Source organism: Limibacillus sp. (genome assembly GCA_037379885.1).
Classification (GTDB): domain Bacteria; phylum Pseudomonadota; class Alphaproteobacteria; order Kiloniellales; family CECT-8803; genus JARRJC01.
Window position 1 is genome coordinate 1 of record JARRJC010000031.1, and the last position, 56,792, is coordinate 56,792.

General features: G+C 65.1%; 47 protein-coding genes and 2 pseudogenes. 30 read left to right on the forward strand and 19 right to left on the reverse strand.

What is annotated here, in order from left to right; translation table 11 throughout:
• The coding region (locus tag P8X75_10305; GenBank protein MEJ1995586.1) for a glycosyltransferase at positions 1-382 on the reverse strand (382 nt) is incomplete at its 3' end.
• Positions 383-557: 175 nt separating this feature from the next.
• On the opposite strand from P8X75_10305, the gene rfbC reads away from it, so the two are divergent.
• From rfbC to P8X75_10385, 16 genes are all read left to right on the forward strand, one after another.
• Positions 558-1,109 (forward strand): dTDP-4-dehydrorhamnose 3,5-epimerase, encoded by a 552-nt coding sequence (gene rfbC / locus P8X75_10310; GenBank protein ID MEJ1995587.1) that lies wholly within the window; start codon positions 558-560, stop codon positions 1,107-1,109.
• A gap of 36 nt (positions 1,110-1,145) precedes the next feature.
• A complete protein-coding gene (gene rfbB / locus P8X75_10315; GenBank protein ID MEJ1995588.1) occupies positions 1,146-2,201 on the forward strand; it encodes a dTDP-glucose 4,6-dehydratase in 1,056 nt (351 codons plus the stop codon).
• Positions 2,198-3,100 (forward strand): dTDP-4-dehydrorhamnose reductase, encoded by a 903-nt coding sequence (gene rfbD, locus P8X75_10320; GenBank protein MEJ1995589.1) that lies wholly within the window; start codon positions 2,198-2,200, stop codon positions 3,098-3,100. Before rfbB ends, rfbD begins: the two co-directional genes overlap by 4 nt.
• Positions 3,101-3,139: 39 nt before the next feature.
• A complete protein-coding gene (rfbA, locus tag P8X75_10325; protein MEJ1995590.1) occupies positions 3,140-4,012 on the forward strand; it encodes a glucose-1-phosphate thymidylyltransferase RfbA in 873 nt (290 codons plus the stop codon).
• A gap of 16 nt (positions 4,013-4,028) precedes the next feature.
• A complete protein-coding gene (locus tag P8X75_10330) occupies positions 4,029-5,717 on the forward strand; it encodes a glycosyltransferase family 39 protein (GenBank protein ID MEJ1995591.1) in 1,689 nt (562 codons plus the stop codon).
• On the forward strand, positions 5,707-6,525 hold the full coding sequence (locus tag P8X75_10335) for a phosphatase PAP2 family protein (protein MEJ1995592.1): 819 nt from the start codon (positions 5,707-5,709) through the stop codon (positions 6,523-6,525). The genes P8X75_10330 and P8X75_10335 overlap by 11 nt, the downstream gene beginning before the upstream one ends.
• A gap of 127 nt (positions 6,526-6,652) precedes the next feature.
• Positions 6,653-7,198: a DUF3305 domain-containing protein gene (locus P8X75_10340; protein MEJ1995593.1), complete on the forward strand. Its 546-nt coding sequence runs from the start codon at positions 6,653-6,655 to the stop codon at positions 7,196-7,198.
• A 68-nt stretch (positions 7,199-7,266) separates the two neighbouring features.
• Positions 7,267-8,028: a DUF3306 domain-containing protein gene (locus P8X75_10345; GenBank protein ID MEJ1995594.1), complete on the forward strand. Its 762-nt coding sequence runs from the start codon at positions 7,267-7,269 to the stop codon at positions 8,026-8,028.
• 185 nt (positions 8,029-8,213) lie between these two features.
• The gene (locus P8X75_10350) at positions 8,214-8,819 is read left to right on the forward strand and encodes a molecular chaperone TorD family protein (protein ID MEJ1995595.1); all 606 of its coding nucleotides are present in this window, start codon (positions 8,214-8,216) and stop codon (positions 8,817-8,819) included.
• Positions 8,820-8,917: 98 nt separating this feature from the next.
• Entirely contained in the window at positions 8,918-9,118 is a 201-nt protein-coding gene (locus P8X75_10355) for a formate dehydrogenase (GenBank protein MEJ1995596.1), read from the forward strand.
• Positions 9,119-9,145: 27 nt separating this feature from the next.
• Positions 9,146-12,013 (forward strand): formate dehydrogenase subunit alpha, encoded by a 2,868-nt coding sequence (locus tag P8X75_10360; protein ID MEJ1995597.1) that lies wholly within the window; start codon positions 9,146-9,148, stop codon positions 12,011-12,013.
• 14 nt (positions 12,014-12,027) lie between these two features.
• The gene (gene fdh3B / locus P8X75_10365; GenBank protein MEJ1995598.1) at positions 12,028-12,624 is read left to right on the forward strand and encodes a formate dehydrogenase FDH3 subunit beta; all 597 of its coding nucleotides are present in this window, start codon (positions 12,028-12,030) and stop codon (positions 12,622-12,624) included.
• 189 nt (positions 12,625-12,813) lie between these two features.
• Positions 12,814-13,011: a hypothetical protein gene (locus tag P8X75_10370; GenBank protein ID MEJ1995599.1), complete on the forward strand. Its 198-nt coding sequence runs from the start codon at positions 12,814-12,816 to the stop codon at positions 13,009-13,011.
• A gap of 127 nt (positions 13,012-13,138) precedes the next feature.
• Positions 13,139-14,326 carry a formate dehydrogenase subunit gamma gene (locus P8X75_10375; protein ID MEJ1995600.1) on the forward strand — a complete coding sequence of 396 codons (1,188 nt, stop codon included), beginning with the start codon at positions 13,139-13,141 and terminating at the stop codon, positions 14,324-14,326.
• A 5-nt stretch (positions 14,327-14,331) separates the two neighbouring features.
• Entirely contained in the window at positions 14,332-14,721 is a 390-nt protein-coding gene (locus P8X75_10380) for a hypothetical protein (protein MEJ1995601.1), read from the forward strand.
• Positions 14,722-14,750: 29 nt separating this feature from the next.
• On the forward strand, positions 14,751-16,103 hold the full coding sequence (locus P8X75_10385; GenBank protein ID MEJ1995602.1) for a hypothetical protein: 1,353 nt from the start codon (positions 14,751-14,753) through the stop codon (positions 16,101-16,103).
• A gap of 4 nt (positions 16,104-16,107) precedes the next feature.
• Here P8X75_10385 and P8X75_10390 read toward each other — a convergent pair whose 3' ends face one another.
• The gene (locus tag P8X75_10390) at positions 16,108-17,382 is read right to left on the reverse strand and encodes a class I SAM-dependent methyltransferase (GenBank protein MEJ1995603.1); all 1,275 of its coding nucleotides are present in this window, start codon (positions 17,380-17,382) and stop codon (positions 16,108-16,110) included.
• Positions 17,372-18,664 carry a class I SAM-dependent methyltransferase gene (locus tag P8X75_10395; GenBank protein ID MEJ1995604.1) on the reverse strand — a complete coding sequence of 431 codons (1,293 nt, stop codon included), beginning with the start codon at positions 18,662-18,664 and terminating at the stop codon, positions 17,372-17,374. Before P8X75_10395 ends, P8X75_10390 begins: the two co-directional genes overlap by 11 nt.
• 216 nt (positions 18,665-18,880) lie before the next feature.
• Between P8X75_10395 and P8X75_10400 the strand changes: the two genes are divergently transcribed.
• Entirely contained in the window at positions 18,881-19,009 is a 129-nt protein-coding gene (locus P8X75_10400) for a hypothetical protein (protein MEJ1995605.1), read from the forward strand.
• 6 nt (positions 19,010-19,015) lie between these two features.
• Here the strand turns inward: P8X75_10400 and P8X75_10405 are convergent, their stop codons facing one another.
• The 4 genes from P8X75_10405 to P8X75_10420 form a co-directional block, all read right to left on the reverse strand.
• Complete coding sequence (locus P8X75_10405) at positions 19,016-20,044, reverse strand: ankyrin repeat domain-containing protein (GenBank protein ID MEJ1995606.1); 1,029 nt, start codon at positions 20,042-20,044, stop codon at positions 19,016-19,018.
• Positions 20,045-20,117: 73 nt separating this feature from the next.
• A complete protein-coding gene (gene fdhF, locus P8X75_10410) occupies positions 20,118-22,889 on the reverse strand; it encodes a formate dehydrogenase subunit alpha (GenBank protein MEJ1995607.1) in 2,772 nt (923 codons plus the stop codon).
• A gap of 6 nt (positions 22,890-22,895) precedes the next feature.
• Positions 22,896-24,611: an NAD(P)H-dependent oxidoreductase subunit E gene (locus P8X75_10415; protein MEJ1995608.1), complete on the reverse strand. Its 1,716-nt coding sequence runs from the start codon at positions 24,609-24,611 to the stop codon at positions 22,896-22,898.
• A gap of 23 nt (positions 24,612-24,634) precedes the next feature.
• On the reverse strand, positions 24,635-24,808 hold the full coding sequence (locus P8X75_10420; GenBank protein ID MEJ1995609.1) for a DUF3553 domain-containing protein: 174 nt from the start codon (positions 24,806-24,808) through the stop codon (positions 24,635-24,637).
• Between the two features lie 128 nt (positions 24,809-24,936).
• On the opposite strand from P8X75_10420, the gene P8X75_10425 reads away from it, so the two are divergent.
• A complete protein-coding gene (locus P8X75_10425) occupies positions 24,937-25,551 on the forward strand; it encodes a histidine phosphotransferase family protein (GenBank protein MEJ1995610.1) in 615 nt (204 codons plus the stop codon).
• 261 nt (positions 25,552-25,812) lie between these two features.
• Positions 25,813-26,868 (forward strand): Fe(3+) ABC transporter substrate-binding protein, encoded by a 1,056-nt coding sequence (locus tag P8X75_10430; protein ID MEJ1995611.1) that lies wholly within the window; start codon positions 25,813-25,815, stop codon positions 26,866-26,868.
• 132 nt (positions 26,869-27,000) lie between these two features.
• On the opposite strand, the gene P8X75_10435 is transcribed toward P8X75_10430, so the two are convergent.
• Together P8X75_10435 and P8X75_10440 are read right to left on the reverse strand one after the other, a co-directional pair.
• Positions 27,001-28,713 carry an iron ABC transporter permease gene (locus P8X75_10435; GenBank protein ID MEJ1995612.1) on the reverse strand — a complete coding sequence of 571 codons (1,713 nt, stop codon included), beginning with the start codon at positions 28,711-28,713 and terminating at the stop codon, positions 27,001-27,003.
• A 217-nt stretch (positions 28,714-28,930) separates the two neighbouring features.
• Positions 28,931-29,677: a response regulator transcription factor gene (locus P8X75_10440; protein MEJ1995613.1), complete on the reverse strand. Its 747-nt coding sequence runs from the start codon at positions 29,675-29,677 to the stop codon at positions 28,931-28,933.
• Positions 29,678-29,980: 303 nt separating this feature from the next.
• On the opposite strand from P8X75_10440, the gene dksA reads away from it, so the two are divergent.
• The 3 genes from dksA to recA all read left to right on the forward strand — a co-directional run bounded on the left by dksA (position 29,981) and on the right by recA (position 32,926).
• Positions 29,981-30,400: an RNA polymerase-binding protein DksA gene (dksA, locus tag P8X75_10445; protein ID MEJ1995614.1), complete on the forward strand. Its 420-nt coding sequence runs from the start codon at positions 29,981-29,983 to the stop codon at positions 30,398-30,400.
• A 168-nt stretch (positions 30,401-30,568) separates the two neighbouring features.
• Positions 30,569-31,423: a response regulator gene (locus P8X75_10450; protein ID MEJ1995615.1), complete on the forward strand. Its 855-nt coding sequence runs from the start codon at positions 30,569-30,571 to the stop codon at positions 31,421-31,423.
• Positions 31,424-31,828: 405 nt separating this feature from the next.
• Positions 31,829-32,926: a recombinase RecA gene (gene recA, locus P8X75_10455; GenBank protein MEJ1995616.1), complete on the forward strand. Its 1,098-nt coding sequence runs from the start codon at positions 31,829-31,831 to the stop codon at positions 32,924-32,926.
• A 101-nt stretch (positions 32,927-33,027) separates the two neighbouring features.
• Here the strand turns inward: recA and P8X75_10460 are convergent, their stop codons facing one another.
• Positions 33,028-33,543 (reverse strand): invasion associated locus B family protein, encoded by a 516-nt coding sequence (locus P8X75_10460; protein ID MEJ1995617.1) that lies wholly within the window; start codon positions 33,541-33,543, stop codon positions 33,028-33,030.
• A gap of 317 nt (positions 33,544-33,860) precedes the next feature.
• Between P8X75_10460 and alaS the strand changes: the two genes are divergently transcribed.
• Positions 33,861-36,515: an alanine--tRNA ligase gene (alaS, locus tag P8X75_10465; GenBank protein ID MEJ1995618.1), complete on the forward strand. Its 2,655-nt coding sequence runs from the start codon at positions 33,861-33,863 to the stop codon at positions 36,513-36,515.
• Between the two features lie 18 nt (positions 36,516-36,533).
• Here alaS and P8X75_10470 read toward each other — a convergent pair.
• From P8X75_10470 to P8X75_10480, 3 genes and pseudogenes are all read right to left on the reverse strand, one after another.
• A pseudogene (locus tag P8X75_10470) lies at positions 36,534-37,034 on the reverse strand (peptidylprolyl isomerase).
• Positions 37,035-37,213: 179 nt separating this feature from the next.
• Positions 37,214-38,406 (reverse strand): annotated as a pseudogene (locus P8X75_10475) (NADP-dependent isocitrate dehydrogenase).
• Between the two features lie 181 nt (positions 38,407-38,587).
• Positions 38,588-39,172 (reverse strand): TIGR00730 family Rossman fold protein, encoded by a 585-nt coding sequence (locus tag P8X75_10480; GenBank protein ID MEJ1995619.1) that lies wholly within the window; start codon positions 39,170-39,172, stop codon positions 38,588-38,590.
• A gap of 271 nt (positions 39,173-39,443) precedes the next feature.
• Between P8X75_10480 and P8X75_10485 the strand changes: the two genes are divergently transcribed.
• Positions 39,444-40,736 carry a LysM peptidoglycan-binding domain-containing protein gene (locus P8X75_10485; GenBank protein ID MEJ1995620.1) on the forward strand — a complete coding sequence of 431 codons (1,293 nt, stop codon included), beginning with the start codon at positions 39,444-39,446 and terminating at the stop codon, positions 40,734-40,736.
• Between the two features lie 9 nt (positions 40,737-40,745).
• Here P8X75_10485 and P8X75_10490 read toward each other — a convergent pair whose 3' ends face one another.
• The 6 genes from P8X75_10490 to P8X75_10515 all read right to left on the reverse strand — a co-directional run bounded on the left by P8X75_10490 (position 40,746) and on the right by P8X75_10515 (position 49,950).
• Positions 40,746-43,958 (reverse strand): efflux RND transporter permease subunit, encoded by a 3,213-nt coding sequence (locus tag P8X75_10490; GenBank protein ID MEJ1995621.1) that lies wholly within the window; start codon positions 43,956-43,958, stop codon positions 40,746-40,748.
• 63 nt (positions 43,959-44,021) lie between these two features.
• Positions 44,022-45,125: an efflux RND transporter periplasmic adaptor subunit gene (locus tag P8X75_10495; GenBank protein MEJ1995622.1), complete on the reverse strand. Its 1,104-nt coding sequence runs from the start codon at positions 45,123-45,125 to the stop codon at positions 44,022-44,024.
• Between the two features lie 63 nt (positions 45,126-45,188).
• Positions 45,189-45,728, reverse strand: a complete 540-nt coding sequence (locus P8X75_10500; GenBank protein MEJ1995623.1) for a PadR family transcriptional regulator — start codon at positions 45,726-45,728, stop codon at positions 45,189-45,191.
• A 140-nt stretch (positions 45,729-45,868) separates the two neighbouring features.
• Positions 45,869-47,386 carry a glycerol kinase GlpK gene (gene glpK, locus P8X75_10505; protein MEJ1995624.1) on the reverse strand — a complete coding sequence of 506 codons (1,518 nt, stop codon included), beginning with the start codon at positions 47,384-47,386 and terminating at the stop codon, positions 45,869-45,871.
• 51 nt (positions 47,387-47,437) lie between these two features.
• Entirely contained in the window at positions 47,438-48,958 is a 1,521-nt protein-coding gene (gene glpD, locus P8X75_10510; GenBank protein ID MEJ1995625.1) for a glycerol-3-phosphate dehydrogenase, read from the reverse strand.
• A 188-nt stretch (positions 48,959-49,146) separates the two neighbouring features.
• Positions 49,147-49,950, reverse strand: a complete 804-nt coding sequence (locus P8X75_10515; GenBank protein ID MEJ1995626.1) for a DeoR/GlpR family DNA-binding transcription regulator — start codon at positions 49,948-49,950, stop codon at positions 49,147-49,149.
• 371 nt (positions 49,951-50,321) lie between these two features.
• Between P8X75_10515 and P8X75_10520 the strand changes: the two genes are divergently transcribed.
• From P8X75_10520 to P8X75_10545, 6 genes are all read left to right on the forward strand, one after another.
• On the forward strand, positions 50,322-52,061 hold the full coding sequence (locus tag P8X75_10520) for an ABC transporter substrate-binding protein (GenBank protein ID MEJ1995627.1): 1,740 nt from the start codon (positions 50,322-50,324) through the stop codon (positions 52,059-52,061).
• Positions 52,062-52,242: 181 nt separating this feature from the next.
• On the forward strand, positions 52,243-53,307 hold the full coding sequence (locus P8X75_10525; protein MEJ1995628.1) for an ABC transporter ATP-binding protein: 1,065 nt from the start codon (positions 52,243-52,245) through the stop codon (positions 53,305-53,307).
• 42 nt (positions 53,308-53,349) lie between these two features.
• A complete protein-coding gene (locus P8X75_10530) occupies positions 53,350-54,444 on the forward strand; it encodes an ABC transporter ATP-binding protein (protein MEJ1995629.1) in 1,095 nt (364 codons plus the stop codon).
• Complete coding sequence (locus P8X75_10535) at positions 54,441-55,304, forward strand: sugar ABC transporter permease (GenBank protein ID MEJ1995630.1); 864 nt, start codon at positions 54,441-54,443, stop codon at positions 55,302-55,304. The genes P8X75_10530 and P8X75_10535 overlap by 4 nt, the downstream gene beginning before the upstream one ends.
• Positions 55,304-56,104 (forward strand): carbohydrate ABC transporter permease, encoded by an 801-nt coding sequence (locus P8X75_10540; GenBank protein ID MEJ1995631.1) that lies wholly within the window; start codon positions 55,304-55,306, stop codon positions 56,102-56,104. Before P8X75_10535 ends, P8X75_10540 begins: the two co-directional genes overlap by 1 nt.
• Positions 56,105-56,116: 12 nt before the next feature.
• A complete protein-coding gene (locus P8X75_10545; protein ID MEJ1995632.1) occupies positions 56,117-56,548 on the forward strand; it encodes a DUF2160 domain-containing protein in 432 nt (143 codons plus the stop codon).
• Positions 56,549-56,792: the final 244 nt, after the last annotated feature.

Consider the following 56,792-nt stretch of genomic DNA (forward strand, 5'->3'; position numbering starts at 1 on the left):
CGCCGAGAATCGCAGGCGGCCGCGCGAGCGACTCTTCCAGGGCCGTGAGCCTCTCAAGACTGCGGCGCAGGCTATCGCCCTTCAGGCGGACGTCGGGGTTCAGGAACAGAAGGAAGGTGGCCTCCGCCGCCCGCGCTCCAAGGTCCGCAGCCCGGCCATAGCCCAGATTCTCCCTTTGCCTCAGCAGTTCGAGCGGCAGTCCATGCCTCTCCAGGCCTTCGGTGGAGCCGTCGCTTGAGGCGTTATCGACCAGGATGATCCGGGACAGGAATTGATCACGGCCTTCGCTCGCAGCGATTGATTTCAGGCAGCGATCCAGGAGCGCCCCCGCGTTCCAGTTGACGATCACGATATCAAGGTCGGGGGTCTTCGAGGACGGCACGTCTCTTTGCTTCCTTGCCAAGGCCTGGAATCTCGAGGGGTCATCATGCGCTGAAGCGTCCGCTAAGAAAAGACAGGCGCGCCATTCTAGCTCTCTTGCAATGGGCGAGGTTGTTTCGCCCGCATGGGTTGGGGTATGGAAGGTCTGAAGGGCAATCGAAAAAGGGTCTTTTTGAATGATCACCAAGACCGAGTTGGAAGGCGTCGTGATAATCGAGCCCAAGCGGTTTGGCGATCAGCGCGGTTTCTTCTCAGAAACCTATAACAAGGCCCGGCTTCTGGAGGGTGGCCTGGACTTCGATTTCGTTCAGGACAACCACTCCCTCTCCGCCGAAAAGGGCGTGGTCCGCGGCCTGCATTTCCAATCGCCGCCACACGCGCAGGACAAGCTCGTCCGGGTCACACGCGGGCGTGTCTTGGACGTTGCCGTGGACATCAGGAAGTCCTCCCCCACCTACGGTCGTCACGTCGCCGTTGAGCTGAGCGCGGAGAATTGGCGGCAGCTGCTGGTCCCGGCAGGGTTCCTGCACGGCTTTTGCACGCTGGAGCCCAATTGCGAGCTGCTCTACAAGGTGACGGATTACTATTCGCCGGAATGCGACGCAGGTGTCTTCTGGGCGGACGAAGACCTCGGAATCGACTGGGGCCTGGACCCGCAGGCGGCCATCCTGTCGGATAAGGACAAGAGGCTGCCGCGCTTCGCGGATTTCGAAAGCCCCTTTGAGTGAGCACCGGGTTTTGAGCGGATATAGGGGACAGGGGTCATGAAGACCATCGTAACGGGGGGTGCGGGCTTCATCGGGTCGGCGGTCGTGCGCCGCTTGGTGGCCAAGGGCGAAGAGGTGGTGACGCTCGACTGCCTGACCTATGCCGGACACCTCCCCTCGCTGGGCGAGGCTCTCGACGCGCCCAACCATCATTTCGAGCGCGCCGACATCCGGGACGCCGAAGCGGTGCGCGCGCTCTTCGAGCGTCATCAGCCCGATGCCGTGATGCATCTGGCGGCGGAATCCCACGTTGACCGGTCGATCGACAGTCCGATGGATTTTGTCTCGACCAACGTCACCGGGACGGTGGTGATGCTGCAGGCGGCCCAGGAGTACTGGGCCGGGCTCGAGGCGGCCCGGAAGGAGGCGTTCCGCTTCCTCCACGTCTCTACGGACGAGGTCTACGGCTCGCTCGGCGAGACGGGCGTCTTCACCGAGCAGACTCCCTTTCAGCCCAACTCCCCCTACTCGGCGTCGAAGGCGGCCTCGGATCACTTCGCGCGCGCCTGGCACCGCACCTTCGGGCTGCCGGTGGTGATCAGCCACTGCTCCAACAACTACGGCCCCTATCAGATGCCGGAGAAGCTGATCCCGGTGATGATCCTGGCGGGTCTGGAGGGACGGCCCATGCCGGTCTACGGCAAGGGCGCCAACATCCGCGACTGGCTCAGGGTAGAAGACCATGCCTCGGCGCTTGAGCTCATGGTGCGCAAGGGTGAGCCCGGAGCGACCTACAACGTCGGCGCCGATGCCGAGGTCTCCAACATCGACATGGTGCGGGCCATCTGCGCCTGCCTCGACGAGCTGCTGCCGGACTCGCCGCATCGTCCGCATGACCAGTTGATCACCTACGTCACCGACCGGCCGGGCCATGACCTGCGCTACGCCATCGATTCGAGCCGCGTGCGCGAAGAGCTGGGCTGGCGCCCGGCGCACGGGCTGGAGGAAGGCTTGAAGCAGACCGTGGCCTGGTACCTGGAGAACCGCTGGTGGTGGCAAGCGATCCGGGAGGGCGGCTTCAAGGACGGCCGCCAAGGTTTGGGCCGGACGTGACGGCGCAAAAGACAAAGCTGCTGATCCTCGGGCGAAGCGGGCAACTCGCTAGAGCGTTGGCCGCCCAGGTTGGGGATATCTCGGCGTTCGAGGCGAAGTTCCTGGGCCGCCCCGAATTGGACGTCACGGACAGCGCGGCCCTGGAGCGCGCGATCGCGGAGACCTCTCCCGACATCCTGATCAACGCCACTGCCTACACCGCCGTCGACCGGGCGGAAGACGAGCCTGACCTCGCGATGGCGGTCAACGCCGACGCCCTGGGCGTCATGGGGCGCGCTGCCGCCGAAGCCGGCTGTCCGGTTATCCACGTCTCCACCGACTATGTCTTCGACGGCGCGGGCGAGCGCCCCTACCGTCCGGATGACCCGACCGGCCCCCGCTCCGTCTACGGCGCTAGCAAGCTGGCAGGCGAGCGCGCGCTGGCGGACGCCCAACCGCAGCACATCATCCTGCGCACCGCCTGGCTCTACTCCGCTGAAGGCCAGAACTTCATGAACACCATGCTGCGGCTGGCGGAGACCCGCGACAGCCTGGCCGTGGTGGAAGACCAGCGCGGCTGCCCGACCCTGGCGGAAGACCTGGCGGAAGCGATCCTCACGATCTGCGGGCATCTAGCCTCCGGCAAGCCGCGCGTTTGGGGCGTTTTCCACTACAGCGGGGCGGGAGAGACCACCTGGTTCGGCTTCGCCAAGGCGATCTTCGAGGAAGCGGCGAAGCGAGGGCTGCCGCACGCCCAGGTCACCCCCACCACGACGGCGGCTTTCGGCGCGAAGGCGCCGCGCCCGGCCTACTCGGTTCTGGACGGTGCTGGTCTTGCGCAAGCTTACGGAATAACGCAGAAGGAATGGCGTCAGCGTCTTACTGAGACGCTGGACAGCCGGTCGGACGCCTCCCAATAGGGGCGGGCCCGACACGGCAAAGGATAAGGGGGACTTGTCTTGAAGGGTTTGGTTTTGGCTGGCGGTGCGGGTACACGGCTCCACCCCTTGACGCAGGTGACCAGCAAGCAGCTGCTGCCGGTCTACGACAAGCCGATGATCTATTACCCGCTTTCCACCCTGATGCTGGCCGGATTGCAGGACATCCTGATCATCACCACGCCGCAGGACCAGGCCGCCTTCCAGCGTTTGCTGGGCGATGGCAGCCGCTTTGGAATCGCGCTCAGCTATGCGGTTCAGCCCGAACCCCGCGGGCTTGCAGAAGCCTATATCATCGGCGCCGATTTCGTAGGTGACGACTCCTCGACGCTCATTCTCGGAGACAACATCTTCTTCGGGCACGGCCTCTCTGAGATGCTGATCCAAGCGCAGGATCAGCATGACGGCGCCAGCGTCTTCGCCTACCGGGTCGGCGATCCGGAGCGCTACGGCGTGGTCGCCTTCGACGGCGACGGCAGAGCCACGTCCATCGAAGAGAAGCCCGCCAAGCCGAAGTCGCATTGGGCCGTCACCGGTCTTTACCACTACGACCCCGACGTCGTGGAGATCGCGCGGTCGATCCAGCCGTCCGCGCGCGGCGAGTTGGAGATCACAGACGTGAACCGCCGCTATCTGGAGGCGGGCCGCCTTCAAGTGCAGCGCATGGGACGGGGCTACGCCTGGCTCGACGCGGGCACGCATGACTCTTTGCTGGAATCCAGCAGCTTCATTCAATCTCTCGAAGTGCGGCAGGGCCTGAAGATCGCCTGCCTTGAGGAAATTGCGCTGGATCAGGGCTGGTTGAGCGCCGATCAGGTGGCTGAAATCGCAGCTTCCTATGGTAAGTCGAGCTATGGCGCCTACCTTCAGGCGGTTCTGGAGGAGAAGGCCTGAAGAGAGGCGGGGGTCCGTGAGTACGGCTGCAGGAGCGGGGATCGGCGACAAGCGGTTGGGTTCGAAGAACGCGGCTCTTTTGCTGATTTTTGCTCTCGCGCTCTTCCTTCCCGGGTTCTTTTCGCTGCCGCCCTTCGATCGCGATGAAGCGCGCTTCGTCCAGGCCAGCAAGCAGATGGTCGAAAGCGGCGACTACCTGGACATCCGCTTTCAGGACGAGGCACGGCACAAGAAACCCATCGGCATCTACTGGCTTCAAGCGGGGGCCCTGAAGCTTTCCGGACAGGATGCGGCTGCGCCGCTCTGGGTCTATCGCCTGGTCTCTCTGAGCGGCGCGCTGCTGGCCGTTTTGGGCACGGGTCTCTTGGGCGCGAGGCTGTTCGGCGCGGCTGCTGGTCTCGCCGCCGGTCTCGGTCTCGCCGCCTCGCTCCTGCTGGGGGTGGAGGCGAGGCTGGCGAAGACCGACGCCATGCTGCTCGCCACCATCGTGGCGATGCAGGCGGGATTGGCGGTCATTTACTTGAAGCACCGGGCGCCCGTGGCTCTACCTGCCTCCTGGCTTCCCGCTCTCGTTTTCTGGCTGGCCCTGGGCGCGGGGACGCTGATCAAGGGGCCCGTGGCCCCGGCGGTCGCGGGACTCACGATCCTGTGCCTCAGCTTGGCGGACCGGGACTGGCGCTGGCTGTTGCGGCTGAAGCCTCTGGCCGGGCTGCCGCTCGCCGCCGCCATCGTGCTGCCCTGGTTCGTCGCCATCACGCTCCAGAGTGACGGCGGCTTCCTCCAGGAATCCTTCGGCAAGGACATCTTCGCCAAGATCTTCGAGGGGCAGGAGTCCCATGGGGCGCTGCCGGGCTACTATCTGGCGCTCTTCTGGGCCATCTCCTGGCCCTTTGGGCCGGCCATACTCCTGGCGTTTCTTTTCGCCTGGCGCGAACGCAGGCAACCGGTCCAGCGCTTTCTGCTCGCCTGGATACTGCCGACCTGGCTGGTCTTCGAGCTGATCATGACGAAGCTGCCGCACTACCTTCTGCCGGTCTTCCCGGCGCTCTTCATTCTCTTCGGCTGGAGCTTCGCGCGCTTGAAGGATCGAGCGCTGCCGGTAGCCCGCCAGGCCGCTCTGCTGCGGTTCGGACAGGGGCTGTTCGTGCTCGTCGGCCTGCTTCTGGCGCTGGGCGCGCCCTTTGCGATCGGCGAGGGCGGCGGCGACTGGGTCTGGTGGGGACCCCTGCTGGCGGGCGTCGGCCTGGTGCTGTGGGGCGCGCTCAGCCCTGGCCGCCTGAGAGAGGATCCACGACGTCTCCGCGCGGCGCTGGCCGGCGCCTTCCTGGTCTATTTCGCGAGCTATCAGGGCATCCTGCCGAGCATGCAGCGCATCTGGCTCGCCCCGCGTATCGCAGAGGCGTTTCAGGAGGCGGCGCCCTGCCCGGGTAGCCGGCTGGTTTCGAGCGGATTCCGCGAGCCCAGCCTCGTCTTCCTCGCAGGCACCGAGACGCTGCTCAGCTCCGCGGGCGGCGCCGCCCAACTGCTGTTGGAGGACCGGCGCTGCCGTTTGGCCTTGGTCGATGAGAGTGGCGAAGCGGCCTTTCGCGGCGCGCTGGGAGAGGCCGCGGGCGATCTGAAGCCGCTCGCCGAGATTGAAGGCTTCAACTATTCCGGGGGTGACCCGTTGCGCCTCACCCTGTATGGAATTGCCGATGGAGAGTGAGGCGCTTGGCAGAGGAGAAGGCTATCCGAAGCCGTGGCAGGTCACGCCGCTGATTCGTTTCGGTGCGCTGGTCTCGCTGCTGCTGTTCTTCGTGCTGGCGCCGCTGACGGGCCTGCTCTTCGATCCCATGCTGACCGAGCTGATGGCGCGGATACCCATGAAGGTGGTCGTGTTCTTCGACGAGTTCACCGCCATCGGCAACTCGCGCTGGTATCTCTATCCCTCGGTCGCCGCCGCGCTGCTGTCCTTTTTGACCGCGCGGTACCTGGTAAAGAAGGAGAACGCGAAGCGCATCTGGCGCTGGTTCGCGGGCGCCTGCTTCTTCATCTTCGTGAACATTACCATTCCCGGCCTTCTGGTGGCGGCGATCAAGTGGTCGCTGGGCCGCGCCCGGCCCAAGCTGCTGCTCTACGACGACATCTACGGCTTCGACTTCTTCGTGGGGCTGGAGCCGGCCTACAACTCCTTTCCCTCGGGGCATGCTCAAGCGAGCCTTTGTATCGCTCTCGCGGTGGGTTGCTTCTTCAAGCGCCTGCGCCCCTACCTCTTGGCCTTCGCCGTCACGATCGCGGTCAGCCGGATCATCGTGCTGGTTCATTTCCTGAGTGACGTGATGGCCTCCATCGCCATCTCCCTGGTCCTCTTCTGGGCCATTCTGAACTTCTATCGGGAAAAGGGATGGCTTTTCACGCCGGGTCCGGATGGGCGTTGGGTGCTGAAGCCCGAGGGGCGCTGGATCGGCCGGCGCCTTGGCCGGGGGTTCTCGGCGCGCAGCCGCAAAGCGGAGGGTGCGGCGCAGGAGACGTGATCTCTTTCCAAGGCCCGCACAAAGCACTAAGTCTAATGCGAGAACAAGAAGCTTTGGGAGGAAGGGCCGCTGTTCGGCCATGCCGGAAGAACCGGCGGTCGCGGCCCCGTGATGCAAACAGGAACCCATGAAGCAGAATGCTGAAAGCCTGCCGGTCGGCGTGGTGGTGGAGCGGCGCAAGTCCGACCACCCCTGGCTCGACCACACCTGGCGCGCGGTCGCGGTAATTCCCGGCGCGGCGGACCTCGATCCCCGCGGCCCCTGGAAGGAACTGGAGCGTGGCGAGGATTTCGTTCGCTTCCACGCCGGAACTCTGCCCATTGAGCTCTTTCGCAAGGAAACGGAAGCCTACCGGGTCAACCTGACCCAGGAGCCGCCGCGCATCTTCGTCGTGCTGCGCAAGGCCCATGAACCCGAAGAGGCCGAGCAGGAGCTCTACCCGATCCTCGCGACGGCTTCGCCCTATGAGGCCCAGGACTATCTGGACAGCGGCGAGGAGATCGTCGAGGGCGTCGCCATGCCGACGGCGCTGATCGCCTTCGTCAGCCAGTTCGTCGGCGAGTTCCACGTCGACGAGCCCTTCTATAAGCGCAAGCGCAAGCGCTACGACCCGGACAAGGTCGGCTTCGGGCGCAAGGGGCCGGCCAGCAACGGCGGCGGGTCGCACCACTAGCGCGGCAGGAAATGGCAGCTTGGCGGAAAACAGGCGGCGCGAATGGCTGAGGGAAATGGCTGAGGGAAATGGCTGAGAAGGAAGAAAAGGGTTTCTTGAACCGCTGGTCGGCGCGAAAACAGGCGCGCCGCCTGGACGAACCCTTGCCGCCCGAACCCGGTGAGGAGAGCCCGGCGAGGGCTCCCGAACTCTCAGAGGAAGAGGCGGCGGCCCGCCAGAAGGAGATCGACGACTACGTCGCGTCCCTGCCGGAGCCTGAGAGCCTCAGTTACGACTCCGACTTCACGGCTTTCTTCAAGGAAGGCGTGCCGGAGGTCTTGAAGCGCCGCGCGATGCGCGTGCTGTGGCGCTCCAACCCGGTGCTGGCGAACCTCGACGGCTTGATCGACTACGGCGAGGATTTCACGGACAAGGCCACCGTGGTGCCGAACCTCAAGACGCTCTATCGGGTGGGCAAGGGCATGTTCACCGACGAAGACCTGATCAAGGAAGAACGCCGCCGCGCTGGCCTGCCTCCTGAGGAACCCCTGGAGGCCCAGGAAACCGCGCAAAGCGGCAAAACCACCGACGAGTCCCCCGAAGAAACGGCAGAATTCCCAACTGAAGCCGGGTCCGATCCAGCGGTTTCAGAGGCCGCGACAGCCGATTCCGGCCTTGTGGACGAAGCTGAAGCGCAGCCCTCCGAAACCCCGGCGCCGGAGCGCGTCGGAGAGCCGGGAGACAAGGCAGCCAGCCCGCGCCCCCACGCGCGGTCCGCAAACCTCCCTGTGGGTAAAAAGCGCCCGGCCCTGGCACGCCGCTGGGGACCGCCCGGCGACCCTTCCTCCTGAACCACCGGCGGGGCCCTGAAAACGTCAAGCAATTGTTGACAACTCCATGACAAGGGGCCTTTAATTAAGTCGTTGAAAAACACGAAAAACCCTTCAAAAAGAAGGGCTATGGCGGTCTAGAAAACAGTCCACTTAAAGCTGAACTGTCAGACCACCGAAAAAATGGGGAAGGGAGGTACGGTCGTTTGGCCGAATTGGATCACGCCATCGACATTGCGGACGAAGACCAACTGCGAGCCAACTGCTACGCCCTCATAGGGCGGCTCTTGGCTTGTGCGCCGGACGCCGACACGTTGGCGATGGTCGGGCGTCTTTCCGGCGACGACTCCGAAATCGGCCAGGCCATTTCCGCCCTTTCCAGCGCGGCGCGCAACGCCACCCCGCAAAAGCTTGAGCAGGAGCACTTCGAGCTCTTCATCGGTGTGGGTCAGGGTGAGCTGACGCCTTACGGTTCCTACTATCTGACCGGTTTCCTCAATGAAAAGCCTCTCGCCAACCTGCGCGCCGACATGGGTCGTCTGGGCATTGCGCGGGTCGAGGGCGTGCGCGAACCGGAAGACCACATCGCGGCTCTCTGCGAGATGATGGCCGGCCTGATCACCGGCGCCTTCGCGGCGCCCGGCGACATAGAGACACAACGCGAATTCTTCGAAAAACACCTGGCGCCCTGGGCGCCCCGCTTCTTTGAGGATCTGCAAGCAGCGCGCGCTGCGGCTTTCTACATGCCGGTCGGGCGCATTGGGCAGGTCTTCATGGATATTGAGAAACAAGCCTTCGAAATGGCGGCCTAGCGTCCAAGAAAAGCAACAAACCAGCGGCAAAGGGGATGACGCCGCGCCTAGGAACGAAAGTTTGTCCCGACCGTTCACCAAGTAGGAAAGGTGAGCTTATGAGCAAAGAAAAAGCCACAGAGATGGGCCGGCGGGACTTCTTCCGCAAAGCCACTCTCGGCGCCGGCGTCGCCGGCGTTGCGGCGGCGGGTCTCGCGAAAGGGGCCGCGGCAGGCGAACCGGTGAAGCAACAGGCTTCCGGCTCGGGCTACCGCGAAACCGATCACGTCAAGAAGTACTACGAACTGGCTCGCTTCTAATAGATCGTAACCTTACAGGAGAGGACGATGCTCACACGTAAGACGAATGGGGTTGCAAAGGGCCCCCGTTTGTCAAAGGCGCTGGCGGCTTCCGTCGGCGGCGCCATTGACCGTCGTACCTTCCTGAAGCGTTCGGGGCTTGCTGCCGGTGGTATCGCCGCGGCCTCCTCGATGTCTTTTGGGATGGTGACAAAGGCTGAGGCGCAAGAAGCGTCCGGTGAAGTGAAACTGATCAAGTCCGTCTGCACCCACTGCTCGGTGGGCTGTACCGTGATGGCCGAGGTTCAGGGCGGCGTTTGGGTCGGGCAGGAGCCCGGCTGGGACAGCCCCTTCAACCTGGGTGCGCACTGCGCCAAGGGCGCGTCCGTCCGCGAGCACGCGCACGGCGAGCGGCGCCTGAAGTATCCGGTCAAGCTCGTCGACGGCAAGTGGCAGCGCATGAGCTGGGACGAGGCCATCAACGAGATTGGCGACAAGCTGTTGGACATTACCGCCACCAGCGGTCCGGACTCGATCTACTGGCTCGGTTCGGCCAAGCACAACAACGAGCAGGCCTATCTGTTCCGTAAGATGGCCGCTTATGCCGGGACCAACAACGTCGACCACCAGGCGCGTATCTGCCACTCCACCACGGTGGCGGGTGTCGCGAACACCTGGGGCTACGGCGCCATGACCAACAGCTACAACGACATCCACAACTCCCGCGCCATGTTCTTCATCGGTGGCAACCCCGCCGAGGCGCACCCGGTGTCGCTGCAGCACATCCTGAAGGCCAAGGAGCAGAACGCCGCTCCTCTGATCGTCTGCGACCCGCGCTTCACGCGTACGGCCGCGCACGCTTCGGAGTACGTGCGCTTCCGCCCCGGCACGGACGTCGCCCTGATCTGGGGCATTCTGTGGCATGTCTTCGAGAACGGCTGGGAGGACAAGGAGTTCATCCGCCAGCGCGTTTGGGGCATGGATCAGATCCGCGCCGAAGTGGCCAAATGGACCCCCGAGGAGACCGAGCGCGTAACTGGCGTTCCGGGTTCCCAGTTGAAGCGCGTCGCGCGCACGCTGGCCAACAACCGTCCCTTCACCATCGTCTGGTGCATGGGCGGCACGCAGCATACGAACGGCAACAACAACACCCGTGCGTACTGCATCCTTGGCCTGGCGCTGGGCACCATCGGCACGCAGGGCGGCGGAACCAACATCTTCCGCGGCCACGACAACGTGCAGGGAGCCACCGACCTGGGCGTGCTCTGTCACACCCTGCCGGGCTACTACGGTCTTGCGACCGGCTCCTGGAAGCACTGGGCTCGCGTTTGGGAAACGGACTACGACTACATCCTGGGCCGTTTCGCCTCTCAGGAGTTCATGGAGAAGGCCGGCGTTCCTGTCTCTCGCTGGTTCGACCTGGCTCTCGAAGCCAAGGAGAACATCGAGCAGAACGACAGCCTGAAGGCCATGATCTTCTGGGGTCACGCGCCCAACTCGCAGACCCGTCTGCCGGATATGCGCCGCGCCATGAGCAATCTCGACATGCTCGTCGTCGTGGACCCCTATCCGACCATGACCGCGGTCATGCATGAGCGCAAAGACGGCGTCTACCTGCTGCCGGCCGCAACCCAGTTCGAGACCTATGGCTCCGTCACGGCCTCGAACCGTTCGATCCAGTGGCGTGACAAGGTGGTCGAGCCGCTCTTCGAATCTCTTCCCGATCACACGATCATGTACAAGTTCGCCAAGAAGCTCGGCTTCGCGGACGAAATGTTCAAGAACATCGCGGTGGAGAACGACGAGCCCTCGATCGAGGACACGCTGCGCGAGATCAACCGCGGCATGTGGACCATCGGCTACACCGGCCAGTCGCCGGAACGCCTGAAGCTCCACATGGAGAACCAGCACACCTTCGACAAGACGACCCTGCAGGCGCGGGGCGGTCCGGCCGACGGTGACTATTACGGGCTGCCTTGGCCCTGCTGGGGAACCGCGGAGATGGGTCACCCGGGCACGCCGGTCCTCTACGACACCTCCAAGCCAGTCGCCGAAGGCGGTCTGTGCTTCCGCGCCCGGTTCGGCGTGGAGCGCGACGGGGACAACCTCCTCGCCGAAGGCAGCTACCCGGTCGGCTCGGAGATCCAGGACGGCTATCCCGAGTTCACCATGGCCATGCTTCAGAAGTTGGGTTGGGACTCCGACCTGACGGACGACGAGCGCGCCGCGATCGATGCGGTGGCCGGCGAGAAGACGAACTGGAAGACCGACCTTTCCGGCGGTATCCAGCGCGTCGCGATCGCTCATGGCTGTGCGCCCTTCGGCAACGCCAAGGCCCGGACCGTCGTGTGGAACTTCCCGGATCCGGTGCCCGCGCACCGCGAGCCGCTCTACACCTCGCGCCGTGATCTTGTTGCCGACTACCCGACCTACGAGGACCGCCGGATGTACCGTCTGCCGATCCTCTACAAGTCGATCCAGGACGAGGACTTCTCGGTCGATTATCCGATCATCCTCACCTCTGGCCGACTGGTCGAGTATGAGGGCGGCGGTGACGAAACCCGTTCCAACCCCTGGCTGGCCGAGCTTCAGCAGGACATGTTCGTGGAGATCAACCCGGTCAACGCCAACAACCTGGGCGTCAAGGACGGCCAGATGGTGTGGGTCCACGGTCCTGAGGGCGCCAAGGTCAAGGTCAAGGCGATGGTGACAGAGCGCGTTGGCGTGGATGTGGCTTTCATGCCCTTCCACTTCGGCGGTCACTGGCAGGGCGAATCGCTGCGGGATGTCTACCCCGCCGGTTCCGACCCCTACGTGTTGGGTGAAGCATCGAATACGGCCCAGACCTACGGGTACGACTCGGTCACCAACATGCAGGAGACCAAAGCCACTCTCTGCCGCATCGAGCCCGCATAAAGGAGACCTGATTAATGGCACGTATGAAGTTCCTTTGTGATGCTGAGCGCTGCATTGAGTGCAACGCCTGCGTCACGGCGTGTAAGAACGAACACGAGGTTCCTTGGGGCGTTAACCGCCGTCGTGTTGTGACGATCAACGACGGCAAGCCCGGTGAGCGTTCGATCTCTGTGGCCTGCATGCACTGCTCTGATGCGCCGTGCATGGCGGTCTGCCCGGTCGACTGCTTCTACCAGTCGGATGAAGGCGTGGTCCTTCATTCCAAGGACCTCTGCATTGGTTGCGGATACTGCTTCTACGCCTGTCCTTTCGGCGCGCCGCAGTACCCGCAGGCCGGCAACTTCGGAAGCCGCGGCAAGATGGACAAGTGCACCTTCTGCGCCGGCGGTCCCGAGGAGGACAACTCCGCGGCCGAGTTCCAGAAGTACGGCCGTAACCGTCTTGCCGAGGGCAAGCTGCCGCTCTGCGCCGAGATGTGCTCGACCAAGGCACTTCTCGCAGGCGACGGCGACCTGGTGTCCGACATCTACCGCGAGCGCGTCGTCGCCCGTGGCTTCGGGTCGGGCGCTTGGGGCTGGGGCACGGCCTATCAGCAGAAGGCCGGCTCTTAGAACCTGAGCCCTCGCATTGGGTAATCCCTCCCGCCCGGGCCGAGGCCGGGGCGGGGGACCCCACGCGAAGACAATGAGGGGGCGGCGCTTGATCCTTGCGCCGCCCCTGCTTCGCCTTGAAAACGGCTTTTGCGCCGTGCCCAGGCGGAGTTGGCGCAGTCTTCACACCAAGGCGGAGAGACCACTGCCATGACTCGTAAGAACACGATCTACGCCCTTTTGGGTCTTGTCCTCGTTGCCGGTCTCACCACCGGTTGCCGCGAGGAAGAACAGGACCGCGTGCTCCTTCTGGAGCCGGGCGTCTACCAAGGCAAACCAGACAGTCCGCTGAGCGAAGCTACCGAGGAAGAGCTGCGCCAGCGTGCGAGGAATCAAGGCGCTCTGTAGAGCCGCCAACTGAGGGCGGGCGCGCTAGACCAGGCGCATCCGGCCCTTTAGAAACAGCGTCCGCCGTGCGGGCCTTCGGGGAAGAAGGACGCAAGCGGTGAGACAGGTGAGGGAGTTTTTGAACGCCATGTCTTTCTCCAAGCATACTTCGGCCGTCCTTGCGGCCCGGACCGGCGAGGCGCCTGAGCGGCGGACCTTGTTCTGGCTGACCCTTAGCGCCGTGATCGTCGCTCTCGGGCTGTTGCTGGCGGGGCCGGCGGCCGCCCAGAGCGGCGTCGAGGAAGAGAATTCCGGCCTGCGCAGTGCGCCGACCGGCGGCACCGTGCCGGGCGACAGCCTGGGCGCCACCAGCGACACCGACTTCTGGCGTGAGATCCGGCGCGGCGCCGAAGGTCAGGTTTCGATCCCCGACCGTCAGGCAGGCGTTCTGATCCAGGCCTATGGAGAGAACTGGCGCAACGTGCGCAATGGCCCTTTATCGCTTTACGGCTCCTGGGTGCTACTGGGCATGCTGGGGCTGCTGGCGCTCTTCTTCCTGCTGCGTGGGCGCGTCAAGATCGAATCGGGCTGGTCGGGCCAGACGATCGAGCGCTTCAACGGTCTTGAGCGCTTCACCCACTGGATGACGGCGGTGTCCTTCGTGATCCTGGCCATCACCGGCCTCAACCTGCTCTACGGGCGCTACCTCGTCGCGACGCTCGTGGGCCGTGAGCCCGGTGCCGCCCCCGGCGGGTCGGCCATCGAGGCGATCTACGGGACCCTGACGCTCTGGGGCAAGTTCGCTCATAACTATCTGGCCTTCCCCTTCATGCTCGGCGTCGTCCTGATGTTCATCCTCTGGGTGCGTCACAACATTCCAAACCGCTACGACGTGATCTGGATCCTGAAGGGCGGCGGCCTCTTCTCCAAGCACAGCCACCCGCCCAGCAAGAAGTTCAACGCAGGCCAGAAGATCATCTTCTGGACCGTGGTGCTGACCGGCATCTCGCTGTCGCTCTCCGGCGTGGCGCTGCTGTTCCCCTTCGAGGTCACGCCCTGGGCGAAGACCTTCGCAATCCTCAACGTCTTCGGATTGGGGCTGCCCACGGAACTGACGGCGATGCAGGAGATGCAGCTTTCACAGCTTTGGCATTCGATCCTGGCGCTGGTCGTGATCGCGGTGATCATCGCTCATATCTACATTGGATCGGTTGGCATGCAGGGCGCTTTTGCCGCCATGGGTTCGGGCAAGGTCGACCTGAACTGGGCCAAGGAGCACCACAACCTTTGGGTCGAGGAGCAACAGCGCAAGCAAGCCTCACAACCCGCGGAGTAACCGATTTGAAAAATTCGCTGAAGCATCTCTTGGTTCTGGTCGCGGGCACGGCTCTCGTCGGCTTCGCTCTGCTGCCCGCCACCGCGGGCGCGCAGGGCGGCGTCACCAAGGAGTCTGTCGAGCAGAGCCTTGAGGAGAGCTATCCCGTCCAGGTCCTGAAGATCGTGGAAGGTGAGATCGACGGCACCGCTGCCTGGATCGTCACCGTCATGAACGAGGGCGGCGACTTCAACAGCGCGTTCCAGGTCACGACCCTGGCCGTAGACCGGCAGACGGGCGATTTGATCCCGTCCTTCCGGCCTGGGGCGAGCGGCTACCAGGGGTCTCCGGGCACCGCGCTCTCGCCGGGGTCGGAAATCCATCCCAACCAGATGCAAACCGGCCCCTGGCGCTGACCTTCCGGGCGGGAGCTTGTGGACGCGTGATGGGAGCAAAGATCGACGAATCCAAGGGGGGAGCGCGCCGGTCCTGGCGGCTCCCCCTTTTTCTGTCGCTTCTCGCTCTGCTGTTCTGCGCCGCTGCAACGCCAAGCTCTGCTTCCTACCTTGGCCACGCGGGCTATGTGAAGGCCCTGGCGATCTCTCCGGACGGCCAACGCGTTCTCAGCGGCGGTTTTGATTACAGCGCCATCCTCTGGGACCGCGAGACCCAGGAGCCCATCAAGCGCTTCGACGCGCATGATGGCGCGGTCAACGCGGTGGCCTTCACCCCGGACGGCACGCGCATCCTGACGGCGGACGACGCGGCCATCATCCGGCTTTGGGATATTGAAAGCGGGCAGGAACTCGCCCGCTTCACCGGGCATGAAGGCAAGATCGCGGCTTTGACGCTGGCGCCGGACGGCAAGCACTTCGCCACCGCAGGCTGGGACAGGACCGTGCGCTACTGGTCTCTGGAGCAGCCCGAAGCCCTGCTGGTGCTGGAGGGTCATGAGAACAACGTCAACGCCCTCGCATTCACGCCCGACGGCGGAACGCTGGTGAGCGGCGGCTACGATTCCGCCATCAAGGTCTGGGACCTGGAGAGCGGCGCCCTGACCCTGTCGATCGACGGGCATGACTTCGGCGTGAACGGCGTGGCCGTGCGCCCCGACGGCGCCCAGATCGTCTCGGCCAGCGGCGACGAGACGCTGCGCCGCTGGGATTTGCGCCTCGGCGAGGAGATCGAGAGCCAGCAACTCCATGAGAGCCCCATCTTCGCCCTGGCGCTGTCGCCCGACGGCGATCTCGCAGCCACCTCCGGCGTGGAGGGCCTGATCCGCGTCTGGAGCTTCACCGAGGGGCGCGAGGTGCTGCTCCTGGCGGGCCACGAGGCACCGGTCTGGGCGCTCGCCTTCGATCCGGCCGGCGAGAGCCTCTTTTCAGGCAGCAGCAAGGGCGTGATTCGCGAATGGCGTTTGTCGGACGGCTCGGAGATCGGCGAGGAGGAGTCCGTCGCCCTGGCGACGGAGACTCTGCCCCTGCCCGAGCACCCCGGCGCCTGGCAGTTCCGCAAGTGCGCCATCTGCCACAGCCTGGAGCCCGACGGCGGCGGGCGTGCCGGTCCCTCTCTCTACGGCGTCTTCGGACGGGAGGCCGGGACGCTGGAGGGCTACCGCTATTCGCCCGCGCTGCTTGAGAGCCAGATCGTCTGGAATGAGGAAACCATCTACCGCCTGTTCGACGAAGGCCCCCATATCGTCACGCCCGGCAGCAAGATGCCGGTCCAGCGGCTGCGCGATCCCGAAGAGCTTCAGGTGCTGGTGCAGTACCTGAAGGAGGTAACGCGGCCCGAGTGAGGCGTCACGCCGGAAAGGTCTTTGGGAAACGCTCTGCCTTTTCCGCGAGAAAGGCCGTTTCGGAATCATAGAGACCCAGGCGGCCCAGAAGGGCGCTGGTCGTCTCGCCGGCGGCCTGGGCTTCTTTGAACAAACTGCGCGACAAGGCCCAATCCTGGGCGCGCTGCGCCAGCCGGGCCTTGCAGAAAAGCAGCAGAGTGAGCGTGAAGGGCAGGCGGCGAAGGTCTTCGGGCGAGGGGGGATCGCTGAGCAACGCTCTCCAGCTGGCCGGGTCCGGCTCCAGATCGATGCCCCAGTTGGCGGCAAGGTCTTCTTGGGAGCGTTTGACGCCTGCTTCCACCTCTCCCCAATCTCCGGTTCCAAGCGCCAGCATCAGGCGGCGGGCCCGGAAACCGCGGGCGAAAAGAGGGGAGTCCGGCGGGCTTTCGCAGCGCTGCGTCAGGTAGTCCAGGTAGAGCTTCTGGGCATCCTGGGGATCGCGCCGCTGCGGGGCCTGGGCGCTGGCGCAGGCCAGGAGTTGGCCACCCTCGGCCGTGACCTCCACGAAGGCAAAGCCTGCGCGCCGCAACATCTGCTCCAAGGCCGAAGCACTGAAGAGCTGAAGATGTTCGGGCGGAGCGAGCAGACGCAAGACCAAGGCTTCGGTCGCCTCCTCGTCGATGAGCGCGCCGTTGGGCGTCGACAGGAACAACACACCCTCGTCGGTCAGACAACTGCGGAAGCCTTGAAGCAGCGACAGCGGCGCTTCCAGGTGCTCGATCAGCTCCCACGCCTGGATGACATCGAAGGGTCCGCCAAGCCGTGGGTCGGCGGGCTCGAAGATATCGTTGATCAGGGAGAAGCCCAGAGCTTCTGCTGCTTTGGCGGAATCCCCCGAGGGGTCCACCCCCAGCGCCTCCGCGCCCAGGAATTTCTGCGCGAAGTCGGCGCCGATGCCGATGCCGCAACCGACGTCGAGCACCCGCCGCGGCGTGGGTGCGGCGAGCGCGCGCAGACCGTAGCTTTGCGTGTCGAAGGCGCAAAAGAACTCGATTGAACCGCGCAGCGCCAGCTCTTCGGTAAGGCTGCGCAGCTCACCGGAGTCCTCAGGCCCCTTCGAGCAGCGCTCCGAGAGCAGGCTATGGCAACGGTCACAGCGATGGTAGTTGAGCCAGGGTGTCGCCGCTCCCGATAGTTGGATGGAGAGCAGATAGGCATGACCGCCCGCCGATCCGCAGATCGGGCAGTCCGTCTTCGCATCCGCCAGGGACAGATGCCTGACCCGCGCTTCACCCTGCATGGGCCGACATCTCCTCGGCGAAAGCAGCGGCCCGCTCGGTCAGCCGCGCCAGCATCACGTCCATCAATCCGAGCGGCGACAGACTCGCCTGCGTAAAGCGTCCGGCGGCAGCCGAAAGCATGAAAAGAGACACAGCCCTCTCCTTGTCCTGGCTGCGCTGCGCCTGCCGCGCCTGGGCGAAGATCACCAGAGCCAGGGGAATCGGAAGCCCGGTCAGCTTTTCCGGCGACGGCGGCGACGCGAAGAGCGTGGCAAGCCGTTCCGAATCCCTCTCCAGGATGATGTTCCAGCAGCGCTCGAGGTCCCGGTCGAACCAGGCGAGCAGGGCGTCGACCTCGCGCCAGCCGCCCTCCGACAGGGCCTGGAACAGCCGCCGGGCCTGGAAGCCCCGCTTGAAGTCGCCGCCGTCCGGCAGTGTGGCCGCGCGGCGCTCCAGATAATCGCGGTAGAGCGCCCAACCTTCCTCCGCTGAGCATCTCTCCGGCAGAACCTCCCCGGCCGCCACGACGATCTGGTCGCCGATGCGTTCGGCCTCGACCTCTTTGAAACCGGCCGCCCGGAGCAGCGAAACCAGGGCGCGTTCGCTGAAGAGGTGCAGGTGGCTAGGCGGCGCCAGCGCGCCGATCACTTGCGCGGGGTCGGCGTCGCGCGTGACGGCCTCCGCCGCTGGCGTGGAGAGCAGCAGCAGCCCTTCCGGGCTCAATTGGCTGCGAAAGGATTCGATCATGGCGCGGGGTCGTTCCAGATGCTCGATCAACTCCCAGGCCTGGATCAGGTCGAAGGGGCCGCCCGCCGGCGGGGCGGAGGGATCGTAGTAGGCCTCGATCAGCGGAAAGGAGAGGGCTTTGGCGGCGTAGGCCGCGTCTTCGGAGGGATCGATCCCGGTCGCCTGGCAGCCGTAGAGGATCGACGCGCAATCCGGCCCGACACCAAGCCCGCAGCCTACGTCCAGCATGCGCTCGGGCCGGAACCCGCGAAAGCTGCGCAGGCCATAGATCTGGCGGCCAAAGGAACAGAAGAGCTCCACCGCGGTCCGCCGTGCGAGTTGCCCGGCGAGGGCGCCGTAAGGGGAGGCCTGCCGGTGCAGCCCGACATCGCCCTTTCCCGTCAGGCTCGCGCAATCCGGGCAGCGGAAGAAGCTCAGCCAAGGCCCGGTTTCACCCGCCCTGACCAACGCCAGCTCGAACGGCTGCGCGCCATGGCGTCCGCAGCCCTGACAGGTCAGCTCCGCCGAGGCGGGGCCGTCATAGCTGATCCGGGACTGTCCGGCAGGTGTATCCAAGGCGTTGCTTCACTCTCTGACGGGATCGAGGGTCGGTGCGCGCGCAAGACTCAAAGGGGAAATCAAGCAGAAAGCGCATGCTAGCAAAGCCCTGGAGCCAGGCAAAGCCGCTCGGCCGATAGACTCTTGTGCTGCGGGCCGCAAAGCGACATATCTATGGGAACGCGTGGCGTTACGCAGGACCGCGCCGTGGAACGAAATGAAAGGGATGAGACCATGAAGGCATTTGTCGCAGGGACCCTGGCGGCCGTCATCATCGCGGTGGGCGCCGCAATCGCGCTGGATAGTCTCGGTCTCTCGAGCGAGGCGGTCTATTCGACCGACAACGTCCGGCTCGGCCAGTAAGGCGGGTTACTCCTTCGCCTCTGCCTCGCGCAGCAGCGTGAGGATTGCATCTTCCCCGATCATCTCCGCCGCCTCAAAGGCGGTCCAGCCGTCCTTGGCGACCGGCTTGGTGCTGGCGCCGGCTTCCAGCAGCAGACGAACCATGTCGTAGTCGCCCCGGTTCGCGGCGAACATCAGCGCGGTGTTCCCGCTTTCCACGGCCGGTGCGTTGACGTCCGCCCCCGCCGCGATCAGGCGTTGGGCGGCGTCATGCTGCCCGGTGCGCGCGGCTTCCAAGAGAGGCGGCCGTCCCTCGCGGCCTGGCGCGTCCGGGTCCGCGCCCAGTTCCAAGAGCCGTTCCAGAGAGGAGCGAATCCCCCAATAGGCGGCGATGCCGAGCGCTGTCGCGCCCTCGGGCCCGCGCGCGTTCAGGTCCAGCCCGAGCTCGGCGAGCCGGGTGAGGGTGCGCGGCGATTCCGCCTGCACGGCCAGATGCAAGGCGCCGGAGCCGTCGTTCAGCCGCGCCGCCGGGTCGGCCCCCGCCTCCAGCAGGAAATCCAGCGCGGGCCGGTTGCCCCGGCTGGCGGCGGCCAGAAAGGGCGTCATGCCGTCGTCCGCGCTGGCGTTCACCTGGGCGCCCCGCGCCAGAAGCTCGGGGATGAGCGGGAAGGCCAGGGGCTCGAAGGAGGCCTCGATCAGGGCTGTGTTGCCGTCGCGTCCATCGCGGGATTCGATGTCCGCCCCGGCGTCCAGAAGGGCGGCCAGGGCGGGCTTGTTGCCGCTTTGCGCGGCGATGTGCAGCGGCGTGCGCTCGAAGTCGCGGTCGCGCGGCTCCACCTCGGCCCCGGCGTCGATCAGGACCCGGACCACCTCGGCGCTGCCCGCCGCAGCCGCCACGTGCAGAGGACGCCGGCCCGAGGGGTCCTCGGCCTCGATCTCAGCGCCCCGCTCCAAGGCGAAGGCTGCGAGTTCGGCATTGTTCTCCGCTGCGGCCTGGAACAGCGCGACGGTGGGGACCGACGGCTCTTCCTGAGCCTGCGCGGGGGCTGGAAGCATCAGGAGAGCGAGGCTCAGCAGCGCTGCCGCGAGAGCTCCGCCCCAGCGAGACTGGCGTGGGTCACCCAAGCGGCTACTCCGCGGCCACCTTGTCGCCCAGCGCTTCGATCTTGGCCGCGCAGAACTTGAACTCCGGGATCTTCCCATAGGGATCGAGCTTCGGGTTGGTCAGCAGGTTGGCTGCGGCCTCGGTGAAGCAGAAGGGGATGAAGACCATTCCCTCCGGCACGTCGCCGTCGGCGCGCAGGGTGATGGTCACCTCTCCGCGGCGCGTGGCGACCTTGATCTTCCCGCCGGGTTCGACGCCGATGCGCTTGACCTCCCGCGGGTTGACCGCTGCCACCGCCTCGGGCTCCAGAGCGTCCAGGTTGCCCGCGCGCCGAGTCATGGCCCCGGTGTGCCAGTGTTCCAGCAGGCGCCCGGTGGTCAGCACCCAGGGGAACTCGACGTCCGGCAGCTCGTCGGGCGGCAGCAGCTCCGTCGGCACCAGCTTGCCGCGCCCGCTCTTGGTCGGGAAAGCCTCGCCGAAGATGATCTCGTTGCCCGGCTTGTCGGGGGCGTCGCAGGGGTAGGTGACCGCTTCTTCGCGCTCCAGCCGCTCCCAGGTGATGTTGTTGAGCGAGGGCATGGCCTGCTTCATCTCGGCGAAGACGTCCCAGGGGCCCTCGTAGGACCAATCCAGCCCCATGCGCTTGGCGATCTCGGTGGTGATCCACCAGTCCTGGCGGGCGTCGCCCGGCGGCGGCACGGCGGGACGGGCGATCTGCACCTGACGGTTGGTGTTGGTGAAGGTGCCCCACTTCTCGGCATGGGCCGAGGCCGGTAGGATGACGTCGGCGTGCCAGGCGGTTTCGGTCATGAAGATGTCCTGCACCACCAGGTGTTCCAGCTTGGCCAGCGCCTGGCGGGCGTGTTTCTGGTCGGGGTCGGACATGGCCGGGTTTTCGCCCAGGATGTACATGCCCTTGATCTGGTCCGCGAGGATGGCGTCGACGATCTCGACCACCGTCAGGCCCTTGTCTCCATCGAGCTCGGTGCCCCAGAAGTCCTCATAGAACTTCTTGATGCCCTCGTCGCCCACCGCCTTGTAGTCCGGATAGACCATGGGGATGAGGCCGGCGTCGGAGGCGCCCTGCACGTTGTTCTGACCGCGCAGCGGATGCAGGCCCGTGCCGGGCCGCCCGACCTGTCCCGTGGTCAGCGCCAGCGAGATCAGGCAGCGCGCGTTGTCGGTGCCGTGGGTGTGCTGGGAAATGCCCATGCCCCAGAAGATGATGGAGTTCTGGGCGGTCGCGTAGCTGCGCGCCACGTCGCGGATGACCGCTGCTGGAATCTCGCAGACCTTCTCCATCTCCTCGGGCGGGAAGGCCTTCACGCGCTCGGCCAGTTCCTCGAAGCCCTCTGTGTGGGCCTGGATGTACTGCTTGTCGTAGAGCTCTTCCGTCACGATCACGTTCAGCATGGCGTTCAAGAGCGCGACGTCGGTGCCCGGCTTGAACTGCAGCATCGCGGTCGCATAGCGGCTGAGCGCATGCTTGCGCGGGTCCAGCACGTAGAGCTTGGCGCCGCGCTTGGCCGCCTGCTTCAGATAGGTGGCGGCGACCGGGTGGTTCTGTCCGGGGCGCGCGCCGATCACGATGATGCAGTCCGCCTTCTCGGCCGCGCGGAAGGGCGCGGTCACCGCGCCGGAGCCGATGCCCTCCATCAGGGCGGCGACGGAGGAGGCATGGCAGAGCCGCGTGCAGTGGTCGACGTTGTTGGTGTGGAAGCCCTGGCGGATCAGCTTCTGGAACAGATAGGCCTCTTCGTTCGAGCCCTTGGCCGAGCCGAACCCGGCGATGCCCTTGGGGCCGTGCTCCTCATAGACCTTCTTCAGGCCGGCGGTCGCGCGCTCCAACGCCTCTTCCCAGCTGGCCTCGCGGAAGTGGGTGAGGGGGTTGCCGTCGGCCACCTTGTCGTCCCAGGCCTTGGGCGCGTCCTCGCGGCGGATCAGCGGCTTGGTCAGGCGGTTGGGGTTGTGGATGTAGTCGAAGCCGAAGCGGCCCTTGACGCAGAGCCGGTTCTCGTTCGCCGGGCCGTTACGCCCGTCGACCTGGACGACCTTGTCGTCCTTCACGTGGACGGTGGTCTGGCAGCCGACGCCGCAATAGGGGCAGAGGCTGTCCACGGTCTTGTCGGAATAGACGCTGCGCTTGCCGGTCTCGTCGAGAAGGTTGGCTTCCATCAGCGCGCCCGTGGGGCAGGCCTGCACGCACTCGCCGCAGGCCACGCAGGTCGACTCGCCCATGGCGGAATCGAAGTCGAAGATGATCTGCGCCTTGGAGCCGCGGTAGGCCATGCCGATCACGTCGTTGACCTGCACTTCGCGGCAGGCCCTGACACAGAGATTGCAGTGGATGCAGGCGTCGAGATTGACGGCCATGGCCGGGTGGCTGTTGTCGATCACGGATCCTTCGGCCTTCGGAAAGCGGCTTTCGGTCACGCCCATGTCGGCGGCCCAGTGCCAGAACTTGGACTCCGGGTCGTGCGCGACCTCCCGCTTGGGCTGGTCGGCGACCAGCAGCTCGAACACCATGTCGCGGGCCTTCTTGGCGCGCTCACTGGCGGTCTTGACCTTCATGCCCTCGGCGGGCTCGCGGATGCAGGAGGCGGCGAGCACCCGCTCGCCCTCGATCTCCACCATGCAGGCGCGGCAGTTGCCGTCCGCCCGGTAGCCGGGTTCCGGCTGGTAGCAGAGGTGCGGGATCTCCACGCCCTGGCGCTGGGCGACCTGCCAGATGGTCTCGCCCGCGGCAGCTTCGACTGTCTCGCCATTCAGCTCGAAAGTGATCTTGGTCTCGGCCATGGGTGATCAGAGCTCCTCTGGGAAGTATTTGAGAGCGCAGAGCAGGGGGTTGGGCGCGGCCTGCCCGAGGCCGCAGATGGAGGCGTCGATCATCAGCTTCGACAGCTCCTGAAGCAGGGGCTGGTCCCATTCGGCCTCTTTCAGCAGCGCGACGGCCTTTTCCGTGCCGACGCGGCAGGGGGTGCACTGACCGCAGGACTCGTCCTCGAAGAAGCGCATGAGGTTCAGGACGGCGGCGCGGATCGAGTCCTTGTCCGAGAGCACCACGATGGCTGCGGAGCCGATGAAGCAGCCGTGTTCCTGAAGCGTGTCGAAGTCGAGCGGCACGTCGCCCAGGGAGGCGGGCAGGATGCCGCCCGATGCGCCGCCGGGGAGGTAGGCCTTGAAGCTGTGGCCTTCTTCCATGCCGCCGCAGTAGTCCTCGATCAGCTGTTTCATGGTGATGCCGGCGGGGGCCAGCTTCACGCCCGGCTCCTTGACGCGGCCCGAAACCGAGAAGGAACGCAGGCCCTTGCGGCCGTTCATCCCCTCGTCGGCGAACCAGGAGGCGCCGTTCTCCAGGATGTCGCGCACCCAGTGCAGCGTCTCGACGTTGTGGTTCAGGGTCGGACGGCCGAAGAGGCCGACCTGGGCGATGTAGGGCGGGCGGTGGCGGGGCAGGCCGCGCTTGCCCTCGATGGACTCGAGCATCGCCGACTCCTCGCCGCAGATGTAGGCCCCGGCGCCGCGCCGCAGTTCCAGCGGGCAGTGGGCGGTCAGGCCCTCCTCGGCGAGGCGCGCCATCTCCCGGCGCAGAATCTCCAGGACGGCGGGGTACTCGTCGCGCATGTAGACGTAGCCCGCCTCGCAGCCGACCGCCCAGGCGGCGATCAGCGTGCCCTCCAGGAAGCGGTGCGGGTCGCGCTCCAGATAGTGGCGGTCCTTGAAGGTGCCGGGCTCGCCCTCGTCGCCGTTGACGGTCAGGAGGCGCGGTCCGGGCTGCTGGCGGACGATGCCCCACTTGCGCCCGGCCGGGAAGCCCGCGCCGCCCAGGCCGCGCAGGTTGGAGTCCGAAAGGGTCTTGATGACCTCCTCGGCGTCGCGCTCGCCCGACAGGCAGGCGCGCAGCAACTGGTAGCCGCCCTCCGCGACATAGGCGTCGAGGTCCTTGTAGGCCGGGATCTCGGGGTGGAAGTGCTGCCCGGCGATCGTCTCGGCGATGCTCTCGACAGTGGCGGAATCGACATGGTTGTGCCCGACCTCGGCGGCGGGCGCGCAGTGGCAGCGGCCCATGCAGGGGGCGCGGAGCACCCGCACATCGGCGCCCAGACGCTCGGGCAGTTCGGCCAGCAGCTTCTCCGAGCCCATCATCTCGCAGGTGATGGAATCGCAGACGCGGACCGTGACGGCGGGCGGCGGCGTCTCGCCGTCCAGCACGATATCGAAGTGGGCGTAGAAGGAGGCGACCTCGTAGACCTCGGCCATGGGGATGGAGAGAGCCTGGGACAGCGCCTGCAGATGGCCCGCCGGCAGATGGCCGACGGCGTCCTGGATCAGGTGGAGGTATTCGATCAGCCGGTCGCGCCGCAGGGGCTGTTCGCCCTCCAGCAGCTTCGTCACCTCGGCCTCGGCGGCCTCCTCCAACTGGCGGCCCTTCGGAAAGCCTGGTTGAAAGCGGCGCCCGGAACCGGGGGGAATGCTGCGGTCGATGCCGCGTGCGCTGATGGCGTCGTCCATGGGCATGGCTTTAATCTCTTCTCATCCCGTTAATAGTCTTCGGCATCCACCACCTCCAACTCTATGCGGCGGCGGTCGATCAGCACCTTCCCGGCGTTCTCGAAGTTCACCGTGATGCGGTCGCCGATGGCCGATTGGACCTGCCCCAATCCCCAGTCCGGTTGCTGGGGGTGGCGGACAATGGTTCCCGGTACCAGCTCCACTTTTCGGCAAACCTCTCTCTCCGGCCTTTTCGTGATGTTAGTCTATAGGTAACGTCGGCCATGCAAACATGCTCGCACGCGACAGGGGGCTTTGGCATTGCGACAAGTCAAAGGGTCCCAGGGTGCGGTTGGCTGAGCTTCTGAGCGCCCGGATTTGCCACGATCTGGTGAATCCCGTCGGCGCCTGCAACAACGGGTTGGACATGCTCTCCGACCCCAGTTCCGATATTTTCGATGAAGCCCGTCAGTTGGCCATCGACAGCGGGCGCTCGGCGGCGCGCACCCTGCAATACTTCCGTCTCGCCTACGGGACGGCCGCGGCGCGGGCCGGACCGGGCGGCTCCGACGTGAAGCGCCAGGTCGAGGAGTTCTTCTCCGAGGGCGCCGTTCAGATCTCCTGGTCCGATGAGAGCTACAACGACCCGATAGACGCGCCCCTGACCAAGCTGCTTTTGAACCTGTTGCTGGTGGCGGATGAGTCCCTGCCGCGGGGCGGGTCGCTATCGGTCCAGATCGTGGCCACCGGGGCGGGCGGGCATGAAATCGCGATCCTTGCCATGGGCGAGGGCGCGCGGCTGCGCGAGGAAACCGCCGAGGGACTTAAGCGCGACTTGCCGGACAGCGCGCTCAACACGCGGAACATCCAGGGCGTCTTCACCCGCGTCCTCTCGGTCTCCCTGGGCGCGGAACTCGGCGTCGACGACAGTCAGGACAACTGCGTGATCTTCTCGGTTGCCACCTGATAGGGCGCCAGCCCCCAGGCTTGCCAAGGGAACTCCCTAGATCTCTGAAAATCAGCCTTTGCTGAACGAAAGCTGTTGACGCCCGGCTCGGGAAGCCTTACCTCTTAGCTCGCAAGTGATAATCAGTCTCATTCGCACATGGCGGGTGAGACCAGTCAAGACCCTCTCTGCCGCCGGGATGGCGGCAAAGCTCAAGCAACCTTCTGCCGCCGGGACGGCGGCAGAGTCCTGAAAGACACCGGGAAAGGAGTCCTTCCAATCATGTTCGACGCTCGCGGCAAATTCCTTGCCTTCACCCCCCTGTCCCTAGCGGCTGCGGCGGTGGCCGGCCTGACGCTCTTCTCCGGCGCCGCCGAGGCGCAGGAGAAGGTGCTGAACATCTATAGCGCGCGCCACTACCAGACGGACGAGCAGCTCTACGAAGGCTTCACCGAAGCCACCGGCATCGAGATCAACCGGATCGAGGGCAAGGATGATGCGCTCATCGAGCGCCTGAAGAGCGAAGGGCGGAACAGCCCCGCCGACATCCTGATCACCGTGGACGCCGGACGGCTCTGGCGCGCGGAGGAGGCAGGGCTGTTTCAGCCGGTCGAGTCCGAGGTCTTGAACCAGCGCATCCCCGCGAACCTGCGCCATCCCGACGGCGATTGGTTCGGCTTTTCGACCCGCGCGCGGCTGATCTTCTACAACAAGGAGAATGTCGATCCCTCGGGCCTGGAGCGCTACGAGGACCTCGCGGCGCCCCAGTGGAAGGGGCAGGTCTGCATCCGCTCCTCCTCCAACATCTATAACCTCTCGCTGATGGGCTCGATCATTGAGGCCAACGGCGAGGCGGCGGCCCAGGACTGGGCCGAGGGCGTCGTTGCGAACATGGCGCGCGAACCCCAGGGCGGCGATACCGATCAGCTCCGCGCGGTGGCCGCCGGGGAATGCGGCGTGGCCGTCGCCAACAGCTACTACTACTTCCGCCTTCTGCGCTCCGACGACGCCGAAGACCGCGCGGTGGCCGAGAAGCTGGGCGTGGTGCTGCCCAACCAGCAGGACCGTGGCGTGCACGTGAACATCTCGGGCGCCGGCGTGGCGGCTCACGCTCCGCACCCAGAGAACGCCGTTGCCTTCCTGGAATACCTCGCGAGCGACGCCGCGCAGCACTACTTCGCGGACGGCAACAACGAGTTTCCGGCGGTCGAAAGCGTGGAGGCGAACGAAACCGTCCAGTCGCTGGGCGACTTCAAGATCGATCCCGTCAACGTCTCGGTCTATGGCGAGAACCAGCCGAAGGCCCAGATGATCTTCGACCGCGCTGGCTGGAAGTAACGAACCGCCGGCCAGCAATCATCAGAGATTTCGGATTCTCCCTTCCTCACCTGGATCCGAAACACTCGCCCCGCGGATGGCCTTTGCCCCTCCGCGGGGTTTTTTCTTGGGGTTTGCGTAAAAGGGGGGAGGCTAGCCCCGGCTGCCGCCGTGACCGGGCCGCGACCGGGCGATGGCGCGGCTGAGCAGGATGACGGGAAGGATGCCGACCACGACGATCGCCAGGGCGGAGGTGGAGGCCTCGGTAAGGCGCTCGTCGGCGGCGAGGTTGTAGGCCTGGACCGCCAGGGTGTCGAGGTTGAAGGGGCGCATCACCAGCGTTGCCGGAAGCTCCTTCATGACGTCCACAAAGACGACCAGCCCCGCGCTCAGAAGACCGGTGCGGATGATCGGCAGGTGCACCTCGCGCAGGGCGCCGAAGGGGCCGCGTCCCAGACTGCGCGCGGCATCGTCCATGCTGGCCCGCACCTTGGTGAGGCTGGATTCGACAGCGTTGAGGGAGACCGCCAGGAAACGCACCAGGTAGGCGAAGACCAAGGCCGCCATGGTGCCGGTGAGAAGCAGGCCGGTGGAGACCCCGAAGCTGTCGCGCATCAGACCGTCCAGCCAGTTGTCGAAACGCGCGAAGGGGATCAGCACGCCGACCGCGATCACCGTGCCGGGAATGGCGTAGCCCATGGCCGCGAGCCGCGCCGCCAGGCGCGTGACGCCCAGCGGCGCCAGCCTCAAGGCGTAGGCGATCACGACCGCCAGCAGCACCGCCAGAACCGCCGTGATCCCGGCCAGCAGGAAAGAGTTCCCCGCAAGCTCGAAGAAGCGGCCGCCGAACTGCTGGTCGCCCGCCTCGACGGTCATCTTGATCAGCACAGCCGCCGGAAGGATGAATCCGAGGAGGAGCGGCAGCCCGCAGGCCAGGATCGCCCCGGTGGCGCGCCATCCTCTCAAGCGGTAGGGGGTCAACGCCTGATAGCGCTGGGTCGCCTGATGATAGCGCCGCGCGCCGCGCGAATAGCGCTCGGCGATCAGCAATAGGAAGACGAAGCCCAACAGCGCTGCCGAGAGCTGCGCGGCGGCGATGCGATCGCCCATGGAGAACCAGGCGCGCACGATCCCCGTGGTGAAGGTCTGAACCCCGAAATAGGAGACCGTGCCGAAATCCGCCAGGGTCTCCATCAGCGCCAGCGACAGGCCCGCGACCAGAGAGGGCCGGGCCAGCGGCAGGGCGACCCTGAAAAAGCTGCTCCAGGCCGTGCAGCCCAGCGTGCGGCTGACCTCCAGCGCGCAGATCGACTGCTCCATGAAGGCGCTGCGCGCCATGATGTAGACGTAAGGATAGAGCACCAGGGAGAGCAGCATGACCGCGCCGCTCAAGGAGCGGATGTTCGGAAACCAGTAGTCTTGCGCAGACCAGCCGGTGAGGTCCCGGATCATGCTCTGCAGCGGGCCGGAATACTGCAGGAAGTCGGTGTAGGTATAGGCCATGACGTAGGCGGGCACCGCCAGCGGCAGGACCATGGCCCACTCGAAGATCGGGCGGCCGGGAAAGCGGCACATGGTCACCAGCCAGGCCGAGGAGACGCCCATCAGCAGAACCCCGGCGCCGACCCCCAGCGCCAGCCAGAGGGTATTGGCGATATAGGTCGGCAGGACCGTGTCCGCGAGATGGCCCCAGGTGCCGCTGCCGGGCTGAAAGACGGTGAGAAGAACCGACAGCGTGGGAATCAGGAAGAGCGCGGCGATCAGGATCGCCGAAAAGGACAGCCAGCGGGCGCCCCGTCCGCGGGAGGAGAAACCTCCGCCACTACCGGAGGCGGGGAGGGAAGGAGTCTCGTCGATGCTGGCCAAGCCTTTGGAAGCCCTTATGGTTCGATCCGATTTGGAGGCGCGACTTTGCGCCTAATGAGAACGAATCGCAAGTGCGCGTCGGTAAAAGTCCGGGCCAGCGAAATTCCGGGCCAGCGAAAATCCGGGCCAGCGAAAAGGGCGGCTCCGCTTTCCGCTGGAGCCGCCCTTGTCGTCGGGGTCGCTTCTAGAACTTGGATAGGCCGGTTTCAGCCGTGTCTTAGGCGTTGACCGCTTTCTTGGTCTCGGCTTGCGTCTCGGCTTCGCCCTCCTCGAGGGTCTCGCCGGCGGGATCCGGGTCGCGCAGACGATAGCCGCGGCCCCAGACGGTCTCGATGTAGGTATCGCCGCCGGTCGCCTCGGACAGCTTCTTGCGCAGCTTGCAGACGAAGACGTCGATGATCTTCAGATCCGGCTCGTCCATGCCGCCATAGAGGTGGTTCAGGAAGTTCTCCTTGGTCAGGGTCGAGCCCTTGCGCAGGGAGAGCAGTTCGAGGATGGCGTATTCCTTGCCGGTCAGCTTGACCGGCTTGCCCTCGACCTCGGCCATCTTGTTCTCAAGATTGACCTCGAGCCGGCCGGTCCGGATGACGGCGTCGGAATGCCCGCGCGTGCGGCGGACTATGGCCTGAAGCCGGGCCACCAGTTCCAGCTTGTGGAAGGGTTTGGTCAGGTAGTCGTCGGCCCCGAAGCCCAGGCACTTGACCTTCTCGTCCAGGCCGGAAAGCCCCGACAGGACCAGAATTGGTGTGCCGACCTTCGCGTCGCGCAACCGCCGCAGGACGTCATAGCCGTCCATATCGGGCAGCATCAGGTCCAGAATGATGACGTCGTAGTCGTAGATCTTGGCGATTTCGAAGCCGTCCTCGCCGAGATCGGTTGAATCGCAGACGTAACCTTCGGAGCGGAGCATCATCTCGATGCTGCGCGCCGTGGCGGAATCGTCCTCTACCAGAAGTACTCTCATCGTCGCTCTCGCCCCCAACTCTTCAGATTGGTTAATATATTAAAATGTATCTTATCGAATTAAAAGTCTTTTTTTAACAGAGGGATATTGCGCTTTTTTCGATTCAAACTCGAAGCAATCCACACGCGTTACGAGTCGCGGAAAAGGCAGACTGCGCCAGCCTGCACCCTCATCTCCCTAATGATTATTGCCAATTGCTTAACAAGTGATTAACCGGCAATCAGAGTGCTTGAGCTTCGAAGCGTTTTGCATATACTCCGCCGCGACTTCGTTATTGGCCTTCTCTGGAGCTAGGGAATCGCAATGTCCTCTGTGAAGACCCGTTCTAACTACCGTCCGACGGAGAAGGAGGAGTTCATGAACCCCAAGATGCGGGAGTACTTCCGCGGCAAGCTTCTGGCTTGGCGGGAGGAACTGCTGCGGGAGTCCTCTGAAACTCTTCAACACCTTCAGTCGGAAAGCCTGGCGGAACCCGACATCGCCGATCGCGCCTCCCTGGAGACCGATCGCTCGCTAGAGCTGCGCACCCGCGACCGGGAGCGTAAGTTGATCGCCAAGATCGACATGGCGTTGCAGCGGATCGAGGATGGCACCTACGGCTACTGCGAGGAAACCGACGAGCCGATCAGCCTGCGCCGTCTAGAGGCCCGGCCGATCGCAACGCTCTCGATCGAAGCGCAGGAGCGCCATGAGCGCATGGAGCGCACGCAGCGCGACGACTGATCTCGCATTCAAATGCTGCGCACTTTTCCGCGCCGCCTTCCAACCGGAGGGCGGCGCGAACTTTTTCATTAAAAGAGTTTGCCCGCTCGAGGCATTTACCAGACTTCAATCTTTGGCTGCGATTCTCGTAAGCGTCGTCCCACCTTCGACTTACAGGGAACCCAGACGATGACGAAGAGACCAGACCTCTCCCAGGAATCCGGCGCCGAGCAGGCTCCGAAAGACGACCGCAGCCAGAACCAGCTGACCGCCAATCCCGTCTCCCAGGATCGCGGAGCTGTCGACTGCACTCAAGAAGACGCCAAGGCGGCCAAGGAGGCGGCCCCGAACATGGCCCGGGACAAGGGGGATGCCCTGACCCGGCTCGCCAACGACATTTCGCATGACTTCAACAACCTGATCACCTCGATCCTCGGCAACGCAGAGGCGCTGCGGCAGCGGTTCGAGGGAACGCCCAGCGCCCATGCCGAAATCGCCACGATCCGGGGCGAGGCGCAGCGGGCCGCCTCGATCCTGCGACGGCTCACCTCGGTCAGCGACGAGGCCCTCCTGACCACGCCCGTCACCTCGGAGCCACCGCTGCCCTCGGGCGACGAGAAGCTGGCGGGCGATGCGAATGGAGTGGGCGAGGTCGATGCCGATCTCGCGGTGCGACCGACCCGCGTTCTCCTGGCCGAGGACGACGCCTCGGTCCGGCGCATCGTGGCCCTGACCTTGCGCAAGAACGGCTACGAAGTGACGGCCTGCGCGACCGGTGAGGAGGCCTGGCAGGTTTTCGCCAAGTCGCCGAGCCGCTTCGATCTTCTGATCACGGATCTCTCGATGCCGGTGCTCGACGGCGCCAGCCTGATCCAGCGGGTGCGGCTTCTCCACCCCAGGCTCCGCGCGCTTTTGATCTCGGGCTACTGCGACGACCGTCAGGCGTTCGACCTGGTGAAGAGCGGTGCGGTGGGCTTCCTGCCCAAGCCCTTCAACACCAACGAGTTCCTGAGCTTCGTGCGCGGACACATGGAAGCCGCCTGACCGACGCTCGACGACGGCCCGCCGGTTTCCAGACGAACGGCTCAAGACCCAGGTTCTTCCCGCGCCCGGAACGGCTGCGCCCGGAACCGCTGCGCCCGGAACAGCGGGCCGCGGGCGATGGCGACCGCCAAGACCGGGCCTCCCTCTCCATGGGGCTACAAACGCGCAGCTCGGATTGGCGATCTTCCGGAAGGCAGGGCGACTCGGCGCAAACCCCTGGATTGCCGGGCAAAGGCTGGAGCAGGGGTGGAGGAAATCCTCCTCGACGAAGACCGGAACGCCTTCCCAGGCCCCTTGATGTTCTCCTTCCATTCGCGTTTTTGCTTGCGAAATGAGAACAAACCGGGCACATTGCGTCGAGATTGCGAAGCGTAACGGCCTTATGGGATAAGGAGACCTCGACCCATGAAAACCAGCTTGAGCCTCGTTGAAGGAGGAGCCGTGAATAAGGAAAAAGCCCTGGAAGCTGCGCTGTCGCAGATCGACCGCGCCTTCGGAAAAGGGTCGGTCATGCGCCTTGGTCAGCGCGACGCGGTGGAGATCGAGTCGGTCTCGACCGGGTCGCTCAGCCTGGACATCGCTCTGGGCATCGGCGGACTGCCGCGCGGCAGGGTCGTGGAAATCTACGGGCCGGAAAGTTCGGGCAAGACCACGCTCGCCCTTCACGTCGTCGCGGAAGCGCAGAAGGCCGGCGGCACCTGCGCCTTCATCGACGCCGAGCATGCGCTCGATCCCTCCTACGCCGGCAAGCTGGGCGTGAACATCGACGACCTGCTGATCTCCCAGCCCGACGCGGGGGAGCAGGCTCTCGAGATCGCCGATACGCTGGTGCGCTCCGGCGCGATCGACGTGCTGGTGGTGGACTCGGTGGCGGCCCTGGTGCCCCGGGCGGAGCTTGAAGGCGAGATGGGCGACCAGCTCCCCGGTCTTCAGGCGCGCCTGATGAGTCAGGCCCTGCGCAAGTTGACTTCCTCCATCGCCCGTTCCAACACGCTGGTGGTTTTCATCAACCAGATCCGCATGAAGATCGGCGTGATGTTCGGCAGCCCGGAGACCACGACCGGCGGCAACGCGCTCAAGTTCTATTCCTCCGTGCGTCTGGATATCCGGCGTATCGGCTCCATCAAGGACAAGGGCGACGTGGTCGGAAACCAGACCCGCGTCAAAGTGGTCAAGAACAAGGTGGCGCCGCCTTTCAGGACCGTCGAGTTCGACATCATGTACGGCGAGGGCGTCTCCAAGACCGGCGAACTGGTCGATCTCGGCGTGCAGGCGGGCATCGTGGAGAAGTCCGGCGCCTGGTTCTCCTGTGACGGACAGCGCATCGGTCAGGGTCGCGAGAACGCCAAGCAGTTCTTGAGGGAAAACCCCGATATGGCGCGCTCCATCGAGAACCGGATCCGGGAGAATGCCGGTGTCGTCGCCTCGGCCATGCTCGAAGGACCGGAAGCGCCTCCTTCGGAAGACGACGAGGGCGACGCGGCCGCGGGCGCGGAAGACTAAGGTTCGTCAGGTTCCTCTTCGTTCCTAGTCCAACAAATAAGGCGCCGCCTTCCCGAGAGAGAAGGCGGCGCCTTTTGCTTGCTCTGGCGGCGGCTTGGCGCTTAGCGCAGCGCGTCCGTGGCGGCGGTGAAGCCGGAGAGCGACAGCGGCAGGGTCACCGGCTGGCCGTCGCCGCGCACCACCTTGATGTTGGCGCGCGCGCCGGCCTTCCAGGAGGCGAACTGCTCGGCCGACAGCACGAAGCGCCCGGCGCATCCTTGCTGAGTGCACTGGACGTAGGGGATCGCGCCCATGGCGTTGCCGTCCACGTCGACGGAGATGCCGGCGGTCAGAATGACGCCCAGCGGGGCGATGATGCCGCCGAAGACGTCGCCGTTCTGCGGGTTGATCCCCACCTCCACGGCGATGACCGCCTGACCTTCCTGGTTCTTGACCTGCTGCACGGCGCGGCAGATCACGACCTGCGCCTGGGTGTCCGGGTTGGTGGCCTCGTTGCAGCGCATGGTCCAGTCGTTGAAGGTCTTGCCGTTCAACTCCATGCCCGGCGCCGCCATGCTGACCTGCGGGGCCAGCGCCATGATGGCGGCGGCGAACAGCGCCGCAGCCTTGATCTTCAATTTCGATGTCGTAGCAAACACGGGGGTTTCTGCCTCGTTGCGTCTTGTGCCGTCCCCGCTACTATCGCGGGAGACTTCGATGCTCGCGGCCAGTCTTAACGCCTGAGCCGCGGTATTTCCAGTGGCGATTCTTGCAGCGGGCTGTCCGCCGGACTGGTTGGCCGCCCAGTAGGCTGCGCTGTGCCCGCTGGACAGGGCCGCGGGCCAAGGCTAGAAAAGCCGCGCCCCGCCGTCTTCACCGCGCGGTGAAGTATTTTTGACGGCGATTGGGCGCAGGTCCCTTGAGGGGACGTCACCTGAGGCATAAGTTTCGCAGCATGCAAAGCACCAACGACATCCGCAGCCATTTCCTCAGCTACTTCGTGCGCAACGGGCACGAGGAGGTCGACTCCTCGCCGCTGGTGCCGCGCAACGATCCCACGCTGCTCTTCACCAACGCGGGCATGGTGCAGTTCAAGAATGTGTTCACCGGCGCCGAGCAGCGCCCCTACAAGCGCGCCGCCACCTCTCAGAAGTGCGTGCGCGCGGGCGGCAAGCACAATGACCTGGAGAACGTCGGCTACACCGCGCGCCACCACACTTTCTTCGAGATGCTGGGGAACTTCTCCTTTGGCGATTATTTCAAGGACGAGGCCATCGAGCTCGCCTGGAACCTGATCACCAAGGACTTCGGGCTGCCCAAGGAAAGGCTCTTGGCGACCGTCTATGCCGAGGACGATGAGGCCTTCGATCTCTGGGGCAAGATCGCCGGATTGCCGGAAGACCGGATCATCCGCATCCCGACATCCGATAACTTCTGGCAGATGGGCGATACCGGCCCCTGCGGGCCCTGCTCTGAGATCTTCTTCGATCACGGGCCGGAGATCCCCGGCGGCCCTCCAGGCAGCCCGGACGAGGACGGCGACCGCTTCATCGAAATCTGGAACCTGGTCTTCATGCAGTACGAGCAGATCGAGCCCGGCAAGCGGCTCGACCTGCCCAAGCCCTCCATCGACACCGGCATGGGGCTGGAGCGGATCGCCGCCGTGCTGCAGGGCAAGCACGACAACTACGACATCGACCTGATGCGCGCGTTGATCGAAGCCTCCGCCGAGGGCTCGAACCAGCCGGCGGACGGCGAGCATGCGGTCAGCCACCGGGTCATCGCCGACCACCTGCGGGCTTCTTCCTTCCTGATCGCCGACGGCGTGCTGCCCGCCAAGGACGGGCGCGGCTACGTGCTGCGCCGGATCATGCGCCGGGCCATGCGCCACGCCCACATTCTCGGCTGTCAGGAGCCGCTGATGCACCGTCTGGTGCCCGCGCTGGTCGGCCAGATGGGCGGTCACTATCCCGAGTTGAAGCGCGCGGAGGCCCTGATTTCCGAGACCCTGAAGCTGGAAGAGACCCGCTTCAAGGAAACGCTCGGCCGTGGCCTGAAGCTGCTGGAAGAGGAGACCGACCGCCTGGGCGAGGGCGAGACCCTGGCCGGTGAGGTGGCCTTCAAGCTCTACGACACCTTTGGTTTCCCGCTCGACCTCACCCAGGACATCCTGCGCGGCCAGGGCCGCAAGGTGGACGAGGCGGGCTTCAAGAGCTCCATGGAGGCGCAGCGCGCCGCTGCCCGGAAGGCCTGGTCCGGCTCCGGCGAGGCGGCGACAGACGCGGTCTGGTTCGGCCTGCAGGATAAGCTGGGCGCGACCGAGTTCCTCGGCTACGCCACCGAGGAGGCCGAAGGCAAGGTGACCGCGATCCTGCGCGACGGCAAGGAGGTGGAGAGCCTGGAGGAAGGGCAGGAGGGCATGATCCTCACCAACCAGACGCCCTTCTATGGCGAGTCCGGTGGCCAGATGGGCGATGCCGGCATCCTCTTCAGCGACGAGGGCGCGGAGTTCGCCGTGAGCGATACGCAGAAGAAGCTGGGCGAGCTGCACGTCCACATCGGCAAGCTGAACAAGGGCAACCTCAAGGTGGGCGACGTGGTGGAGCTGCGCGTGGACGGGGAGCGGCGCGCGCGCCTGCGCGCGAACCACTCGGCCACCCACCTGCTGCACGAGGCCCTGCGCCGCCGCCTGGGCGACCACGTCACCCAGAAGGGCTCGCTGGTGGCGCCGGACCGCTTGCGCTTCGACATCAGCCACCCGCGTCCCATGAGCCGGGAGGACATCCAGGCGGTCGAAGAGCTGGTCAACAAGCGGGTGGTCAAGAACGCCGAGGTGGCGACCCGCTACATGACCCCGGACGAGGCCATCGAGGAGGGCGCGCTGGCGCTCTTCGGCGAGAAGTACGGCGAGGAAGTCCGGGTCGTCTCCATGGGCGGCGAGGATGCGGAGAAGGGCGGCAAGGCCTATTCCACCGAGCTCTGCGGGGGCACCCACGTGCGCCGCATGGGCGATATCGGCTTCTTCAAGATCATCCGAGAGGAAGCGCTGGCTGCGGGCGTGCGCCGGATCGAGGCCATGACTGGCCCCGGCGCCTTGGCCTACGTCGAACAGCAGGAAGAGCTGTTGAGCGAGGCCGCCTCGGCGCTGAAGGTGGCGCCGGGTGAAGTGCCCCAGCGCGTCGCCTCCCTACTGGAGGAGCGCAAGAAGCTGGAGCGCGAACTGGCCGATGCGCGGCGCAAGCTGGCGACCGGCGGCGGCGGCGAGAGCGGGGCCGAGGCCAAGGAGGTCGGCGGCGTAAAGTTCGTTGCGCGGGTCCTGGAGGGTACGCCGCCCAAGGACCTGAAGCCCACGGCGGACGCGCTGAAGCAGAAGGTCGGCTCGGGCGTGGTCGTCCTGGTCGCCGTGAACGAGGGCAAGGCCTCCCTCGTGGTCGGCGTCACCGACGACCTGGCCGGCAAGATATCGGCGGTCGACCTGGTCCGCGTGGGGTCGGAAGCGCTCGGCGGCAAGGGCGGCGGCGGCCGCCCCGACATGGCCCTGGCCGGCGGCCCCGATGGCGACAAGGCCCAGGCAGCCATCGACGCGATCGAGGCCACGCTGGCGGGGTGAGCTACCAGTTTGGTTCCAGTCGGCCAGCACCTTCAGGGAGATCATCTTGTCGGGGTCGTCGACCATGCCGGACTGGCGGCCGGCCGGGGCCTTCTTGATCGCGTCCACGTGCTCCATGCCGTCGATCACGCGCCCGAAGGCGGTGTACTGGCCGTTCAGCCAGCCGGCCTCGGCGAAGGTGATGAAGAACTGGCTGTCGGCGCTGTCCGGGTGCTGGGCGCGGGCCATGCCGAGGGTGCCGCGGGTGAAGGGCACGTCGTTGAACTCGGCGGAGATGTTGATGCCCGAGCCGCCGCGCCCGGTGCCGTCGGGGTCGCCGGTCTGGGCCATGAAGCCGTCCATCACCCGGTGGAAGACGAGGCCGTCATAGAAGCCCTTGCGGGCCAGTTCCTTAACGCGCGCGACGTGCTGCGGTGCCTTGTCGGGGAACAGCTCGATCAGGACCTCGCCGTCCTTCAGTTCCATTACCAGGGTGTTTTCGGGGTCGCTCTGGGCTTGCGCCGTGGTCTCGCCGGCCATAAGTCCTCCAATCACAATCATGAGGCTGAGTATCAGTCGTTTCATCGGTCGCTCCGGTCTTTCTGTCTTTCGGGCGCGGTCCTGACCGCGGGGGAAGCCTCGGGGGCTCCTCCTCAAGAATAAGGGGGGCCGGAGGCGTTTCTTCCTCCGGCCCCCGATAATCTGGACCAGATCGCGGCCTACTTCCAGTCAGCCATGTGCTTTTGCAGGTTCTCGTCGATCTTGGTGAAGAACTCGTTGGTGGTCAGCCAGGGCTGATCCGGCCCCACCAAAAGCGCCAGGTCCTTGGTCATGTCGCCGTCCTCGACGGTCTTGATGCAGACCTCCTCAAGCGCCTTGGCGAAGCGCACCACATCGGGCGTGTCGTCGAAGGTGCCGCGGTAGTAGAGACCGCGGGTCCAGGCGAAGATCGAGGCGATCGGGTTGGTCGAGGTGTCCTTGCCCTGCTGGTGCAGGCGGTAGTGGCGCGTGACCGTGCCGTGGGCGGCCTCGGCCTCGATCGTCTTGCCGTCCGGAGTCATGAGCACGGAGGTCATGAGACCCAGCGAACCGAAGCCCTGGGCGACCGTATCGGACTGCACGTCGCCGTCGTAGTTCTTGCAGGCCCAGACAAAGCCGCCGGACCACTTCAGGGCCGCCGCCACCATGTCGTCGATCAGGCGGTGCTCGTAGGTGAGCTTCTTTGCCGCGAACTTAAGATGTCCTTGAAGCGGCCGTCGTAGACCTTGAGGATCGTGTTCTTGGTCGAGAGATAGACCGGCCAGCCGAGCATCAGGCCGTAGTTCATGCAGGCCCGCGCAAAGCCGCGGATCGACTCATCCAGGTTGTACATGCCCATGGCGACGCCGGCCTCGGGGAAGTCGAAGACATCGTAGGTCTGCGCCTCGCCGCCGTCGGCGGGCTGGAAGGTCATGGTCAGCTTGCCCGCGCTCGGCACCTTGAAATCGGTGGCCCGGTACTGGTCGCCGAAGGCATGGCGGCCGATCACGATGGGCTGCGTCCAGCCGGGCACGAGCCGCGGCACGTTCTCGCAGATGATCGGCTGGCGGAACACCGTGCCGCCCAGGATGTTGCGGATCGTTCCGTTCGGCGAGCGCCACATCTTCTTCAGGCCGAACTCCTCGACCCGGCCCTCGTCCGGCGTGATGGTCGCGCACTTGACGCCCACGCCGTACTTCTTGATCGCCTCGGCGGAATCGACGGTGATCTGGTCGTCGGTCTCGTCGCGCTTCTCGACGGAGAGGTCGTAGTACTTCAGGTCGACATCGAGGTAGGGGAGGATCAGACGCTCGCGAATCATCTTCCAGATGATGCGGGTCATCTCGTCGCCGTCGAGTTCGACGATGGGGTTCTTAACCTGGATCTTGGCCATGGGCGGGAGCCTCCGTTCTTGCCGTGCCGTTCAGGGCGATGCCTCGGGCGTGACCGGGACTGCTGGAACCGCGTGCCGGCCGCGCTTGCGGGAATGCGTCGCCGCGCAAGATAACAGGCTTTCCGTGCAGTGCAACATCGTGCGCCGGAGGCGCTTGAGCGGCCGTCCGGCAGCCGGTCGTTCAGAAGCGTTCCTTGTCGCCTTTCAGCGCGCCGGGCTTGGCGTCGTCCAGGGCCTGCATGAGGGCGTCGGCATCCGGGACGAACTGAAGAATATCGCGGTGCTGCGGGCGCACGTAACCGGTGTTGGCCTGATGATCCAGAAGGCTCTTCAAGGGTGCCCAGTAACCCTCCAGATCCAGGGCGAAGACCGGTTTGTCGTGAAGCCCGAGCTGCCGCCAGGTCATGATCTCGAAGGTTTCATCCAGCGTGCCGAGACCGCCGGGCAGGGAGCAGAAGGCGTCGGAAAGGTCGAACATGCGCATCTTGCGCACATGCATGGAGTCCACGACCTCCAGGCGGGTCACGCCCTGGTGTCCCACCTCGACGTCCTCCAAGTGCTTGGGGATGATGCCGATGACCTCGCCTCCGGCCTCCAGTGCGCCATCGGCCACGGCGCCCATCATGCCGACCCGCCCGCCGCCGAAGATGACGGAGAGCCCGCGCTCCGCGCAGAGCCGGCCCAGGCGCCTTGCGGCGTCCAGATGGGTTCCTGGCACAGCGTCCGATGCGCCGCCGTAAAGACAGATGCTGGAAAAGCCGGTCATGGGGCTGTTGGATATCCTCTGCAATGGGGGAACGTCGCCTAATTGGTCGCCCCGCCGCACCGGAAGGTCAAGTGTCCTCTTGATGACGGCCTTTCCGCTCCGCGGGAGGCGGAGTGGAAAAGGCGTAAAAGCCTCACGCCATTGCGCGGCGCGGGAGGATGGGAGTAGGTTGCTTTAACGGCAAATACTGCCGAAACCAAAGAAAGCGGGTTCTTAAAGCGGGATCTGGGGGCGCGTTCTTGCAGTGAAAAACATTCGACTCTTGCTGATTGTGGGGCTCGGCCTCGCGCTCGTCGCCGTGCTGCTCTATCTGCAGAACCCGGAACCCCAACCGCTCAGCGATCCCGCCGCGGGCGGCGGCCAGATCGAAGCCGAGGCGCCCGCTTCGGATGACCCGGCGTCCGCCGGGCAATCCACAGAAGAGGCCGCTGCGCCGACGCAGCAGGCAGACTCCCCCCAAGCGGACACGCCCCAAACGAACACGCACCAGGCAGAGGCGCCCCAGACAGAAGCGCCCCAGACAGAAGCGCCCCAGACCGAGGCACTCGAGGACAGTCAACCTTCCCAGGAACGCGACAGCGTCGCCACCTCCGGCGGTGAGGTCGAGCTGGGCGCAGCGGGCGCGGCAGAGGCACCCGCCGCCACCGACCCCGCCGGCCAAGAGCAGGGAGACGCGCTGACCTTGATCATGCCGACCTTCGATATCGTTCGGGTGGAAAAGGACGGCTCCACCCTGATCGCCGGGCGCGCCACGCCGGGCGCGGAGGTGGAGGTGCTGACCGGCGCGGACAGACCGCTGCCCGGCACCGCCGTTGAGGCCGACGGCCGTGGCGAGTTCGTGGCGCTTCCGGATGAGCCCCTGTCGCCCGGCGATTACGAATTGCGGCTTCGAAGCCGTCTCGGGCCGGATGGCGGCTGGCTGGTCTCCGAACAGAGCGTGCTGGTCGTGGTGCCGGAACGGCGCGCCGTGGCCGAGGCGGATGGCGGGCCTGACGAAGGTGGCGGCCAGGACGGGGCCGGCGGCGTCATGACCGTCCTGCTCTCCGACCAGCCGGGCGCTCCGGCGCGGGTCATGCAGTCGCCGGAGGGTCTGGGCATCAGTTCGGGCGATCTGGCGCTGGAGATCATCGACTATGACGCCGACGGAAATCTGATCATCGCCGGGAAGGCGCCGCCCAACGCGCGCCTCTTCGTCTATCTGGACGATGAAGGCCTGGCCGACACCCTCGCCGACGCCGCCGGGCGCTGGAACGCGATTCCGGCCGACCCGGTACCTTCAGGCGCCCATCGTTTGCGAGTCGATCAAATCGGTCAGGACGGCAAGGTGATCGCGCGGGTGGAAACGCAGTTCTACCGCGCTCCCGGAGACAGCGAGATGGCGGCCAGCGGAGAGGTGAAGGTCGAGCCGGGCAACAGCCTCTGGCGCATCGCCCGCCGCACCTATGGCCGCGGAATCCGCTACACCCTGATCTATCAGGCCAACAAGCAGCAGATCCGCGATCCCGACCTGATCTATCCGGGTCAGATCTTCATCCTGCCCGAAGACAGCACCGTTACGCAGTAAATCTCTGGCTTACTGAGCCGCAGCGGGCAGGTCGTCGGCTTCTTCGGGCTGTTCGTCCCCTGCGTTCCTGGCGGCCTTGCGCGCCTCCTTCAGGGCCCGGCGGCGCGCCCGCCAATCCTGCAGGTTGGCGCGCAGCATCAGCGCGGAGGGCGTGACGATCAAGGTCAGCACGGTGGCGAAGGCGAGGCCGAAGGCGACCGCTGTCGCAAGCTGCGTCCACCATTGGGTCGAAGGCGCCCCGACCTGCACGTCGCGGGCGATGAAGTCGATGTTGGTGCGCAGCACCATCGGCATCAGGCCCAGGATCGTCGTGACGGAGGTGAGCAGCACCGGGCGCAGGCGCTGCGCGCCGGTCAGCAGGATCGCCTCCATGTGGTTCTCGCTTTCCAGCTTCAGGCGGTCGTAGGTGTCGATCAGCACGATGTTGTTGTTGACCACGATGCCGGCCAGCGCGATCACCCCGATGCCCGACATGATGATGCCGAAGGGCTCGCCGATGGCGAGCAGGCCCAGCATCACGCCGATGGTCGACATGACCACGGCCGTCAGTATCAGGAAGGCGCTGTAGAAGGAGTTGAACTGGGTCACCAGGATGATCGCCATCAGGAAGAGCGCGACCCCGAAGGCCTTGACCAGGAAGGCCTGCGCCTCCTGCTGCTCTTCGTCCTCACCCTTGAACTCCACGGAGACGCGGGGATCGAAGGTCTGGCCGGTCATCCATTCGCGCAGTTCCGTGACCTTGTCGTTGACCAGCAGGCCGGGCGCCACGTCCGCCTTCAGCGTGACCGTGCGGCGGCCGTCCACGCGGTGCAGCATGTTGACCTTGGGCTGGGCCGAGCGGGTCATGAAATTGCTGATCGGCACCGGGCCCTGATTGGTCTGGATGCGCAATTGATCGAGGAAGGCGATGGTGCGTTCGTCGCGCGTCAGGCGCACCACGATGTCGATCTCCTCCTCGGTATCGTCGGGCCGGTAGCCGTCCAGCTTCAAGCCGTTGGTCACCATGCGGACGTAGGATCCGATCAGGCTGATATCGGCATCGAACTTCGCCGCCTGGGCGCGGTCGATGGTCAGGTTCCATTCGATGCCGGGGATGGCGCCGCCGTCCTCGATATCGATCAGCCCATCGGTCTGCTTCAGCTTTCCGCCGATGCTGTCGGCCACCGAGGCAATCAGCGCGGGGTTGGAGGAACCCACCTCGATCTGGATCGGCTTGCCGACCGGCGGCCCGGCCTCTTCCTTGCGCGCCTCGATCAGAATGCCGGTCAGGTTGGCGCTGCGCTCGCGGATCTCTCCGATGATCTCGTCGGCGGGGCGGCGCATGAACCAGTCCACGAACTCAAGCTGGATCACGCCGATGATGTCTTCGGCCTCGTCGCGCTGCTGGCCCGAGTTGGCTTGCGAATAGGCGTAGATGGTGTGGAACTCGCCTTCCTCGCGCTGCATGGCGAGGATGTTGTTCTCCACCTGCCGCACCAGGGCGTCGCGCTCGTCGATGGAGTAGTTGCCCTGCGCCCTGATCTGGAGGGAGGTGTTGTTGGGCTCGACTTCCGGGAAGAACTCGATGCCCTTTCCGAAGACGGCATAGGCGTACTGCGCTGCGACCAACAGCATCACGGCGGCGATCAGCACCTTGCCTGGATGCTTCAGAGCAGCACTGAGGATACGCACGTACCGGCCGGTCACGCCCGAGAGGCGCTTCAACTCGTCCGCGCCCGTCTCGCCGGGGGCGAGGGAGGGGCCGGTGCTGTGGCTCGCCTTGCCGATCACCGCGCCCAGGGTCGGCACGAAGAGCAGCGCCATGGCGAGCGAGGCGGTCAGAACCGCCAGCAGCGTGATCGGCAGGTACTTCATGAACTCGCCGACCGTGCCGGGCCAGAAAACCAGCGGCAGGAAGGCGACGAGCGTGGTGGCGGTCGCCGCGATGATCGGCCAGGACATGCGCTTGGCCGCTAGCCCGTAGGCTTGGCCGCGCGGCAGCCCCTCGTTCATCTTGCGGTCCGCGTACTCGGTCACGACCACGGCGCCGTCGACCAGCATGCCGACCGACAGGATCAGGCTGAAAAGAACGACCACGTTCACCGTCAGGCCCATGGCGTAGATCACCAGGATGCCGGTCAGGAAGGATCCCGGGATGGCGACGCCGACGAGTCCCGCGGTACGCAGGCCCATGGCGGCCACGATGACCACCATGACCAGCAGGATCGCGCTCAGCACGTTGTTCTGAAGGTCCGTCAGCATGGTCGAGATGTCACTGGACTTGTCCTGGCTGTAGTTCACCTGGACGGCAGGGGGCCAGTTCTGGCGTTCCTCCTCGACGAGACTGCGCACCTGATCGATGGTGTCGATGATGTTCTCGCCGGTGCGCTTGCGCACCTCCAGCGCCAGGGCCGGCTGGCCATTGACGCGCACGTAGGTCTCCGGGTCCTTGAAGGTGCGGCGAAGGTCGGCGACGTCGGTGAACTTCACCACGCGGTCGCCGTCGACCTTGATGGGCAGGTCGAGGATGTCCTTCACGTTCTCGAAGAGCCCCGGCACCTTGACCGGGAAGCGGCCGGCGCCGCTGTCCAGTTCGCCGGCGGCGACCAGCAGGTTGGAGCGGTTGACGTAGTTGATGATCGCTTCTGGGTCGAGCTGGTAGCTCTCCAGCACCAGCGGATCGACCACGATCTCCAAGAGCTCTTCCCGGTCGCCGTTGAGCGTGGCGCTCAGCACGGGCGGGATGCCTTCGATCTTGTCCTGAAGGTCCTTCGCCAGACGCAGCAGCGTGCGCTCCGGCACCTGTCCGGAAAGCGTCACGGTCAGCACGGGGAAGAGGCTCAGGTTCACCTCCTCCACGATGGGCTCCTCGGCTTCCGAGGGCAGGTCTGGTTTTGCGAGATCAACCTTCTCGCGCACATCCAGCATGGCCTGGTCAGCGTCGAAGCCCGCCTCGAACTCAAGCACGATGTTGGCGCCGCCCAGGTGCGCGGTGGAGCGCATCTCCTTCACGCCTTCGATGCCGCGCAGCTCGGTTTCCAGCGGCTTGATCAGCAGGCGTTCGGAGTCCTCGGGGGAGATGCCGTCGTGAACGACGTTCACGTAGAGGATCGGGATGTTGACGTCCGGCGAGTCCTCCTTGGGTATGGTCGAATAGGCATAGGCGCCCGCGACCAGCAATAGCAGCAGCGAGGTCAGGACCGTGCGCTTATGGCTGAGGCAGGCTTCGATCAAGGCTTTCATGGATCAGGACCCCGCTTGGCTCGCCGGGGCGGCCCCGGCGGCTGGCTTTTCTTTCTCTGTCTCTTAGGAGTTCTCTGCCGGAACGAAGACCGGCTCCAGAGATTGGGCGTCGAAGGGCTCGACGAGATCGCCCTCGCGCACGAACTCCTGCCCGACGACGATGACGCGCGCCACTTCGGGCAGGCCCGTCACCCACACCGCTTCGCGGGACTCGCCCACGATCTCCAGCGCGAAGAACTCCACCTTCGAGCCTTCGACCACGGCGCGTACACCGATCTGGCCGTTGTCGGCCAGCGTCAGAAACGCGGGCGAGAGGCGGTGAGCCATGATCTCGCTGCGCGGCAGTTGCATCTCGGCGGTAATGCCGTCGGGAATGCGCTCATCGCTGTTGTCGACCGACAGCTCGACCCGGAAGGTGCGCGTACCGCTCTCGGCGGCGGCGGAGATGTAGCTTAACTCGCCTTCAAGCCAGGTTCCGTTCAGCAGGCGTACCTTTCCGGGCGTGCCCAGTTCCAGTTCGTCGATCTGCTGCTCGTTGGCGAAGCCCACGACGCGGATCGGATTCAGGTCGACCAGCAGGCCGATGACGTCGCCGACATCCAGATAGTCGCCCAACTCCACGCTTCGCGTCTCCAGCTTGCCCGCGAAGGGCGCGCGGATCGTCAGGTTGTCGATTGCCACCTGCGCCCGCTCGACCGCGGCGTCTGCGGCCTGAAGGGCGGCTTCGGAGGCGGCCAGCTCAGTCTGGGAACGATAGCCCTTGTCGGCCAGCTTGCGGGCCGCTTCGACCTCGATGCGGCGCTGTTCACGCAGGGCCTCGGCCTCCCGCAGTTGGGCCGGGTACTGCTGGGGGGCGATGGTGAGGATCACATCGTCCTTTTCCAGCCGCGCGCCCTTGTCGTAGGGCAGCTCGATGATCCGCCCGGCGGCTTCGCTGCGCAGTTCCACCTTGCGGTCGGCCTCGGTCGAGCCACGCAGCACCAGACTGCGCAGATAAGGCTCGGCCTTCAGCTCAAGCACGCGCACCTGCTGGCGCTCGCCAAGGTCGCTGATATCGGCCGGGGCCTTCTTGACCTCGGGCTCGTTTGATTCGCTAAGCGCGCCGGAGCCGACCCAAAGGGCGGCGCCTGCGGCGATCAGCACTGCTATGACTATCGAACGGTTCATCTTCGCCAGCTCTTCCCGATCTCTCTCACTCGTTCTACGCAGCGAGCTCCGCTGGGGTTCCCCCTATTCGGCCGCTGCGCGGTGTTTCTTATGCTCCTCCAGAAGGGCATCGCCGTTCGCACGGAGGTACTCGGCCGCCGCGCGGTAGAGCGCGAGGCCGAAGCCATGGACGAAACGCCGTCCTTCGGTCGATTCCGACAGGTCGCACTGCGACATGGTCTCTATCTTGGTTTCATAGAAGCTCAGTTTGGCCTCCAGCGCGCGGGCGAGGCGGCGCGGGTCGACCATGTGCGAATGCATGACCATGAACAGGAAGTCAGAGCGGAAGCGGTCCATCTCAAGGTCGCCCTCAAGCTGCGTCACCAGCGCTTCCACGCCTTCCTCGGTCAGTGCGTAGACCTTCTTGTCAGGGCGCTTTTCCTGCTGCTGGGCGCGGCAGACCACCAGCCCTTCCTCGGCGAGCCGGTTCAGCGCGGGGTAGATTGCGCCGAAGCTCGCCTCCTGGATGGCGCTCAGCGGCGGCTCTTCCAGCATCTTCTTGATTTCGTAGCCACTGGCCTCGCCATGGGAAAGCGCGGCCAGACAGAGGCATCGGGTGTCCATGAGGGGGTCTCCCGGTTAAGAATATTCAAGTTCAATATATATTGGCTAAACATATGTCAAGCTGACATATAAGAGTCTCATAGCCTTGGGCTCCGCGCCTGAACGCGGCCGGACAACAGTCAGGTTGAAGAGGGAAGGGCCTAGTTCTTCGGGTCGCCGGGCCGGTAGTTGGACTGGACCCGCCGCACGGCGTCCTTCCAGCCGGCATACTTGGCGGCGCGTTTGTCGTCGGCCATTGCGGGTTCGAAGCGGCGCTCCAGGTTCCAGCTCTTCGCGAAGTCGTCGAGATCGCCATAGAAGCCGACCTGCCGTCCGGCCAGGTAGGCGGCGCCCAGGGCCGTGGTCTCCATGACCTGGGGCCGGTCAACCGGCGCATCCAGGATGTCGGCCAGGAACTGCATGGTCCAGTCGCTGGCGACCATGCCGCCATCGACCCTGAGGATGGTCTTCTGACCGCGCGCGTCGCTCCAGTCGCCCTGCATGGCCTCCAGCAGGTCGCGCGTCTGGTAGCAGACCGCTTCCAGCGCCGCGCGGGCCAGTTCGGCGGGCCCGGTCTTGCGCGTGAGGCCGAAGAGCGCGCCGCGCGCCTCGGCATCCCAGTGCGGCGCGCCGAGCCCGGTGAAGGCCGGCACAAGATAGACCGCCTGGTGTTCGTCCGCGGCCTCGGCGAGGGCCGCCGTCTCGCCCGCGGAGCCGATCACGCCCAGCCCGTCGCGCAGCCACTGAACGGCGGCGCCGGCCACGAAGATCGCCCCTTCCAGCGCATAGGTGCGCTTGCCGTCCAACTGATAGGCGATGGTGGTCAGCATGCGGTTGCGCGAGACCACGCTCTGCTCTCCGGTATTGAGGAGCGCAAAGCAGCCGGTGCCGTAGGTCGACTTCATCATGCCGGGCGAAAAGCAGGCCTGACCGACCGTGGCCGCCTGTTGATCGCCAGCGATCCCGGCGACCGGGATGGCCTTGCCGAAGAGCGAGGGCTCGGTCATGCCGAAGTCGCTGGCGCTGTCCCGCACTTCGGGCAGCAGCGAGCGCGGCACGCGCAGCATCTCCAGGAGGTCGTCGTCCCAGTCCCCCTTGTGGATATCGAACAGCAACGTGCGCGAGGCGTTGGTGGCGTCGGTCGCATGCACCTTTCCGCCGGTGAGGCGCCAGAGCAGGAAGCTGTCCACCGTGCCGAAGGCGAGCTTTCCGGCCTCGGCCTTCTCCCGCGCGCCCTCGACCTTGTCCAGAAGCCAGGCGACCTTGGTGCCCGAGAAGTAGGGATCGAGCAGCAGGCCGGTCTTGGCGGTCACTTCCGCCTCCCAGCCCTTCGCCTTCAAGTCCTGACAGAGCGACGCGGTGCGGCGGTCCTGCCAGACGATCGCGCGATGAATCGCCTCTCCGGTCTCGCGGTCCCAGATGACGGTGGTCTCGCGCTGGTTGGTGATCCCAATGGCCGCCACGTCCCCGGCCTTGGCGCCGGCGTTCTCCATGGCGTCACGGCAGGTCTCCAGCGTCGTGCGCCATAGGTCCTCGGCCTCGTGCTCGACCCAGCCCGATTGCGGGAAGTGCTGATCGAACTCCTGTTGGGCGACGGAGACGACGCGGTACCCGGCGTCGAAGAGCATGGCCCTGGACGAGGTCGTGCCCTGGTCGATGGCGATGATGTAGCGGGACATTGGCGGTCTACCTCCCGGCGGCGCTGCTTTTTCGTCTCGTTTGCGTTTCCTTCAAGCCGCCGCAGCGTAGCGCGGCACGCCCTGTTCGGCCATCCAGGCGTCGAGCGCCGTGATCTCCTCCCGGCTCAAGCGCAGCGCCAGCTTGCTGCGCCGCCAGACCACGTCCCGGGCGCGCCGGGCCCACTCCTGATCGATCAGGTAGGCAAGCTCGCGCTCATAGAGGTCGGCACCGAAGTGGCGGCCGAGCGCCTTGATGCTGTCGGCGCCCTCCAGGATGCGCTCGGCGCGGGTGCCGTAGGCGCGGACCAGTCTGCGCAGGTGCCTGCGTTCCAGGTAGGGATGCGCGGCGGCCAGGCGGTCGGTGAGGGCTTCCGCCCCGTCCCAGGGGAAGTCGCCGCCGGGCAGCGCGGCGCCTTCGGTCCAAGGGTCTTTCATGCCGCTCAGGCGGCTGCCCAGCTTCTCCAGCGCGGCTTCCGCGAGCCTGCGGTAGGTCGTGATCTTGCCGCCGAAGACGTTGAGCAGCGGGGCCTCGCCCTCAGCGCCCTCAAGCTTCAAGACGTAGTCGCGTGTCGCTTCCTGCGCTGCGCTCGCGCCATCGTCATAGAGCGGGCGCACGCCGGAATAGCTGGCCACGATGTCTTCCCGCCGGATCGGCGTCGCCAGGTAATCGGAGAGCGCCGTGATGAGGTAGTCGGTCTCCCGCTCCGAGATTTCGGCCTTTGCGGGGTCGCCCTCGAAGTCCTCGTCGGTGGTGCCGATCAGCGTGAAGTCCTGCTCGTAGGGGATCGCGAAGACGATCCGCCCGTCGCTGTTCTGGAAGATGTAGCAGCGGTCGTGATCGAAGAGGCGGCGCAGGATGATGTGGCTGCCCTTGACCATGCGCACCCTGTCGGCGGCGTTCATGCGCAGGCTTTCGGTCAGGAAGCTGGAGACCCAGGGGCCGGTCGCGTTGATCAGGCTGCGCGCCTTGATCTCGCGGGTCTCGCCGCGTTCGTCCTCAAGGGTCAGCAGCCACTGCGAGCCCTGACGTTCGGCGCGGCTGCAATGGGTGCGGGTGCGCACGACCGCGCCCCGGTCCGCGGCGTCGCGGGCATTCAGCACCACGAGCCGGGAATCCTCCACCCAGCAGTCGGAATACTCGAAGGCTTTGACATAGTCGTCCTTGAGCGGCGCGCCCGCGGGATCCCTCTTCAGATCGAGCGAACGGGTGGGCGGCAGGATCTTGCGGCCGCCCAGGTGATCGTAGAGAAACAGCCCGAGGCGTATCAGCCAGGCCGGACGCAGCCCCTTGTGGTGGGGCAGCACGAAACGCAGCGGCCAGATGATATGCGGCGCCATGCGGAGCAGCGTCTCGCGCTCGATCAAGGCTTCGCGCACGAGCCGGAACTCATAGTGTTCCAGATAGCGCAGGCCGCCGTGAACCAGCTTGGTCGAGGCCGAAGAGGTGGCGCTCGCCAGATCGTCCTTCTCGCAAAGGAAGACCGAAAGGCCTCGGCCCGCCGCATCGCGGGCTATCCCACAGCCGTTCACGCCGCCGCCGATGATCGCGATGTCGTAGGTCTCCTCGGCCATAACGCCGCTCTCTACCTCCTATGGCCTCGCTCTGGAGGGACGGAGGTCGCAAAAGGACTTTGCGCAGGGCCAATCCGCCCCCGATAGCCGGGAAAGGCCGAACCGTAGCATGAAAACGAAGAAAAACGAAAGTAGCGAAATGATGAAGGTTTCGGTTTTCGCGTCGCCCCGCCTCGATACAGGATTCCTCAGGCGGTCTCGCGGAGTCCCTTGGCGCCTGGATCGGTGGCCACCTCGATTACCTCCACATCGCTTTCGTTGCAGAGCCTGCGGATGGCGTCACCCGGCAGTTTGTCGGTGATGAACTGGTCGGTTTGGGAGATGTGGCCGATCTTCACGGGCGCGCTGCGCTCGAACTTCATGGAATCGGCGACCAGGATCACTTCCCGCGCGTTCTCGATGATCGCCTGAGTGACCCGGACCTCGCGGTAGTCGAAGTCGTAGAGCGTGCCTTCCTCGTCGATCGCGGAGGTCCCGATGACCGCGTAATCGACCTTGAACTGTCGGATCAGGTCGACCGCCGCCTCGCCGACAATGCCGCCGTCTCGCGAACGGACAATCCCGCCTGCGATGATCACCTGGATTTCCTGGTTCATCCGTAAGCTATTGGCTACATTGATATTATTTGTAATGACCAGCAGCCCCTCATGCTTTCCTAAAGCCTTGGAGACCGCCTCGGTCGTGGTGCCGATGTTGATGAAGAGGGAGCAGTCGTTGGGGATCAGCTCCGCGCAGCGCCGTCCGATCGCCTGCTTTTCCTCCTGCGCCAGGATCTGGCGCGCGTCATAGCCCAGGTTCTCCACGCCGGAAGCCAGCATGGCGCCGCCGTGCAGGCGCTGCAGCACCCCGCGATCGCAGAGTTCGTTCAGATCCTTGCGGATGGTTTGCGGCGTAACCTCGAAGTGCGCCGCCAGACCCTCGACCCGGACGCGGCCTTCAAGGCGAGCGCGTTCCAGGATCTGCAGCTGGCGGTGCGAAAGAGGCTCGGACATGGGGATAAGGGAACTCCTGATCTCGAAACGAAGGAAGTTTAGCGAGTTTCCGAGAGCGCCCGAAAGGGAAAAATCTTCGTATGAAACCGGATGACTCGGCGCGGAGAGCGGCTTTCTTGCAAAAAAACTTTATAAACAATGTGATATAATAGACGAACCCGATCTGAAGGCTGTCTTTGCAAGCGAAAGTGGGTCAGAAATTTTCCTGCTTTAGAAATCGGTGCTTTGTATCTGTTCGGGTTATGAATACGGCGGTGAGAGTAATTATATTACGCACCTGCGAAGAGCCGTTTCACAAATTTTCGATTGACTTTCGTTTTAGGTTCGTTTCGATTCAAGCAGCAATAAACGCTAATAGGGAGGCGATTCTCATGAAGTGGAAGTTTATGCTGACGGTGGCGACCGCTGCCGTCATAGGCTTTTCCGGCCAGGCCAAAGCTGGCATGGCCGAAGCCGAAACCTGGATCAACGACGAATTCCAGCCCTCGACGCTCTCCAAGGACGAGCAGATGGCTGAGATGGAATGGTTCATCAAGGCCGCCGAGCCGTTCGCCGGCATGGAGATCAACGTTCTGTCCGAGACCATCCCGACTCACGAGTATGAGTCGAAGGTGCTCACCAAGGCCTTTGAAGAGATCACGGGCATCAAGGTGAACCACCAGCTGCTCGGCGAGGGCGAGGTGGTGCAGGCGGTCCAGACGCAGATGCAGACCGGCCGCAACCTCTACGACGCCTACATCAACGATTCCGATCTCATCGGCACGCACTCGCGCCTGCAGCTGGCGGTCAACCTGACCGACTGGATGGAGGGCGAGGGCTCAGACGTCACGCTGCCGACCCTGGACGTCGACGATTTCATCGGCAAGTCCTTCACCACCGGCCCCGACGGAAAGCTCTATCAGCTTCCCGACCAGCAGTTCGCGAACCTCTACTGGTTCCGCTACGACTGGTTCCAGCGCGAGGACCTGCAGGCCCAGTTCAAGGAGATCTACGGTTACGACCTGGGTGTTCCGGTCAACTGGTCGGCCTATGAGGATATCGCCGAGTTCTTCTCCGTCCACGTGAAGGAGATCGACGGTGTTCGCGTCTATGGCCACATGGACTACGGCAAGCGCGCTCCCGACCTCGGCTGGCGCATGACCGACGCCTGGCTTTCCATGGCCGGCGCCGGCTCCACCGGCCTTCCGAACGGCCGTCCCATCGACGAGTGGGGCATCCGCATGGAAGAGGGCTCCTGCAACCCCGCTGGCGCCTCGGTGACCCGCGGCGGCGGCACCAACGGTCCGGCTGCCGTCTATGCCATCCGCAAGTGGGACGAGTGGCTGCGCAAGTACGCCCCTCCGGGCGCTGCCGACTACGACTTCTATCAGTCGCTGCCGGCTCTGGCCCAGGGCAACGTGGCCCAGCAGATCTTCTGGTACACCGCCTTCACCGCGACCATGGTGGCCCCGCAGAGCGAGGGCAACAACACCGTGGACGCCGATGGCAACCCGCTGTGGCGCATGGCTCCCTCTCCGCACGGCCCCTACTGGGTGGAAGGCCAGAAGCTCGGCTATCAGGACGCCGGTTCCTGGACGCTGTTCAAGTCCACGCCGACGGACCGCGCCAAGGCTGCCTGGCTCTATGCTCAGTTCACCGTCTCCAAGACCGTGTCCCTGAAGAAGAGCCATGTCGGCCTCACCATCATCCGCGATTCGGATATCCGGCATGAGTCCTTCACCGAGCGCGCCCCGAAGCTGGGCGGCCTGGTGGAGTTCTACCGCTCCCCGGACCGGGTGCTCTGGACCCCGACGGGCGTGAACGTCCCCGACTACCCCAAGCTGGCTCAGCTCTGGTGGCAGAACATCGGTGACGTGAACTCCGGCGCCTTCACCCCGCAGGAAGCCATGGACCGTCTGGCCGAACAGATGGACCAGGTCATGGGCCGCATGCAGCAGGCCGATGAGCAGGCCGGCACCTACGGTGGCTGTGGACCGCGTCTGAACGAGCCCAAGTCCGCGGACGAGTGGTTCAGCATGGAGAACGGTCCGAAGGCCAAGCTCGCGAACGAGAAGCCGCAGGGTGAGACCATCCCCTACGACGAACTCGTCGCCCGCTGGCAGGCCAACTAAGGCCAACTAGGAGCTGCTTCGTCCGTTAGGACGGGCGAAAAGGGGCGCAGGTCGGGTCCTCCCAAGCCTGCGCCCCTCTTGCTCCATAGAGGGGTGCTTGGAGGGGGCTTTGTGCAAGGTCCCGCTCTATCACTCGGCAACGATCCAACGGACGCCCTGGAACAAGGCAGGTATCGGGCAGATGGCTCTTGAGTTGAAAAACGTCGTCAAGCGCGTGGACGGGGAAACCCATATCTATCCCACCGACCTCACGCTGAAGGAAAACGCCTTCAACATCCTGCTGGGCACGACCCTGGCGGGGAAGACGACGCTGATGCAGATCATGGCCGGGCTCGAAAAGCCGACCGAGGGCGAAGTCTGGTTCGGCGGCAAGAACGTGACCGGGATGGCGGTGCAGAAGCGCAACGTCTCCATGGTCTACCAGCAGTTCATCAACTATCCGAACCTGACCGTTTACGAGAACATCGCCTCGCCGCTGCGTGTCGCACGCCTGGCCGAGGCCGACATCAAGGAGCGCGTCGGCAAGATCGCCGAACTGCTGCGCCTGACCCCGATGTTGCAGCGCCGCCCCGGCCAGCTCTCCGGCGGACAGCAGCAGCGCACGGCCCTGGCCCGCGCCCTGGTCAAGAACGCCGACCTGGTGTTGTTGGACGAGCCGCTCGCCAACCTCGACTACAAGCTGCGCGAAGAGCTGCGCGACGAGCTTCCGAAGCTCTTTTCCGACCGCGAATGCACCATCGTCTACGCAACGACGGAGCCGACGGAGGCCCTGCTGCTCGGCGGCTACACCGCCTGTCTGCACCAGGGAAAGGTGACCCAGTTCGGCGATACGCTGGAGACCTACCGCAAGCCTGCCGGCCTGCGCAGCGCCCAGGTGTTTTCCGACCCGCCCATCAATTCCGCGACGGTGCGCAAGGAGAACGGGCGTTTCGTGCTGACGCCGAAAGTCAGCTGGGATGCGGGACCCCGCTACGCCGACCTGCCGGACGGCAGCTACACCGTGGCCGTGCGGCCGCACCACGTGACGCCGAGCCCGCAGAGCGAGCGCGCCGCGCCCATCGAGGGGCGCGTCCAGGTGGCCGAGCTCAGCGGATCGGAGAGCGTGGTCCACTTCGAAGTCGAAGAGGGGGCCTGGGTCTCTCTCTCCCACGGGATCCATCCCTTCAAGGTGGGCGAGGTCGCGCGGCTTTATATCGACGTTGAGAACTGCCTGTTCTTCGATCAGGAAGAACGGCGTATCGCCTGACCGGGCGGGGCGGAACCAGGGTAAGGGCTTTTACAGGGCATCATGGCGAACATACGGCTTAAAGACCTGAGACACAGCTACACCAAGACCCCGGCGTCGGAAGACGATTGGGCGTTGAAGCATGTGGACATGGACTGGGCCGACGGCGGCGCCTACGCGCTGCTGGGGCCCTCGGGCTGCGGCAAGACCACGCTTTTGAACATCATCTCCGGTCTGGTCACTCCCTCTCAGGGCAGGGTCCTGTTCGGCGATCAGGACGTGACCGACCTGCCGACCGACAAGCGCAACATCGCCCAGGTGTTCCAGTTCCCGGTGATCTACGACACCATGACGGTCTACGAGAACCTGGCCTTCCCGTTGAAGAACCGCGGCGTGCCGGCCGGTGAGGTCGACAAGCGGGTGCGCGAGATCGCCGCCATGCTGGACCTGGAAGAGACCATCAACCGCCGCGCCTCCGGCCTGACCGCCGACGGCAAGCAGAAGATTTCGCTGGGCCGCGGCCTGGTGCGCTCGGACGTCAACGTGATCATGTTCGACGAGCCGCTGACGGTCATCGACCCGCACCTCAAGTGGGTCCTGCGCTCCAAGCTGAAGGAGCTGCATCAGCAGGTCGGCGCGACCATGATCTACGTGACCCATGACCAGACCGAAGCGCTGACCTTCGCCGATCAGGTGGTGGTGATGTACGAGGGCGCGGTGGTGCAGTTCGGCACGCCGATCGAGCTGTTCGAGAAGCCCGGGCACACCTTCGTCGGGCACTTCATCGGCTCGCCCGGCATGAACGTGCTGCCCTGCACGCTGGAGGGCGGCAAGCCGAAGCTGAAGGGCCACGCCATAGAGATCGAACGGCCCGTGGCGCCGCCGCAGGACGCCAAGAAGCTGGAGTTGGGCGTGCGGCCCGAGTTCGTGACCTTCGCCGAGGAAGACAGCAGCGAGGGTATCCCGGTGGAGGTGGTCAAGGTCGCCGACGCCGGGCGCTATTCCATCGTCGAGACCCACTGCGAGGGCGCGGTGATCAAACTGCTTCAGCCCGAGGGCAAGGCGCTGCCGAGCGGGCGGCCCCGGGTGGTCTTCAACCCCGGCTACACGCGGGTCTACGCGGACGGCTGGATGGTCAAGGCGGGAGAAGGCGCATGAGGAAGACAGTCAACAACAGGGCCTGGCTCTTCGTCCTGCCCGTCGTGGCGCTGGTCGCCTTCAACGCGATCCTGCCGCTGATGACCGTGGTCAATTACTCGCTGCAGGAATCCTTCGGCGACAACGTCTTCTTCTGGTCCGGGGTGCAGTGGTACGAGCAGATCCTGAACTCCGACCGCTTCCACGACGCGCTGCTGCGCCAGCTCGCCTTCACCGGCATCATTCTCGCCATCGAGATTCCGCTGGGGGTGGCCATCGCGCTGACCATGCCGAGAAGCGGCCCCTGGGTTTCGGTCTGCCTCGTGCTGATGGCCTTGCCGCTGCTGATTCCCTGGAACGTCGTGGGCGCGATCTGGAACATCTTCGCGCTCCCGGACATCGGGCTTCTGGGCTGGACCCTCAACGCCATCGGCTTCGACTACAACTACACCCAGCAGCCGCTCTCCGCCTGGGCGACGGTGGTCCTGATGGACGTCTGGCACTGGACCTCGCTGGTGGTGCTGCTGGCCTACGCCGGGCTGATCTCGATCCCCGACGCCTACTATCAGGCGGCCAAGATCGACGGTGCGGGAAGCTGGGCGGTCTTCCGCTACATCCAGTTGCCCAAGATGAAGCGCGTCCTGACCATCGCGGTGCTGCTGCGCTTCATGGACAGCTTCATGATCTACACCGAGCCCTTCGTCTTGACCGGCGGCGGCCCCGGTAACTCCACCACCTATCTCTCGATCGATCTGGTGAAGATGTCGCTGGGTCAGTTCGACCTGGGTCCGTCTGCGGCCATGTCCCTGATCTACTTCCTGATCATCCTGCTGCTGAGTTGGGTGTTCTATTCCGTGATGATGCGCAACGAGGAACAGTGATGAAACGCTTAAGCTGGCTTGCGCCGACCCTGTACATCCTCTTCCTGATGCTGCCGATCTATTGGCTCTTGAGCATGTCGTTCAAGACCACCAACGAGATCCTGGGTTCCTTCACGCTGTTCCCGCAGGAATTCACGCTCGACAACTACATCACCATCTTCACGGACTCGACCTGGTACAGCGGCTACATCAACTCGATCCTCTACGTCTCGATCAACACGCTGCTCTCGGTCTCGGCCGCGTTGCCCGCGGCCTACGCCTTCTCGCGCTACCGCTTTCTGGGCGACAAGCACCTCTTCTTCTGGCTCCTGACCAACCGCATGGCGCCGCCGGCGGTCTTCGCGCTGCCCTTCGTCAACCTCTACTCCGCGGTCGGCCTGTTCGATACCCACATCGCGGTGGCGCTGGCGCACTGTCTTTTCAACATTCCGCTCGCGGTCTGGATCCTGGAAGGCTTCATGTCCGGCGTGCCCAAGGAGCTGGATGAGACGGCCTATGTCGACGGCTATTCCTTCCCGCGCTTCTTCTTCAAGATCTTCGTGCCGACCATCACGGCGGGGATCGGCGTGGCCGCCTTCTTCTGCTTCATGTTCTCCTGGGTCGAACTGCTGCTGGCCAAGACGCTCACCTCGGTGGAGGCAAAGCCCATCGCGGCCGTCATGACGCGCACGGCCTCGACCTCGGGCTACGAACTGGGGCTGCTCGCCGCGGCGGGGTCGCTGACCATCGTGCCGGGCGCGATCGTCATCTACTTCGTGCGCAACTACATCGCCAAGGGCTTCGCCCTGGGCCGCGTGTAAGGGAGGAGAGGCATGTCCGACCAACCCGAACGCAGCGAAGCCTTCCACCGCCGGTTCCGGACCGCGGCCATCGCGACACTCGGCGTCTATGTCGCCGTGGCGTTTATCCTCCTGATCATTTCCGCGACGGGATCTAACGACGCTTTGATTAGCTGGACGGGATCGCTCTTCGGCGGCTGGATGGCATGGACGCTCGCGACGGCCGCGTTCTTCTTTACCATCGCGGCGCTGCTCACCGTCTTCACGTTTCTCGCCATTCGCTATCCGGAAACGCCACGCCGCGGTGTTCTGGGGATCGAGACCACGCGTGGCGACCGGCTGTTCATCACGCTTCTCGGTTCCGCCTTCATAAACCTTGCGTGGATCGCGATCGTGGGCACGATGCAGCCCGTGGCCGTCCTGATCTGCCTTCTCTACGCGGCTGCCGTGTTCCGCTTCGTCTGAGCGGGCGCGGCCCCGTCTTTTCGGGCCGTTCCGGTCCGGATACCTACAAACTGAAAATCCAAGGGAGGAAACTCAGTGTATAGAACGCTACCAACCAGTACCGCGATCGGCGCGGCGCTAGCGATCCTCGGATCGCCCGTCTTCGCCGACATGGAGGCGGCAACGGCCTTCCTCGACGAGGAGATCGAACATTCGGTCCTTTCTCGCGAGGAGCAGGAAGCGGAGATGCAGTGGTTCATCGACG

What these genes read in the sequence shown, in the direction of transcription:
- P8X75_10480 (MEJ1995619.1), bottom strand. Translation starts at nt 39,172, where the DNA reads ATGACCGGCTTTTCCAGCATCTGTCTTTACGGCGGCGCATCGGACGCT.
- glpD (MEJ1995625.1), bottom strand. Translation starts at nt 48,958, where the DNA reads ATGGCCGAGGAGACCTACGACATCGCGATCATCGGCGGCGGCGTGAAC.
- rfbB (MEJ1995588.1), top strand. Translation starts at nt 1,146, where the DNA reads ATGAAGACCATCGTAACGGGGGGTGCGGGCTTCATCGGGTCGGCGGTC.
- P8X75_10400 (MEJ1995605.1), top strand. Translation starts at nt 18,881, where the DNA reads ATGAAGGCATTTGTCGCAGGGACCCTGGCGGCCGTCATCATCGCGGTG.
- P8X75_10360 (MEJ1995597.1), top strand. Translation starts at nt 9,146, where the DNA reads ATGCTCACACGTAAGACGAATGGGGTTGCAAAGGGCCCCCGTTTGTCA.
- P8X75_10405 (MEJ1995606.1), bottom strand. Translation starts at nt 20,044, where the DNA reads ATGCTTCCAGCCCCCGCGCAGGCTCAGGAAGAGCCGTCGGTCCCCACC.
- rfbC (MEJ1995587.1), top strand. Translation starts at nt 558, where the DNA reads ATGATCACCAAGACCGAGTTGGAAGGCGTCGTGATAATCGAGCCCAAG.
- alaS (MEJ1995618.1), top strand. Translation starts at nt 33,861, where the DNA reads ATGCAAAGCACCAACGACATCCGCAGCCATTTCCTCAGCTACTTCGTG.
- glpK (MEJ1995624.1), bottom strand. Translation starts at nt 47,386, where the DNA reads ATGTCCCGCTACATCATCGCCATCGACCAGGGCACGACCTCGTCCAGG.
- P8X75_10520 (MEJ1995627.1), top strand. Translation starts at nt 50,322, where the DNA reads ATGAAGTGGAAGTTTATGCTGACGGTGGCGACCGCTGCCGTCATAGGC.
- dksA (MEJ1995614.1), top strand. Translation starts at nt 29,981, where the DNA reads ATGTCCTCTGTGAAGACCCGTTCTAACTACCGTCCGACGGAGAAGGAG.
- P8X75_10450 (MEJ1995615.1), top strand. Translation starts at nt 30,569, where the DNA reads ATGACGAAGAGACCAGACCTCTCCCAGGAATCCGGCGCCGAGCAGGCT.
- P8X75_10335 (MEJ1995592.1), top strand. Translation starts at nt 5,707, where the DNA reads ATGGAGAGTGAGGCGCTTGGCAGAGGAGAAGGCTATCCGAAGCCGTGG.
- P8X75_10495 (MEJ1995622.1), bottom strand. Translation starts at nt 45,125, where the DNA reads ATGAACCGTTCGATAGTCATAGCAGTGCTGATCGCCGCAGGCGCCGCC.
- P8X75_10430 (MEJ1995611.1), top strand. Translation starts at nt 25,813, where the DNA reads ATGTTCGACGCTCGCGGCAAATTCCTTGCCTTCACCCCCCTGTCCCTA.
- recA (MEJ1995616.1), top strand. Translation starts at nt 31,829, where the DNA reads ATGAAAACCAGCTTGAGCCTCGTTGAAGGAGGAGCCGTGAATAAGGAA.
- P8X75_10345 (MEJ1995594.1), top strand. Translation starts at nt 7,267, where the DNA reads ATGGCTGAGAAGGAAGAAAAGGGTTTCTTGAACCGCTGGTCGGCGCGA.
- P8X75_10385 (MEJ1995602.1), top strand. Translation starts at nt 14,751, where the DNA reads ATGGGAGCAAAGATCGACGAATCCAAGGGGGGAGCGCGCCGGTCCTGG.
- P8X75_10375 (MEJ1995600.1), top strand. Translation starts at nt 13,139, where the DNA reads ATGTCTTTCTCCAAGCATACTTCGGCCGTCCTTGCGGCCCGGACCGGC.
- P8X75_10545 (MEJ1995632.1), top strand. Translation starts at nt 56,117, where the DNA reads ATGTCCGACCAACCCGAACGCAGCGAAGCCTTCCACCGCCGGTTCCGG.
- P8X75_10370 (MEJ1995599.1), top strand. Translation starts at nt 12,814, where the DNA reads ATGACTCGTAAGAACACGATCTACGCCCTTTTGGGTCTTGTCCTCGTT.
- P8X75_10500 (MEJ1995623.1), bottom strand. Translation starts at nt 45,728, where the DNA reads ATGGACACCCGATGCCTCTGTCTGGCCGCGCTTTCCCATGGCGAGGCC.
- P8X75_10525 (MEJ1995628.1), top strand. Translation starts at nt 52,243, where the DNA reads ATGGCTCTTGAGTTGAAAAACGTCGTCAAGCGCGTGGACGGGGAAACC.
- P8X75_10355 (MEJ1995596.1), top strand. Translation starts at nt 8,918, where the DNA reads ATGAGCAAAGAAAAAGCCACAGAGATGGGCCGGCGGGACTTCTTCCGC.
- fdhF (MEJ1995607.1), bottom strand. Translation starts at nt 22,889, where the DNA reads ATGGCCGAGACCAAGATCACTTTCGAGCTGAATGGCGAGACAGTCGAA.
- P8X75_10440 (MEJ1995613.1), bottom strand. Translation starts at nt 29,677, where the DNA reads ATGAGAGTACTTCTGGTAGAGGACGATTCCGCCACGGCGCGCAGCATC.
- P8X75_10390 (MEJ1995603.1), bottom strand. Translation starts at nt 17,382, where the DNA reads ATGCAGGGTGAAGCGCGGGTCAGGCATCTGTCCCTGGCGGATGCGAAG.
- fdh3B (MEJ1995598.1), top strand. Translation starts at nt 12,028, where the DNA reads ATGGCACGTATGAAGTTCCTTTGTGATGCTGAGCGCTGCATTGAGTGC.
- P8X75_10540 (MEJ1995631.1), top strand. Translation starts at nt 55,304, where the DNA reads ATGAAACGCTTAAGCTGGCTTGCGCCGACCCTGTACATCCTCTTCCTG.
- P8X75_10415 (MEJ1995608.1), bottom strand. Translation starts at nt 24,611, where the DNA reads ATGCCCATGGACGACGCCATCAGCGCACGCGGCATCGACCGCAGCATT.
- P8X75_10340 (MEJ1995593.1), top strand. Translation starts at nt 6,653, where the DNA reads ATGAAGCAGAATGCTGAAAGCCTGCCGGTCGGCGTGGTGGTGGAGCGG.
- P8X75_10530 (MEJ1995629.1), top strand. Translation starts at nt 53,350, where the DNA reads ATGGCGAACATACGGCTTAAAGACCTGAGACACAGCTACACCAAGACC.
- P8X75_10515 (MEJ1995626.1), bottom strand. Translation starts at nt 49,950, where the DNA reads ATGTCCGAGCCTCTTTCGCACCGCCAGCTGCAGATCCTGGAACGCGCT.
- P8X75_10535 (MEJ1995630.1), top strand. Translation starts at nt 54,441, where the DNA reads ATGAGGAAGACAGTCAACAACAGGGCCTGGCTCTTCGTCCTGCCCGTC.
- P8X75_10490 (MEJ1995621.1), bottom strand. Translation starts at nt 43,958, where the DNA reads ATGAAAGCCTTGATCGAAGCCTGCCTCAGCCATAAGCGCACGGTCCTG.